The 56,906-nt window shown below is 59.0% G+C and carries 50 protein-coding genes and 4 tRNA genes (2 of these 54 only partly in view); 29 read left to right on the top strand and 25 right to left on the bottom strand.

All coding sequences use genetic code 11. The features are described from left to right. From ACOYXE_RS14095 to ACOYXE_RS14055, 9 genes are all read left to right on the top strand, one after another. On the top strand, positions 1–1,444 hold the 3' portion of the coding sequence (locus tag ACOYXE_RS14095) for a cobyric acid synthase (RefSeq protein ID WP_160056910.1). It extends 8 nt beyond the left edge of the window; the window shows 1,444 of its 1,452 coding nt (coding positions 9–1,452); the start codon falls outside the window, past its left edge; the stop codon is at positions 1,442–1,444. Positions 1,445–1,592: 148 nt separating this feature from the next. Continuing rightward, positions 1,593–2,114 carry a bifunctional adenosylcobinamide kinase/adenosylcobinamide-phosphate guanylyltransferase gene (gene cobU, locus ACOYXE_RS14090; protein WP_460929691.1) on the top strand — a complete coding sequence of 174 codons (522 nt, stop codon included), beginning with the start codon at positions 1,593–1,595 and terminating at the stop codon, positions 2,112–2,114. Further along, positions 2,111–3,166 (top strand): nicotinate-nucleotide--dimethylbenzimidazole phosphoribosyltransferase, encoded by a 1,056-nt coding sequence (gene cobT / locus ACOYXE_RS14085; RefSeq protein WP_460929689.1) that lies wholly within the window; start codon positions 2,111–2,113, stop codon positions 3,164–3,166. The genes cobU and cobT overlap by 4 nt, the downstream gene beginning before the upstream one ends. Then, positions 3,163–3,738: an alpha-ribazole phosphatase family protein gene (gene cobC, locus ACOYXE_RS14080; RefSeq protein WP_460929687.1), complete on the top strand. Its 576-nt coding sequence runs from the start codon at positions 3,163–3,165 to the stop codon at positions 3,736–3,738. Before cobT ends, cobC begins: the two co-directional genes overlap by 4 nt. A 1-nt stretch (position 3,739) precedes the next feature. Beyond that, a complete protein-coding gene (locus tag ACOYXE_RS14075; RefSeq protein ID WP_460929685.1) occupies positions 3,740–4,471 on the top strand; it encodes an adenosylcobinamide-GDP ribazoletransferase in 732 nt (243 codons plus the stop codon). Between the two features lie 174 nt (positions 4,472–4,645). Continuing rightward, positions 4,646–5,050 (top strand): MarR family winged helix-turn-helix transcriptional regulator, encoded by a 405-nt coding sequence (locus ACOYXE_RS14070; RefSeq protein ID WP_160056920.1) that lies wholly within the window; start codon positions 4,646–4,648, stop codon positions 5,048–5,050. Positions 5,051–5,103: 53 nt separating this feature from the next. Further along, the gene (locus tag ACOYXE_RS14065) at positions 5,104–6,312 is read left to right on the top strand and encodes an MFS transporter (RefSeq protein ID WP_460929683.1); all 1,209 of its coding nucleotides are present in this window, start codon (positions 5,104–5,106) and stop codon (positions 6,310–6,312) included. Beyond that, on the top strand, positions 6,309–6,431 hold the full coding sequence (locus tag ACOYXE_RS14060; RefSeq protein WP_460929681.1) for a hypothetical protein: 123 nt from the start codon (positions 6,309–6,311) through the stop codon (positions 6,429–6,431). The genes ACOYXE_RS14065 and ACOYXE_RS14060 overlap by 4 nt, the downstream gene beginning before the upstream one ends. Before the next feature lie 55 nt (positions 6,432–6,486). Then, complete coding sequence (locus ACOYXE_RS14055) at positions 6,487–7,047, top strand: glutathione peroxidase (protein WP_160056924.1); 561 nt, start codon at positions 6,487–6,489, stop codon at positions 7,045–7,047. A 199-nt stretch (positions 7,048–7,246) separates the two neighbouring features. On the opposite strand, the gene ACOYXE_RS14050 is transcribed toward ACOYXE_RS14055, so the two are convergent. From ACOYXE_RS14050 to ACOYXE_RS14040, 3 genes are all read right to left on the bottom strand, one after another. Further along, positions 7,247–8,518, bottom strand: coding sequence for an OmpP1/FadL family transporter (locus ACOYXE_RS14050; RefSeq protein WP_102900832.1), 1,272 nt, complete (start codon positions 8,516–8,518; stop codon positions 7,247–7,249). A gap of 146 nt (positions 8,519–8,664) precedes the next feature. Further along, positions 8,665–9,147 carry a hypothetical protein gene (locus ACOYXE_RS14045; protein ID WP_007919783.1) on the bottom strand — a complete coding sequence of 161 codons (483 nt, stop codon included), beginning with the start codon at positions 9,145–9,147 and terminating at the stop codon, positions 8,665–8,667. A 273-nt stretch (positions 9,148–9,420) separates the two neighbouring features. Then, a complete protein-coding gene (locus tag ACOYXE_RS14040) occupies positions 9,421–9,645 on the bottom strand; it encodes a hypothetical protein (RefSeq protein ID WP_034156218.1) in 225 nt (74 codons plus the stop codon). A gap of 962 nt (positions 9,646–10,607) precedes the next feature. On the opposite strand from ACOYXE_RS14040, the gene ACOYXE_RS14035 reads away from it, so the two are divergent. Next, on the top strand, positions 10,608–10,931 hold the full coding sequence (locus tag ACOYXE_RS14035) for an SEL1-like repeat protein (RefSeq protein WP_160056928.1): 324 nt from the start codon (positions 10,608–10,610) through the stop codon (positions 10,929–10,931). A 175-nt stretch (positions 10,932–11,106) separates the two neighbouring features. Next, on the top strand, positions 11,107–12,471 hold the full coding sequence (locus ACOYXE_RS14030) for a DNA recombination protein RmuC (protein ID WP_163013634.1): 1,365 nt from the start codon (positions 11,107–11,109) through the stop codon (positions 12,469–12,471). 87 nt (positions 12,472–12,558) lie between these two features. On the opposite strand, the gene ACOYXE_RS14025 is transcribed toward ACOYXE_RS14030, so the two are convergent. Further along, positions 12,559–16,029: a hybrid sensor histidine kinase/response regulator gene (locus tag ACOYXE_RS14025; RefSeq protein WP_160056930.1), complete on the bottom strand. Its 3,471-nt coding sequence runs from the start codon at positions 16,027–16,029 to the stop codon at positions 12,559–12,561. 259 nt (positions 16,030–16,288) lie between these two features. After that, entirely contained in the window at positions 16,289–16,831 is a 543-nt protein-coding gene (locus tag ACOYXE_RS14020) for a TetR/AcrR family transcriptional regulator (protein WP_460929678.1), read from the bottom strand. Between the two features lie 91 nt (positions 16,832–16,922). Here ACOYXE_RS14020 and ACOYXE_RS14015 point away from each other — a divergent pair, with 91 nt between their 5' ends. From ACOYXE_RS14015 to ACOYXE_RS14000, 4 genes are all read left to right on the top strand, one after another. Beyond that, the gene (locus ACOYXE_RS14015) at positions 16,923–18,110 is read left to right on the top strand and encodes an MFS transporter (RefSeq protein WP_160056934.1); all 1,188 of its coding nucleotides are present in this window, start codon (positions 16,923–16,925) and stop codon (positions 18,108–18,110) included. 51 nt (positions 18,111–18,161) lie between these two features. Further along, complete coding sequence (locus ACOYXE_RS14010; RefSeq protein ID WP_460929676.1) at positions 18,162–18,473, top strand: cupin domain-containing protein; 312 nt, start codon at positions 18,162–18,164, stop codon at positions 18,471–18,473. A gap of 105 nt (positions 18,474–18,578) precedes the next feature. Beyond that, the gene (locus tag ACOYXE_RS14005) at positions 18,579–19,730 is read left to right on the top strand and encodes a TDT family transporter (protein ID WP_460929833.1); all 1,152 of its coding nucleotides are present in this window, start codon (positions 18,579–18,581) and stop codon (positions 19,728–19,730) included. 99 nt (positions 19,731–19,829) lie between these two features. Then, positions 19,830–21,704, top strand: coding sequence for an MFS transporter (locus ACOYXE_RS14000; protein WP_460929674.1), 1,875 nt, complete (start codon positions 19,830–19,832; stop codon positions 21,702–21,704). 114 nt (positions 21,705–21,818) lie between these two features. On the opposite strand, the gene sugE is transcribed toward ACOYXE_RS14000, so the two are convergent. The 3 genes from sugE to rdgC form a co-directional block, all read right to left on the bottom strand. Beyond that, positions 21,819–22,133 (bottom strand): quaternary ammonium compound efflux SMR transporter SugE, encoded by a 315-nt coding sequence (sugE, locus tag ACOYXE_RS13995; RefSeq protein ID WP_460929672.1) that lies wholly within the window; start codon positions 22,131–22,133, stop codon positions 21,819–21,821. Positions 22,134–22,252: 119 nt separating this feature from the next. Continuing rightward, positions 22,253–23,218, bottom strand: a complete 966-nt coding sequence (locus ACOYXE_RS13990; RefSeq protein ID WP_160056940.1) for a bile acid:sodium symporter family protein — start codon at positions 23,216–23,218, stop codon at positions 22,253–22,255. 148 nt (positions 23,219–23,366) lie between these two features. After that, positions 23,367–24,287, bottom strand: coding sequence for a recombination-associated protein RdgC (rdgC, locus tag ACOYXE_RS13985; RefSeq protein ID WP_460929670.1), 921 nt, complete (start codon positions 24,285–24,287; stop codon positions 23,367–23,369). A 159-nt stretch (positions 24,288–24,446) separates the two neighbouring features. Between rdgC and ACOYXE_RS13980 the strand changes: the two genes are divergently transcribed. The 5 genes from ACOYXE_RS13980 to ACOYXE_RS13960 all read left to right on the top strand — a co-directional run bounded on the left by ACOYXE_RS13980 (position 24,447) and on the right by ACOYXE_RS13960 (position 26,564). Continuing rightward, positions 24,447–24,522: transfer RNA gene (locus ACOYXE_RS13980), tRNA-Val, on the top strand. A 19-nt stretch (positions 24,523–24,541) separates the two neighbouring features. Further along, positions 24,542–24,618, top strand: a tRNA-Asp gene (locus ACOYXE_RS13975). A 191-nt stretch (positions 24,619–24,809) separates the two neighbouring features. Further along, positions 24,810–24,885: transfer RNA gene (locus ACOYXE_RS13970), tRNA-Val, on the top strand. Positions 24,886–24,904: 19 nt separating this feature from the next. Continuing rightward, positions 24,905–24,981, top strand: a tRNA-Asp gene (locus tag ACOYXE_RS13965). A gap of 203 nt (positions 24,982–25,184) precedes the next feature. Continuing rightward, positions 25,185–26,564, top strand: coding sequence for a hypothetical protein (locus tag ACOYXE_RS13960; protein WP_460929668.1), 1,380 nt, complete (start codon positions 25,185–25,187; stop codon positions 26,562–26,564). Here the strand turns inward: ACOYXE_RS13960 and ACOYXE_RS13955 are convergent, their stop codons facing one another. Beyond that, on the bottom strand, positions 26,565–27,698 hold the full coding sequence (locus ACOYXE_RS13955; protein WP_460929831.1) for a catalase family protein: 1,134 nt from the start codon (positions 27,696–27,698) through the stop codon (positions 26,565–26,567). Positions 27,699–27,724: 26 nt separating this feature from the next. Continuing rightward, positions 27,725–29,533: a di-heme-cytochrome C peroxidase gene (locus ACOYXE_RS13950; protein ID WP_460929666.1), complete on the bottom strand. Its 1,809-nt coding sequence runs from the start codon at positions 29,531–29,533 to the stop codon at positions 27,725–27,727. A 269-nt stretch (positions 29,534–29,802) separates the two neighbouring features. Between ACOYXE_RS13950 and ACOYXE_RS13945 the strand changes: the two genes are divergently transcribed. From ACOYXE_RS13945 to ACOYXE_RS13915, 7 genes are all read left to right on the top strand, one after another. Then, a complete protein-coding gene (locus ACOYXE_RS13945) occupies positions 29,803–30,519 on the top strand; it encodes an FKBP-type peptidyl-prolyl cis-trans isomerase (RefSeq protein ID WP_034156206.1) in 717 nt (238 codons plus the stop codon). A 294-nt stretch (positions 30,520–30,813) separates the two neighbouring features. Next, entirely contained in the window at positions 30,814–31,269 is a 456-nt protein-coding gene (locus ACOYXE_RS13940; protein ID WP_160056950.1) for a YkvA family protein, read from the top strand. A gap of 112 nt (positions 31,270–31,381) precedes the next feature. Then, positions 31,382–31,723, top strand: coding sequence for a helix-turn-helix domain-containing protein (locus ACOYXE_RS13935; protein ID WP_134175112.1), 342 nt, complete (start codon positions 31,382–31,384; stop codon positions 31,721–31,723). Next, on the top strand, positions 31,720–32,091 hold the full coding sequence (locus tag ACOYXE_RS13930) for a hypothetical protein (protein WP_003223109.1): 372 nt from the start codon (positions 31,720–31,722) through the stop codon (positions 32,089–32,091). The genes ACOYXE_RS13935 and ACOYXE_RS13930 overlap by 4 nt, the downstream gene beginning before the upstream one ends. After that, positions 32,092–32,499 (top strand): tetratricopeptide repeat protein, encoded by a 408-nt coding sequence (locus tag ACOYXE_RS13925; protein ID WP_160056952.1) that lies wholly within the window; start codon positions 32,092–32,094, stop codon positions 32,497–32,499. 239 nt (positions 32,500–32,738) lie between these two features. Continuing rightward, complete coding sequence (locus ACOYXE_RS13920; RefSeq protein ID WP_460929662.1) at positions 32,739–37,508, top strand: RHS repeat-associated core domain-containing protein; 4,770 nt, start codon at positions 32,739–32,741, stop codon at positions 37,506–37,508. A 10-nt stretch (positions 37,509–37,518) separates the two neighbouring features. Next, positions 37,519–37,935, top strand: a complete 417-nt coding sequence (locus tag ACOYXE_RS13915) for a hypothetical protein (protein WP_160056956.1) — start codon at positions 37,519–37,521, stop codon at positions 37,933–37,935. 81 nt (positions 37,936–38,016) lie between these two features. On the opposite strand, the gene ACOYXE_RS13910 is transcribed toward ACOYXE_RS13915, so the two are convergent. Then, complete coding sequence (locus ACOYXE_RS13910; RefSeq protein WP_460929660.1) at positions 38,017–39,807, bottom strand: bifunctional diguanylate cyclase/phosphodiesterase; 1,791 nt, start codon at positions 39,805–39,807, stop codon at positions 38,017–38,019. A gap of 134 nt (positions 39,808–39,941) precedes the next feature. After that, the gene (locus ACOYXE_RS13905) at positions 39,942–42,026 is read right to left on the bottom strand and encodes a carboxy terminal-processing peptidase (RefSeq protein ID WP_174244439.1); all 2,085 of its coding nucleotides are present in this window, start codon (positions 42,024–42,026) and stop codon (positions 39,942–39,944) included. 138 nt (positions 42,027–42,164) lie between these two features. Here ACOYXE_RS13905 and ACOYXE_RS13900 point away from each other — a divergent pair, with 138 nt between their 5' ends. Further along, complete coding sequence (locus ACOYXE_RS13900) at positions 42,165–43,127, top strand: zinc-binding dehydrogenase (RefSeq protein ID WP_460929657.1); 963 nt, start codon at positions 42,165–42,167, stop codon at positions 43,125–43,127. Between the two features lie 135 nt (positions 43,128–43,262). Here ACOYXE_RS13900 and ACOYXE_RS13895 read toward each other — a convergent pair whose 3' ends face one another. The 6 genes from ACOYXE_RS13895 to ACOYXE_RS13870 form a co-directional block, all read right to left on the bottom strand. Beyond that, on the bottom strand, positions 43,263–43,916 hold the full coding sequence (locus ACOYXE_RS13895; RefSeq protein ID WP_460410306.1) for an HAD family hydrolase: 654 nt from the start codon (positions 43,914–43,916) through the stop codon (positions 43,263–43,265). 111 nt (positions 43,917–44,027) lie between these two features. Continuing rightward, positions 44,028–45,017, bottom strand: a complete 990-nt coding sequence (locus ACOYXE_RS13890) for an ABC transporter ATP-binding protein (RefSeq protein WP_160056962.1) — start codon at positions 45,015–45,017, stop codon at positions 44,028–44,030. After that, complete coding sequence (locus tag ACOYXE_RS13885) at positions 45,014–45,814, bottom strand: ABC transporter permease (protein ID WP_034156555.1); 801 nt, start codon at positions 45,812–45,814, stop codon at positions 45,014–45,016. The genes ACOYXE_RS13890 and ACOYXE_RS13885 overlap by 4 nt, the downstream gene beginning before the upstream one ends. Next, entirely contained in the window at positions 45,801–46,637 is an 837-nt protein-coding gene (locus ACOYXE_RS13880; RefSeq protein WP_460929829.1) for an ABC transporter permease, read from the bottom strand. The genes ACOYXE_RS13885 and ACOYXE_RS13880 overlap by 14 nt, the downstream gene beginning before the upstream one ends. Positions 46,638–46,642: 5 nt before the next feature. Then, entirely contained in the window at positions 46,643–47,449 is an 807-nt protein-coding gene (locus ACOYXE_RS13875) for an alkaline phosphatase family protein (RefSeq protein WP_460929654.1), read from the bottom strand. Positions 47,450–47,631: 182 nt separating this feature from the next. Then, positions 47,632–48,699: an ABC transporter substrate-binding protein gene (locus tag ACOYXE_RS13870; protein ID WP_077571761.1), complete on the bottom strand. Its 1,068-nt coding sequence runs from the start codon at positions 48,697–48,699 to the stop codon at positions 47,632–47,634. Positions 48,700–49,050: 351 nt separating this feature from the next. Here ACOYXE_RS13870 and ACOYXE_RS13865 point away from each other — a divergent pair, with 351 nt between their 5' ends. Continuing rightward, complete coding sequence (locus tag ACOYXE_RS13865; protein WP_405122050.1) at positions 49,051–49,764, top strand: UTRA domain-containing protein; 714 nt, start codon at positions 49,051–49,053, stop codon at positions 49,762–49,764. A 593-nt stretch (positions 49,765–50,357) separates the two neighbouring features. On the opposite strand, the gene ACOYXE_RS13860 is transcribed toward ACOYXE_RS13865, so the two are convergent. The 7 genes from ACOYXE_RS13860 to minD form a co-directional block, all read right to left on the bottom strand. Further along, a complete protein-coding gene (locus ACOYXE_RS13860) occupies positions 50,358–51,692 on the bottom strand; it encodes an amidohydrolase (protein WP_460929651.1) in 1,335 nt (444 codons plus the stop codon). 64 nt (positions 51,693–51,756) lie between these two features. Beyond that, positions 51,757–53,910, bottom strand: a complete 2,154-nt coding sequence (locus ACOYXE_RS13855) for a mechanosensitive ion channel family protein (protein WP_160056972.1) — start codon at positions 53,908–53,910, stop codon at positions 51,757–51,759. Positions 53,911–53,987: 77 nt separating this feature from the next. Next, complete coding sequence (locus tag ACOYXE_RS13850; RefSeq protein WP_162835980.1) at positions 53,988–54,164, bottom strand: hypothetical protein; 177 nt, start codon at positions 54,162–54,164, stop codon at positions 53,988–53,990. A gap of 166 nt (positions 54,165–54,330) precedes the next feature. Continuing rightward, positions 54,331–55,620, bottom strand: coding sequence for a M18 family aminopeptidase (locus ACOYXE_RS13845; protein ID WP_034151767.1), 1,290 nt, complete (start codon positions 55,618–55,620; stop codon positions 54,331–54,333). 177 nt (positions 55,621–55,797) lie between these two features. Continuing rightward, the gene (locus tag ACOYXE_RS13840) at positions 55,798–56,433 is read right to left on the bottom strand and encodes an RluA family pseudouridine synthase (RefSeq protein ID WP_016982865.1); all 636 of its coding nucleotides are present in this window, start codon (positions 56,431–56,433) and stop codon (positions 55,798–55,800) included. 90 nt (positions 56,434–56,523) lie between these two features. Further along, positions 56,524–56,778 carry a cell division topological specificity factor MinE gene (gene minE / locus ACOYXE_RS13835; protein WP_003223146.1) on the bottom strand — a complete coding sequence of 85 codons (255 nt, stop codon included), beginning with the start codon at positions 56,776–56,778 and terminating at the stop codon, positions 56,524–56,526. Further along, positions 56,778–56,906, bottom strand: the final stretch of a protein-coding gene (minD, locus tag ACOYXE_RS13830) for a septum site-determining protein MinD (protein ID WP_007913953.1). Its footprint extends 684 nt past the window's final position; the window shows 129 of its 813 coding nt (coding positions 685–813); the start codon falls outside the window, past its right edge; the stop codon is at positions 56,778–56,780. Before minD ends, minE begins: the two co-directional genes overlap by 1 nt.

Raw genomic sequence — 56,906 nt, 5'->3', positions numbered from 1 at the left:
CCTGATGGTGCAGGGCACCACCTCCGATGCCGGTAAAAGCACACTGGTGACGGCGCTGTGCCGCTGGGCGACGCGTCAAGGCGTGGCGGTCGTACCGTTCAAGCCACAGAACATGGCGCTCAACAGCGCCGTGACCGCCGATGGCGGTGAGATCGGCCGCGCGCAAGCGGTGCAGGCGCAAGCAGCGTTTCTTGAACCGCACACCGACATGAATCCGGTGCTGCTCAAGCCCAACAGCGATATCGGCGCGCAAGTGATCATTCATGGCCGCGCGGTAACGTCGATGAATGCCGTGGCGTATCACGACTACAAAGCCATCGCGATGAAAGCGGTGCTCGCGTCCCACGAACGGCTCAGCGCGGCGTATCCGTTGGTGATGGTCGAAGGCGCGGGTTCGCCGGCGGAGATCAATCTGCGCGCGGGCGACATCGCCAACATGGGGTTTGCCGAAGCGGTGGATTGCCCGGTTTTGCTGATTGCCGACATCAATCGTGGCGGGGTTTTCGCGCATCTGGTCGGCACCCTGGAGTTGCTCTCGCCGAGCGAACAGGCGCGGGTGAAGGGCTTCATCATCAACCGTTTTCGCGGTGACATCGCCTTGCTGCAACCGGGCCTCGACTGGCTGGAACAGCGCACCGGCAAACCGGTGGTGGGCGTGTTGCCATATGTGATGGATCTGCACCTTGAGGCCGAGGACGGCATCGATCAGCGCCAGACCGACAAGGCCGAACAAGTGCTGAAAGTGGTGGTGCCGGTGCTGCCACGCATCAGCAACCACACCGATTTCGATCCGCTGCGTTTGCATCCGCAGGTCGATCTGCAATTTGTCGGGCCGGGGCAGGCGATTCCTGCTGCTGACCTGATCATTCTGCCGGGCTCGAAAAGCGTGCGCAGCGATCTGGCTTATCTGCGTGCCAATGGCTGGGATGCGGCGATTTCTCGGCACTTGCGTTACGGCGGCAAAGTGCTGGGGATCTGCGGCGGTCTGCAGATGCTCGGTGAGCAGGTGCATGACCCGCTCGGTCTTGAAGGTGCGCCGGGCACGAGTGCCGGTTTGGGCTTGCTGGCGTTCGAAACCACACTTGAAGCCGAGAAGCAGTTGCGCAATGTGCGTGGACGGCTGGCGCTGGAAGATGCCGACGTCAGCGGCTATGAAATTCATGCCGGCGTGACCAGCGGACCGGCACTGGAAAACGCTGCGGTGTATCTGGATGACGGTCGTTGCGATGGTGCACAGAGTGTTGATGGGCAGGTATTTGGCACCTATCTGCATGGCCTGTTTGAATCGCCGGCGGCGAGTGCGGCGTTGTTGCGCTGGGCCGGGTTGAGCGATGTCCAGGAGGTGGATTACCACGGCTTGCGCGAGCGTGATATCGAGCGTTTGGCGGATCTGGTGGAGAAGCATCTGGATACTGATCTGTTGCGTCGGCTCTGTGGGATTTGAGTTGCCTGTGCTGGCCTCTTCGCGAGCAGGCTCGCTCCCACAGTGAATGCGGTTAGCCATACATTTTGAGTACAACTCATAACCCTGTGGGAGCGAGCCTGCTCGCGAAAGCGGCGGTTGTCTCACTTGAATTTTCCTGGATGAACCCATGCTCCAACTGATCCTCGGCGGCGCCCGCTCCGGCAAAAGTCGCCTGGCAGAAAAACTCGCCAGCGATAGCCATCTGGCGGTCACCTACATCGCCACCAGCCAACCCCTCGATGGTGAAATGAACGATCGCGTCGCCCATCACCGCGCCCGCCGTCCCGTCGAATGGGCACTCATTGAAGAACCCTTGGAACTGGCCCGCGTCCTGCGCGAAAGCGCCAGCGCCGAGCGTTGCCTGTTGGTCGATTGCCTGACCCTGTGGCTGACCAATCTGCTGATGCTCGATGACGCCGAACGCCTCGCTGCCGAGCGCGAAGCCCTGCTCGAATGCCTGGCCTCGCTGCCGGGAGAAATCATTTTTGTCAGCAACGAGACCGGAATGGGTGTCGTGCCGCTGGGCGAATTGACTCGCCGCTACGTCGATGAAGCCGGTTGGCTGCATCAAGCTCTGGCCGAGCGTTGTCAGCGTGTTGTCCTGACCGTCGCCGGCCTGCCCCTGACTCTGAAAGGACCTGCGTTATGACTCAAACCTGGTGGCTGAACCCGTGCAAACCGGTCGATCTCAACGTCGTTGCACAAGCGACGGCACGGCAGCAGCAATTGACCAAACCGGCCGGTTCGCTCGGTCGACTGGAATCGGTCGCGGTGCAACTGGCCGGTCTGCAAGGCCAGATCAAACCGACGCTGGCGCAAGTGTGGATCGCGATTTTTGCCGGTGATCACGGCGTGGTGGCTGAAGGGGTTTCGGCGTTCCCGCAGGAAGTCACCGGGCAGATGCTGCTCAACTTCGTCAGTGGCGGCGCGGCGATCAGTGTGCTGGCACGCCAGCTTGGTGCACAGCTGGAAGTGGTCGATCTGGGCACGGTGAATCCCGCGCTGAATCTGCCGGGTGTGCGCCACTTGAACATCGGCGCGGGCACGGCGAACTTCGTGCAGGGCGCGGCGATGACTCAGGCCCAGGGCGAACTGGCGTTGCAGGCCGGTCGCGACAGTCTGTTGCGGGCGAAAGCGGCGGGCGCGCAGTTGTTCATCGGTGGCGAAATGGGCATAGGCAACACCACGGCCGCGAGTGCCTTGGCCTGCGCCTTGCTCGATTGCCCGGTGGCGCATCTGACCGGTCCCGGCACCGGGCTGAATGCCGAAGGCGTCAGCCATAAAGCGCAAGTGATCGAGCGTGCATTGGCGTTGCATGCAGCGCAGCGTGGCGATGTGTTGCAGACGCTGTTCAACCTGGGTGGTTTTGAAATCGCCGCGCTGGTCGGTGCCTATCTGGCAGCGGCTCAAGAAGGCATTGCGGTGTTGGTCGACGGCTTTATCTGCACGGTCGCGGCGCTGGTTGCGGTGCGTTTGAATCCGGCCTGCCGCGAGTGGTTGCTGTTCGGCCATCGCGGTGCCGAGCCGGGCCATCGTCATGTGCTGGAAACCCTGCAGGCCGAGCCGTTGCTGGAGCTCGGTTTGCGTCTGGGCGAGGGCAGTGGCGCAGCGCTGGCGGTGCCATTGCTGCGTCTGGCCTGTGATCTGCACGGGCAGATGGCGACCTTCGCCGAAGCAGCGGTAGCGGATCGTCCGGCATGACCCTGCAACTGGATCTGCTGCGCCACGGTGAGACTGAACTCGGCGGTGGTTTGCGCGGCAGCCTCGACGATGCACTGACCGAAAAGGGCTGGACGCAAATGCGTGCGGCCGTGGTCGAGGGCGGGCCGTGGGATCGGATCGTCAGTTCGCCGTTGCAACGTTGCGCGCGGTTTGCCACAGAGCTGGGTGAGCAACTGAACCTGTCAGTGCATCTGGACAAGGATCTGCAAGAGCTGCATTTCGGTGCGTGGGAAGGGCAGAGCGCGGCGGCGTTGATGGAGACCGATGCGGAGGCGCTGGGGTTGTTCTGGGCCGATCCGTATTCGTTTACGCCGCCGCAGGGTGAACCGGTCAGCGAGTTTTCTACTCGAGTGCTGGAGGCCGTTGCGCGCCTGCACAGTGCATACGCTGGCGAGCGGGTTTTGCTGATCAGTCATGGCGGCGTGATGCGTTTGTTGCTGGCGCAAGCGCGAGGGTTGCCGCGCGAACAACTGCTCAATGTCGAGGTTGCTCATGGCGCGTTGTTTGCGCTGACGGTCGATGTTGACGGTTCACTCAAGGAAGGTTGCTGACATGTTGCCGCTGTGGATCGCCCTGCAATTTCTCAGCAGCCTGCCGATTCGTTTGTCGGGGATGCCTGAGCCGGAGCAACTTGGGCGGTCGCTGCTGTTTTATCCGTTGGTGGGGCTGCTGTTCGGCGTGATCCTGTGGGCGCTGAATCTCGCCTTGAGCGGCGCGCCGTTGTTGCTGCATGCGGCATTGCTGTTGACGGTTTGGGTGCTGCTCAGCGGCGCACTGCACCTTGATGGTCTGGCTGACAGCGCCGATGCCTGGCTCGGCGGTTTTGGTGATCGCGAGCGTACGCTGACCATCATGAAGGACCCGCGCAGCGGGCCGATTGCGGTGGTCACGCTGGTGTTGCTGTTGTTGCTGAAGTTTGCTGCGTTGTTGGCGTTGATCGAGCAACAGCAAGGCCTTGCGTTGATCATTCTGCCTCTGCTCGGGCGGGCTGCGTTGTTGGGGTTGTTTCTGACCACGCCCTATGTACGCGCGGGCGGGTTGGGGCAAGCGTTGGCGGATCATTTGCCGCGCAAGGCCGGATGGCGAGTGCTGGGCTTGAGTGCGCTGGCCTGCATGTTGATTGCCGGGTTTAGCGCTGTCGTTGCGCTGGTGATTTCGGTCGGTGTGTTTGTCTGGCTGCGGCAGGTGATGATGCGGCGGTTGGGCGGGACGACGGGCGATACGGCGGGGGCGTTGCTGGAATTGCTGGAGATGGTGGTGCTGGTTGGAGTGGTTTTGGCCTGATGGATTTCTACTGGTCATGCCGGCCTCATCGCGAGCAGGCTCACTCCTACAGTTGACCGCGTTCCCCTGTAGGAGTGAGCCTGCTCGCGATAGCGGTTTGCCAGGTAGTACAAATGTTACGGGTAACCTCATCCGTAACTTGATTTAACACAGTCGCGGGTATATACACGCATCATGCTTCCTTCTCAGTGTTTGTGCACCAACCTGCGTCGCGCCGCGCGTGGCGTCAGCAGGCATTACGACGGCGCTCTCGACGGCTTCGGGATCAACGTTGCCCAGTATTCTTTGCTGTGCAACCTGCAGCGTCTGGATCAACCGAGCATCTCCGAACTCGCCGAAGCCATGGGCCTGGATCGCAGCACCCTCGGGCGCAATTTGCGGGTGCTGGAAGGCGAGGGGCTGGTGGTATTGGCCGAGGGCGAGGACATGCGTAACCGCATCGTCAAGCTTACCGAGACCGGCGTGCAACGCTTGGCAGCAGCACTGCCAGCCTGGGAAGCGGCGCAGCAGCGGTTGATTGACCGACTGGGTGCCGAGAAGCGTGAAACCTTGCTCAGATTGCTGGATGAACTGGCCTGAGGCCGGTTTTTTCCAAACTCAAGCGGGTATATACCCGCAAGCGGAGAATAACAATGACATCGATGTGGCGTACGTGCGGGTGGGTGTTGGTCGGGAGTGCGCTGATTCTCGCGTTGTCATTGGGCGTGCGGCACGGTTTCGGTCTGTTCCTGTCGCCGATGAGCGCGCAGTTCGGCTGGGGGCGCGAGGTGTTTGCCTTCGCCATCGCGTTGCAGAATTTGATCTGGGGCCTGGCGCAACCTTTTACCGGCGCATTGGCTGACCGCTTCGGCGCGGCAAAAGTGGTGCTCGTCGGTGGGGTGCTCTACGCGGTGGGTCTGGTGTGCATGGGGCTGTCTGATTCGGCGGTAACGCTATCACTGAGCGCCGGCCTGCTGATCGGCATTGGTCTGTCCGGCACCTCGTTCTCGGTGATCCTCGGCGTCGTCGGCCGCGCGGTGCCGCCGGAAAAACGCAGCATGGGCATGGGCATTGCCAGCGCCGCCGGCTCTTTCGGCCAGTTCGCCATGTTGCCGGGTACCCTCGGCTTGATTGGCTGGCTCGGCTGGTCGGCGGCGTTGTTGGTATTGGGCTTGCTGGTGGCGCTGATCGTGCCGCTGGTGAGCATGCTCAAGGACAAGCCGCTGCCGGTGCTTGGCCATGAACAAACCCTGTCTGAAGCGTTGCGCGAAGCCTGCTCGCATTCGGGTTTCTGGTTGTTGGCATTCGGCTTTTTCGTCTGCGGTTTTCAGGTGGTGTTTATCGGCGTGCACTTGCCTGCGTATCTGGTCGATCAGCATCTGCCAGCCAGCGTTGGCACGACGGTGTTGGCGTTGATCGGATTGTTCAATATCTTCGGTACCTACACCGCCGGCTGGCTCGGCGGGCGTATGTCCAAACCGCGTCTGTTGACAGCGTTGTACTTGTTGCGTGCGGTGGTGATTGTGCTGTTTCTGTGGCTGCCGGTGACGACCACGTCGGCCTACCTGTTCGGTATGGCCATGGGGTTGCTGTGGCTATCGACGGTGCCGTTGACCAACGGTACGGTGGCGACCTTGTTTGGCGTGCGAAATCTGTCCATGCTCGGTGGCATCGTGTTTCTGTTCCATCAGCTGGGTTCGTTCCTCGGCGGCTGGCTGGGCGGGGTGGTGTATGACCGAACCGGGAGTTACGACTTGATCTGGCAAGTGGCGATTTTGCTGAGCCTGCTGGCGGCCGCGCTCAACTGGCCGGTGCGCGAGCGCCCGGTCGCACGTCTGCAGACCGCAGCGGGCGCCGCATGAACCGATTCTGGCCGCGAATCGCCATCAGCGCACTCGGCGGCGCCTTGCTGGCACTGGTGTGGTGGGGCTGGCAGCAGGGCGGCCTGGCCTTGATGCAGTTGGGCATGAGCATTTGCTAGAAACGGGGATGACGAGTAACGTCGAATTCTGAACGACTGCTCAAGGATGCTCGACATGCTGATGCGCTGGTGTGCTGTTCCCGCGATGCTGATGGCGTTGACTGGCCTGGCTCAGGCCGCTGACTGTCCTGAACTGCTGCAAGGCTCGCTGCCCAAATTGCGGGCGAAGGAATCCATCGATCTGTGTAAACAGTACGCCGACAAACCGTTGGTGGTGGTCAACACCGCCAGCTTTTGCGGTTTTGCCCCTCAGTTCGAAGGCCTTGAGGCGCTGCATAAGCGCTTTGAGTCGCAAGGACTGCAAATGCTCGGCGTCCCTTCCAATGACTTCAAGCAGGAGTCCAAGGACAGCGCCGAGACTGCCAAGGTCTGCTACGCCAACTACGGCGTGACGTTCGCCATGACTGAGCCGCAGAAAGTCCGTGGCGATGACGCGACGCATATGTTCCAGGTGCTGGCTGCGCAGAGCAGCGCGCCGAAGTGGAATTTCTACAAGTATGTGGTCGATCGCCAAGGCAAGGTGATCGCCAATTTCTCCAGCCTGACCAAGCCTGATGATCCGGAGTTTGTTGCCGCGATCGAAAAGGCTATCGCCTCGAAACCACTGAAGCCCTGAATCCGTAGGCCGGCGATGATTTTGTAGGAGCTGCGGCACGCTGCGATCTTTTGACTTTAAAAAACAGATCAAAAGATCGCAGTCTCGTTGCACTCGACAGCTCCTACACGTGTCGCAAACGTCAGGCATTAAAAAGCCCCGCCTCTGCAAAGAGAGCGGGGCTTTTTTGTGGGCGAGGGATCAGCCTCGCCACACAGCATCAGAAGCGATAAGTCGCGCCGACACCGAAACCGTTTGCCGAGTTTTCATACTTGGCGTCGTAGCTCTGGCCACGGTTGTTTTCGTTGCGGATCTTCACCGACTCTTCTTTCAGATACGAGTAGGCAACGTCGATGGTCAGGTCGTCGGTCGGACTCCAGCCGGCACCGATACTGAAGATGGTACGGTCGCCAGTCGGAATGCGTGGCGAACGGTCTTCATTATTGGTCGGCGACTGGTCGAAGGTCAGACCGGTACGCAGTACCCATTCCTTGTTCAACTGGTACGAAGTACCCACGGCGTAGGCCCAGGAGTCATGCCAGTTCTGGTCTTCGTTAATCGAACCGAACTGGCCGGCCAGCAGCGGCTGCACACCGGAGTTTTTCACGGTGATTTTTTCCAGCTGGCTCCAACGGGTCCAGGTGGTACCGGCATACACGTTCCAGCGATCGTTGATCGCCTGGGTAACCGAGAGGTCGACCGATTCGGGTGTGGTGATCTTCAGCGAAGCGTCGTACTTCTGGCTGGCGCCCAGACCGACTGCGGCCAGTGCGCCGTAGTTGACCTTGGTGTTGCCTTCGAGCTTGTAGTCGACTTTCGAGTGATAGGTCAGGCCCACGCGAGTGGTGTCGGTGGCTTGTACCAGCAGGCCGACGTTGTAGCCCAGTGCGGTGTCGTCACCCTTGATCTTCACCTTGCCGTCCGGCAGGGCTTGAGTGATCGACAGGTTGGATTCCAGCGCACCGTCAATGCGGTTGATGGTTGGGCCGAAACCGATCGACACCTTGTCGTTGAAGGCGTAGCTGATGGTCGGTTGGAAAGTGATGACTTGTACTTCGGACTTGCTGCCGAAGTAACGGCCGGCAAAGCCGTTTTCATAATCAGTGATCAGGCCGAACGGCACATAAACGCCGAGGCCGAATGCCCAATGCTCATCGATTGGTTTGACATAGAAGCCCATAGGTACCGCGGTGAAGGGCACCATGTCGCCTTTGTTGCTGCCGCCGTTGGGGCTGGAGCTGGCATTGCTGATATCGGTATGAGCATCGACGACGGCTACGCCACCGGTAACTTGTTCGCGCTTGATGCGCGACATGCCGGCAGGGTTGCCATACACAGTGCTTGCGTCGTCGGCAGAAGAAGATCGCCCGGCAAAACCAGTCCCCATCCCACTGATGCTTTGTTCGTTGAGGGCAAAGCCGGCCGCAAAAATTTGAGTGGAGGCAAGGGTAACGGCGAGGCTAAGGGTGGTTTTGAGCATGACTTTTTTCATTATTAGAACTCCTGGTGATCACCGGGGCGAAAATTACCAAGATTTTCGTCACAGCGCTATAGTCCGTATGCCTTGAGTTAGAGCGGTTTTGTAGGACAATCCGACCAGAATCGCGACCTGTTGGCAGATCTTCTGAAACCAGTGGGTCAGCACGCGACCTGATTCACCGTTGAAACACAGGTGTGCCAGGCATAAGTGAAGTCGCGCAGGCGACCTTGGGGTTGAAAGGTCTGGCGCCAGATACGCGCCATTCCCAGCAAATCGTTGGAGTCGGGTAGGGTGGGGTTTTGTTCTTCCACCAGCAACCAGGCGATGGCCGTGGCGTAACGCAGATTGACCGTCAGTTCCAGGTGTGGACCGCTCAGGAATGCATGTTGACTGGCGAGGCCGCGCACCAGGCTGGCGCGTTCCGGATCGAGCGCCAGATAATCATCCCAAAGGGCTTGATGGCGATGCTCGGCGATGCGGTAGAGGCCGTGGCCCCGGCGGTCATGCAGGGCTGAACCCAGGGCTGACTGGCTGGCGGCGATGCCCAGCAGCAGGGATTCGGCAGTCGCGCTGTGACGTCCCAGGTAGATCAGCGTAGGACGGATCACGTAGCGGCATAGTTCGCTGGCAGCGATACCCATAAAACCCTCGGTTCTTGTTATTAATGGCGAGTCCTGAAGGGGGCTTGGCAGCTGTGGATCGGTTCAGGCTCGCCGCAAGCGGATCACGCCGCTTGAGTTGAAGTGTAGTGTCATATTCGCGACGTAAAGGCCTGTTTTTAAAATATTTTCGGCTTCGAGTTATAACCGTTATATCGGTTGGTACTTAAGCGCCGTCGGCTAAAAGTGAAACATCGGGCAATAAAAAGCCCCGCATTTTTGTGCGGGGCTTTGCTTTTGCAGCCTTTTCGGCTCTCAGGCAATCAATGCCTGACGGGTACGATCGATCACGGCCTGCAGCGGTTCCGCGCTGGAGTACTGATCGGGGTACAGACGCTCGCTGTGGCGGGCGATACCGTGTTCGTTGACCAGTGTGAAACTGAAGCAGCCTTTGCGAGCGGCCATGATCAGGCAGTTCATTGGTGCAAAAGCGTTGGTTAGGGTGCGAATGGCATCCTGAGTATGGATTTGAGTAGACATAGTTATTAGGTGTTCCTACAAATGACACGGATAAGAACCGTGCAACGTTAAAACGTTCCAGTAACGTCGATCACCATTGATCGAACGAAGAACCCGACTGGAACAAAGCAGCCAGTTTGAAGCGCTGATAAGTTGGCGCGCTTGGGCTGGCAGGTAGGTACTTAGGAGGGCAGGCATCACAACAAGGGCAAAGGTTCTGGGCCCGGGGTGAAGATCCTGATCAATTTGCAGGTTGGTTCGGTCAGAGTAAGTGCTCTTCGCAACACCCTTCGCATCATTGGAAGGCAGTGTTGTCGCAAGATTTACCTGGAAACCATCGAGGGGTCGTTCCCGCTTTTTCGGTAGGGCTTCTTGGTAGAAGGCTGACCGTGGGGATGTGTTCGACCGGAATTGACTTTCAGCTTGGTACTAACGCCGCGGATACTAACGGATCGAAACGGGTAAAGCAAACTTGGCGTAGAAAAACATTGCAGCCACAGATCGAGTCTGCTTGGCCGGTTGACTGAATTGCCCGTAATTGGCGCATTTTTTGACCGCCGGTCGGTGAAGAGATTTTCATCAGGGCGCGTGCCAGACCGGTTTATCCCCAGCCCGACTGCCAAAGCGACCCGAAAAAGCGCAGCGATATAACCAGGTAACAGGTACTTGTGCACATTAGTTGCGCAGGCTGTAACGGCGCTGTCATACCAATCCTGACCCCGGTGGCTGCCTGTAACGAAAGTTTAAGTCAATGAAAAACATCGCTTTTTTTTGTTGGTGAAAAAATCGTCAGTTTGACTGCGAGCCCCATTCCATAAGGCTTTGCGAGAGTTGGAAGGCGGTTGTCCACTGAGTTATCCACAGCTTCTGTGGATTGTCCCGAGCGCTTGCTCTAGGACGGGCGTGCCGGGTTTTTTTTCGACTTTACCTGTAAGAAAAAGAGAGTAGAGTGGCGCGCCTTCCGATTCGTCCCACAGTGCTTTATGAAGTTTCGCTCAGTATCAGACTCTGTTACCTCACAGCCTTCTCCTGTTACCCCGCCCAAGCGATTTTCCGTTCGCGTTGCCGAATGGCTGCTCGACAGTCCGCGCCTGAGCGACAGTGACAATGCCAAACACCTCGCTGGCCGCCTGCTCAAGCAACCGGCGCGTGAAGGTGTGGTCGCCGCGCAAAGTCGCCTCGGTCAATTGATGTGCCGCGAGTGCGGCAACGCACGGGATCGTCGCATCGGTCAGGATCTGCTGCGTCAGGCCGCCCGCGCCGGCGACCGTCGCGCGCAACAGGAACTTGGTCTGCTCGAAGACTGAGCTGTCCAAGACCTGACACCTTGGTTAACCTTCAGGCTTTATAAGATCGGCGGGAGTGGCTATGGCTATGGACTTGACCAGCGTATTGCTGGGGCTTGCAGGGGCGGGATTGCCACTGCTGGCATTGGCCTGGCAGCTGCAACGCCGGGCGAGCAATGGGCAGGCCGAGGTCGCGTTGCTTGAAGAACGGTTGGCCATGGCACAACTGGCACAGGACGGACTCAACGCGCAGCTCGACGCCAGCCGCGATGAAGTCGCCGATCTCGGCCAGGCCAATGCCGCCAAGCAGGCTGATCTGGCGGCCCTGCGCCGGGAAGTCGAACTGCTGCAGATCGAGCGCGACGACGCCCGCGATGCCTCCCACGCCTGGAACCTCGAACGCGCCAACAAGGAAGCCGAGCTGCGCCGCCTCGACGCACAGGCCGCTTCATTGAACGCCGAACTGCGCGAGCAACAGGAAAGCCACCAGCAACGCCTCAACGATCTGCAAGGCTCGCGCGATGAACTGCGCGCGCAGTTTGCCGAGCTGGCCGGGAAGATCTTCGATGAGCGCGAGCAGCGTTTTGCCGAGACCAGTCAGCAACGGCTCGGTCAGTTGCTCGATCCGCTCAAGGAACGCATTCAGTCCTTCGAAAAACGTGTGGAAGAAAGTTATCAGGCCGAGGCCCGCGAGCGTTTCTCGCTAGCCAAGGAGCTGGAGCGCTTGCAGGCGCTCAATCTGCGTCTGAGCGACGAAGCCACCAACCTGACCCGTGCCCTCAAAGGCCAGAAAACCCAAGGCAACTGGGGCGAGCTGATTCTCGAGCGTGTGCTCGAACACGCCGGTCTGGAGAAGGGCCGCGAGTACCAGACCCAGGTCAACCTCAAAGGCCCGGATGGCGAGCGTTTTCAGCCTGACGTGATCATTTATCTGCCGGGCGACAAGCAAGTGGTGGTGGATTCCAAGGTCAGTCTCACCGCGTATCAGCAATACGTGGCTGCCGACGACGACAGCCTTGGGCAGATCGCGATCAAGCAGCACGTGCTGTCGTTGCGCAATCACGTCAAAGGCCTGGCCGGCAAGGACTACAAGCGCCTGGAAGGCCTGCACAGCCTTGATTTCGTTTTGCTCTTCGTGCCGATCGAAGCGGCGTTTTCGGCGGCGTTGCAGGCTGAGCCATCGCTGTTTCAGGAAGCCTTCGACCGCAACATCGTCATCGTCAGCCCGACCACCCTGCTGGCAACTTTGCGCGTGATCGACAGCCTCTGGAAGCAGGAGCGCCAGAGCCAGAACGCCCGTGAAATCGCCGAGCGCGCCGGCTGGCTGTACGACAAATTCGTGCTGTTCATTCAGGATCTGGACGAGGTTGGCAATCGTCTGCAACAGCTGGATAAAGCCTACAGTTCAGCGCGCAACAAGCTGACCGAGGGGCGCGGCAATCTGGTCAGTCGCAGTGAACAGCTCAAATTGCTCGGTGCGCGGGCGAGCAAGAGTTTGCCGGCGGACTTGCTGGAGCGGGCGATGACCGATGTCGATGGTCTCGTCGAACTCCCTGAATAAAGATCAAAAAATCACAGCCTCCGGCAGCTCCTACAGGATGTACGCCATACCAATGTAGGAGCTGCCGGAGGCTGCGATCTTTTGCTTCTATAGCGGCAAATACCGACTCAACAACGCCCGCAACGCCGCCGGTTTCACCGGTTTCGGCAGATAATCCAACCCCGCCGCATGCACCTGCGCAACCATCTCCGGTCGCCCGTCAGCACTGATCACCACGCCTGGCACCGGCTCGCCCAGGCGGGTGCGCAACCATGCCATCAACTCGGTGCCGGTATCGCCGTGGTCAAGGTGATAGTCGACCAACGCCAGTTGCGGTCGCACGCCGTCACTCAGCAGCGCCGCACATTCCTCACGGTTGCGCGCCGTCCACACCTGACAACCCCAGCGGCTCAACAGGCTGTTCATGCCGATCAGAATGCTGTCTTCATTGTCGACACACAGCACCTGCGCGCCGCTCAGCAATTTGCCATTCAATTCAACGGCGGCGCTCGCCGGCACCGCTTGTGAGCGAGCCAGCGGCACGCTGACGCTGAACACACTGCCGCGCCCCGGCCACGAACGCACACGCAAGGTATGCCCGAGTACACGGCACAAACCATCGGCAATCGCCAACCCCAGCCCGAGGCCTTTTTCGGCACGGGTCTGATGGCTGTCGAGGCGTTTGAATTCTTCGAAAATCACCTGTTGTTTATCTTCCGGAATTCCCGGCCCGCGATCCCACACTTCCAGGCACAGTTCGCCGCCACGCCGGCGCACACCCAGTAACACCGGGCCTTTGGCGTAGCGAAATGCGTTAGTGAGGAAGTTCTGCAGAATCCGTCGCAGTAATTTGATGTCGCTGTCGATGCGCAAATGACTGCCGCGCACACGGAAAATCAGTCCTTGTTCCTGGGCCAGGGCCTTGAACTCGGCACCGAGAATGTCGAACAGCTCATTGACGGCGAACGGCTTGCGATCCGGGTTGATCTTGCCGTTTTCCAGGCGGGAAATGTCCAGCAGATCGCTGATCAAGTCCTCGGCCGAGCGCAACGAACTGTCGAGGTGCTGCACCAGTTTCTGCGCCTCACTGCTCAAACCATCGTCTTGATGGGAGAGGGCGGCGGAGAACAGCCGCGCCGCGTTCAGCGGCTGCATCAAGTCATGGCTGACCGCCGCAAGGAAGCGGGTTTTCGACTGGTTGGCCGCCTCAGCAGTGCCCTTGGCGTCAGTCAGCGCGACGTTGAGTTGCGACAGTTCCTGGGTGCGTTCGCTGACGCGTTGCTCCAGCCCTTCGTTAGCTTCGGTCAGTGCCTGCTCGGCTTCGCGGAACGCGGTGATGTCGGTGAAACTCATGACGAAGCCGCCGCCCGGCATCGGATTGCCGATCAACTCGATCACTCGGCCGTTGGGGAATAGCCGCTCAGACGTATGCGCGCGGCCCTGACGCATCCAGTGCAAACGGCGGGCAACGTGGACTTCTGCTTCGCCGGGGCCGCACAAACCGCGCTCGGCGTTGTAGCGAATAATGTCGGCGATCGGTCGGCCGACACTGATCAAACCGTCGGGGTAGTTGAACAGTTCCAGATAACGCCGGTTCCAGGCCACCAGTTTCAGCGACTGGTCGACCACGCTGATGCCTTGGGTAATGTTCTCGATCGCCCCTTGCAGCAAGGCGCGGTTGAACTGCAGTACCTCGGAGGCTTCGTCGGCGATGCGGACTACATCCTCCAGTTGCATTTCCCGACCTTCGATGGCGGCTTTTACCACGGCGCGCGTCGAAGAAGCGCCAAGCACACCGGCCAGCAAGCGCTCGGTGTGGGCGATCCATTCGCCGTCGGCATTCTGGTTCGGATTGAAGCCCTTGCCTTGGCGATAGGCGAAGCGAATGAAGCTCTGACGCGCGCGTTCCTCACCGACAAAGCGCGCGGCCAATTGCAGTAAGTCGTCGATCTGCACCGCCAGCATCGAGCGTGCACTCGGCCGCGCGCTGATCTCTTGACCGATGAAGCGCCCGGCCTGCCAGTGCTCCGAGACGCGAGTACGCGACAGCACCGAGACCCAGGCAAACAAAGTGAAGTTGCCGGCCAGCGACAGCACCACACCTTGGGTCAGCGGGGTAATTGGCAGGTTCAGTGGATTGCTGTGCAGCCACGCCAGCCCCGGAAAACTGCTTAGCGACCAGCCCAGGCTGTGCGCGGCAATCGGCAGGATCAACGTGTAGAACCAGAGGAATGTACCGGCGGCCAAACCGGCGAAAACACCGCGGCGGTTTGCCTGTTTCCAGTACAGCGCGCCGAGCATCGCTGGTGCCAGTTGGGTCACCGCAGCGAAGGCGATCTGGCCGATGGTCGCCAGGCTCGCGGTCGAGCCGAGCAAGCGATAGCTGACGTACGCCAGCAACAGAATCACCACGATGCTCACGCGGCGCACCGAGAGCATCCACTGGCGGAATACCTCGAATGGGCGCTCGGCGTTATTTCTGCGCAGCAACCACGGCAACAGCATGTCGTTGGAGACCATGGTCGACAACGCCACGCTGGCGACAATCACCATGCCGGTTGCCGCTGATGCGCCACCGATAAACGCCAGCATCGCCAGCGCCGGATGCGCCTGCGCCAAGGGCAGGCTGATCACGAAGGAGTCGGGCAGTACGTCGCTGGGCAGCATCATCTGGCCGGCCAGCGCGATCGGTACGACAAACAGCGCGGCCAGTGCGAGATAGGCGGGAAACACCCATTTGGCCAGACGCAGATCCTGCGGGTCGATGTTCTCCACCACCGTGACGTGGAACTGCCGAGGCAGGCAGATAATCGCCATCATCGCCACGCCGGTCTGCACCACCATCGACGGCCAGTTAATGGTTTCCTTCCAGTATTCCTCAAGGCGCGGGGCGAGCATGGCCTGATTGAACAAGTCGTCAAAACCGTCGTACAAGCCGTAAGTGACGAAGGCGCCGACGGCGAGGAAGGCGAACAGCTTGACCAGCGATTCGAAGGCAATCGCCAACACCATGCCCCGGTGGTGTTCGGTGGCATCGAGGTTGCGCGTGCCGAAGACAATGGTGAACAGCGCCAGCACCAGCGACACGATCAGCGCGGTGTCCTGGGCGCGGGTGCCCATGGCGTCGGCACCGGCACCGATCAACAGATTCACGCCGAGAACGATGCCTTTGAGCTGCAGGGCAATATATGGCAGGACGCCGACCAGACAGATCAGCGCCACGACCACCGCCAGCGATTGCGATTTGCCGTAACGCGCGGCGATAAAGTCAGCGATGGAGGTGATGTTCTCCTGTTTGCTGATCATCACCATTTTCTGCAGGACCCACGGCGCGCCCACTAACAGCAGGATCGGCCCAAGGTAAATCGGCAGGAATGACCACAGTTGTTCGGCCGCCTGACCGACTGCGCCGAAGAACGTCCAGCTGGTGCAATAAACTGCCAATGACAGGCTGTACACCCAGGCACGCATGCGCGGCGGCAACGGCGCGCTGCGACGGTCGCCGTAGAAGGCGATGGCGAACATTATGGCCATATAGGCCAGGGCTACGGCGGCGATCAGCCCGGTGGACAGCGACATGCAACACTCCCGACAGAAGACTCCCCGGCACTCCTGCCCGGGCGGACAGTCTCGCATGAGCGGGGCGGTTAGTCAGTGTCGACCAAGGTCGTGGCGTGGCGGGGTGTCGCAGGTGGGGAATCGGGTGGTTTCCGCCGTTGCGCTGCCAAGCACAAAACCCTGTAGGAGCTGTCGAGTGAAACGAGGCTGCGATCTTTTGATCTTTGCAATCAAGATCAAAAGATCGCAGCGTGCCGCAGCTCCTACGTGGGGATCGGCGTCAGTGCTGGTTCAGCGCAATATCTATCAGCCGATGCAGTTCATCCACCTCCAGCGGCGCCGCCGAAAACAGAATCCGGAACACCACCGGCGCCACCACCAGATTGATCAATCGATCAACACTCGGCGCCGCTTCATCGGTATGACGCTCGATGATCGTCTGCAACTGCGCGCCAATGATCGTCACGCAGTACCCCGGCGTAGCGCTCGCCTGCACGTCGCGCATCATGTTGCGCCCAGGCTCCGAACTCATCTCATCGAGATACTGCTCAGCCCACGCACGAATATCACTGCGCAAACTGCCGGTTTGCGCCGGCTCGCTGTCGGGGCGCATGCGGGCGAGGGCGACGTCGGCCAACAATGCCGACAGATCACCCCAGCGCCGGTAAATCGTCGACGGTGTAACGCCTGCACGCGCGGCGATCTGCGGGACGGTCACGGTCGAGCGCTCCTGTTCTTGCAGGAGCGCACGGACTGCCGAATGAATTGCATCTTGCACCCGGGCACTGCGGCCGCCGGGGCGTAAACCTTCTTTAATAGCCATGCGGCAGACCTTAACACAAAGAATTTGCTTTAAGCGTTGAGCGGTAGCACACTCCGCAAAAGCAAAAAATTAGCTTTTGCGGAGTGTGCACATGAATAGCGCTGTTTCACATCGTTCGAATCTGTGGTTTCTGGCGATCACCTTACTCAGTTTTCTCGCCGCTTCCACCGCGCCGACGCCGTTGTATCACTTGTATCAGGACCAACTGCATTTCTCGGCAACGGTGCTGACCCTGATTTTCGGGGTCTACGCCCTGAGTCTGCTGGCGGCGCTACTGACTGTCGGTTCGCTCTCGGATCACCTCGGACGCAAACCGGTGATCTTCACTTCGGTGCTGCTCAACGCGTTGGCGATGTTGCTGTTCATTTATGCTGACAGCGTCAGTGGGTTGATCGCAGCACGCGTACTGCAAGGCTTCGCTACTGGCATGGCCACCGCCGTTTTAAGTGCCACGTTGCTGGACACCGATCGCCAGCAAGGACCGCTGATCAACAGTGTCGCGCCGTTGCTGGGCATGGCGCTGGGTGGCATGGGCTGCGGGTTGCTGGCCGAGTTTGCCCCCGCGCCGTTGCAACTGACTTACTGGCTGCTGCTGGCACTGTTTGTATTGCAGGCGTTATACGTTTGGCGTCTGCCGGAAAGCGTTACGCCGCAAGCCGGAGCGTGGGCATCGTTGCGGCCGACTTTGCATGTGCCGGTGCAGGCACGTTCAACGTTGTGGCGAGTGTTGCCGCTGAACACTGCAACCTGGGCGCTAGGCGGTTTCTATGCATCTCTGGCGCCATCGCTGGTGCGCACCGCCACCGGTTCGACCTCCAATCTGATCGGCGGCGCAACCGTGGCAGCCTTGACGGTGACCGGAGCATTGATGATTTTCACGCTGCGCAATCGTCCCGCGACAAGGGCCTTGCAGTTGGGCGCGAGCCTGTTGCCGATCGGCCTGGTGTTGATTCTGCTGGGTGTGCACAGCGCCAGCTTGGCGTTGTTTTTCCTCGGCACGCTGGTGGCCGGTTGCGGCTTTGGCTCGGGTTTTCTCGGTGCCGTTCGCAGCCTGGTGCCGCTGGCCTTGGCCCATGAGCGCGCGGGGTTGATGGCCGCGTATTACGTGCTCAGTTATCTGGCGTTCTGCCTGCCGGCGTTGCTCGCCGGGCACTTGTCGCGCAGTTACGGTCTGCTGGCGACCACCGATGGTTACGGTGCGGTGTTGATCGTGCTGGCCGTCGGCGCGTTGTTGCTCAGCCTGCGTTCCGCGCCAGCCAAAGTGTGCCGCGCTCCATAATCACTGCGGTTTCGGTTAGCCTTGGCCAGCCTTCTTCTCACGGATCGACTAATGAAGATTATCCGCAGCAAAACCTTCACCGCCGAGCGCGCCTGGGGCGCACTGGACATCGCCAACATGAACGGCATCACCACGTGCCTGCACTGGACGGATCAACCGTACAAATGGCACGTCAACGATGGCGAGGAAGTGTTTGTGGTGCTCGATGGCCAAGTGCTGATGCATTACCGCGAGCAGGGCCAAGAAAAACAGGTGCAGCTGGATGTCGGCGACATCTTCTATGCGAGCGTCGGCACCGAGCACGTCGCGCATCCGCAGGGCGCAGCGCGGATTCTGGTAATTGAGAGCGAAGGCAGCGTCTGACTTCTTATTGGTAAAACAGATAACAGTTAGAGATATTACCCGTTATATAGATATTCGATTCGGTTCTACCATGGACTCAACCTCACCAGAGGAGAGGAGTTCATGATGATTTGCCCCAACAGCGCCAAACCCGGCATCAAGCCGTTCAGCCAGCTTCAGCATCCGCGTGAAGTGATTCGCCAGTTCACTCCGAACTGGTTCGCCGCGACCATGGGCACGGGTGTGCTGGCGTTGGCGCTGGCGCAACTGCCGTTGGCCATTCCAGGTCTGCACGCTATCGCGGAAGGTTTGTGGTTGTTCAACATTCTGTTGTTCAGCCTGTTTACCGCTGCGTACGCTGTGCGCTGGATCTTGTTCTTTGATGAAGCGCGGCGGATTTTCGGCCACTCCACGGTATCGATGTTCTTCGGCACGATTCCGATGGGCCTGGCGACGATCATCAACGGTTTTCTGCTGTTCGGCCTGCCACGTTGGGGCGACGGTGTGATTCATCTCGCCGAAGTGCTGTGGTGGATGGATGTGACTATGTCGCTGGCTTGCGGCGTGTTGATTCCGTACATGATGTTTACCCGCCAGGAACACAGCATCGACCAGATGACCGCCGTTTGGCTGTTACCGGTAGTCGCCGCCGAAGTAGCGGCGGCCAGTGGTGCTTTGCTCGCACCGCATCTCAGCGATGCCCACTCGCAACTGGTTGTGCTGACGACGAGCTACGTGCTCTGGGCCTTTTCCCTGCCGGTAGCGTTCAGCATTCTGACGATCCTGCTGTTGCGCATGGCCCTGCATAAACTGCCCCACGAAAACATGGCCGCTTCGAGCTGGCTGGCCCTCGGCCCGATCGGCACCGGCGCGCTGGGCATGTTGCTGCTCGGTGGAGATGCGCCTGCGATCTTCGCGGCGAATGGTCTGCCAGGCATCGGTGAAATCGCCTCGGGTCTTGGGCTTATTGCAGGGATTACGCTGTGGGGCTTTGGTCTGTGGTGGATGCTGATGGCACTGCTGATCACCGTGCGTTACTTGCGTGATGGCATCCCGTTCAACCTCGGCTGGTGGGGATTCACCTTCCCATTGGGTGTGTATTCGCTGGCAACTCTGAAACTGGCGAGCACTCTGAGCCTGACGTTTTTCAGCGTTGTCGGCACGCTGTTGGTGATGTTGCTGGCGCTGATGTGGCTGATCGTCGGTAAACGCACGGTGCAAGGCGCTTGGCGTGGCGAGCTGTTTGTCTCGCCATGCATCGCAGGTTTGAAGAAATAACCTGAAAAGTTTAGGTAAGGTGTGGCCTGGATCGCGGTTCGAGAATCCAATAAGCAGTACCCAGGCCTCTCTACCTTAAACATCAGGGAAACACGGAAGATGAGTCACCCCTCACAGTTCAACCTGCTGCGCACCCGGCGCTTCTTGCCGTTCTTCATCACGCAGTCGCTCGGCGCGTTCAACGATAACGTGTTCAAGCAGTCACTGATCCTCGCCATTCTCTATCGGCTGACCATCGAGGGTGACCGTTCAATCTGGGTCAACCTGTGTGCGTTGCTGTTTATTCTGCCGTTCTTCCTGTTCTCGGCGCTGGCCGGGCAATTTGGAGAAAAGTTTGCCAAGGACGCGCTTATCCGTCTGATCAAACTCGCGGAAATCGCGATCATGGCCGTAGGATCGGTCGGTTTCCTCTTCGATCACCTGTCGCTGATGCTGGTGGCGCTGTTCGCCATGGGCACCCATTCGGCGCTGTTCGGGCCGGTGAAATACTCGATTCTGCCGCAGGCGCTGCGTGAGGATGAACTGGTTGGCGGCAACGGCCTGGTGGAGATGGGCACGTTTCTGGCGATTCTCGCCGGGACGATTGGCGCCGGGGTCATCATGTCTTCCTCGCACTACGCGCCGCTGGTGTCCTGCGCCATCGTCGGGATTGCCGTGCTGGGCTATCTGGCCAGTCGCAGCATTCCGCGCGCGGCGGCATCCTCCCCGGAAATGCGCCTGAACTGGAATATCTTCAGCCAGTCGTGGGCCACGTTGAAACTCGGTCTGGGCCAGACTCCGGCGGTATCGCGTTCGATAGTCGGCAACTCGTGGTTCTGGTTTGTCGGGGCGATTTACCTGACGCAGATTCCGGCCTATGCCAAGGAATGGATGCACGGCGATGAGACCGTAGTCACCCTGATTCTCACCGTGTTCTCGGTTGGTATCGCGCTGGGTTCGATGCTTTGCGAGAAGCTGTCCGGGCGCAAGGTCGAGATCGGTCTGGTGCCGTTCGGCTCATTCGGTCTGACCGTGTTCGGTCTGCTGCTGTGGTGGCACTCCGGTGGAATCCCCGACAGTGTCACCGGCCACAGCTGGATTGAAGTGCTGGGCTTTGTGCACACCTGGGCAGTGTTGATCGATATCCTTGGCCTCGGCATCTTTGGTGGTTTCTACATCGTGCCGCTGTATGCCTTGATCCAGTCACGTACCGCTGAAAACGAGCGGGCCCGGGTGATTGCCGCCAACAACATTCTCAACGCATTGTTTATGGTGGTCTCGGCCATCGTCTCGATCGTGCTGCTGAGCGTGGCCAAGCTGTCGATCCCGCAGTTGTTCCTCGTGGTGTCGCTGCTGAACATCGGCGTCAACGCTTACATCTTCAAAATCGTCCCCGAGTTCAGCATGCGTTTCATGATCTGGCTGCTCAGCCATTCCATGTACCGTGTCGAGCATCGCAACCTTGAGGCGATACCGGACGAGGGTGCGGCGCTGCTGGTGTGCAACCACGTGTCGTTTGTCGATGCCTTGCTGATTGGTGGTGCAGTGCGTCGGCCGATTCGCTTTGTCATGTACTACAAAATCTACAACTTGCCGGTGCTGAACTTTATCTTCCGCACGGCGGGGACAATTCCGATTGCCGGGCGTCAGGAAGATATCCAGATCTACGAAAAGGCCTTCACCCGGATTGCCCAGTATCTGAAGGACGGTGAGCTGGTGTGCATCTTCCCGGAAGGCAAGCTGACGGCGGATGGCGAGATGAACGAGTTCAGAGGCGGGCTGACGCGGATTCTCGAGGAGACGCCGGTACCGGTGATTCCGTTGGCATTGCAGGGGTTGTGGGGGAGTTTCTTCAGTCGCGATCCGAACAAGGGCTTGTTTCACCGGTTGTGGTCGCGGGTGACGTTGGTGGCGGGTTCGCCGGTGGACGTTGATGCGGCTGAGCCGGCGAAGTTGCAGGTGTTGGTGGGGGAACTGCGCGGGGCAGTCAGATAGTCGGCGATTTTAAAGGCCTCTTCGCGAGCAGGCTCGCTCCCACAGTTGATCGTATTCCTCTGACGGAACGCGATTGAATGTGGGAGCGAGCCTGCTCGCGAAAGCGGTAGTGGCTTAAGCGCTGACCTTAAGGCCAATCAATCCGGTAATGATCAACGCCACACTGGCCAGACGAATCAACGCCATCGACTCGCCGAACAGAATGATTCCGGCAATCACCGTGCCCACGGCACCGATACCGGTCCAGATCGCATAGGCCGTGCCCAGCGGCAATTCCTTCATCGCCAGGCCAAGCAGGCCAAGGCTGATGGCCATGGCCGCAACGGTCAGAACGGTGGGCAGCGGGCGGGTGAAACCGTCGGTGTATTTCAGGCCGACGGCCCAGCCGACTTCGAACAGGCCGGCGAAAAACAGAATGATCCAGGACATGCAAGACCCCCATCGATTGACGGGGTCGTCCCCAGATTAATGACTCGATCGAGCCGCAGGGTCGTCCCCGCGTTGCGCGCTAGTTTGACCAGCATTAACCCGGGGATCAAGTTTGCGCCTCAGTCGGCCGCTTGTTGCGCCAGTGTCTCGCGATCTTCCTTTTCACTCATGCGCCGGAAGTACGTCGACAGCAGTGCTCCGGAAATATTGTGCCAGACGCTGAACAGCGCGCTCGGCACCGCCGCCAACGGCGAGAAATGGGCGCTGGCCAATGCCGCGCCCAACCCCGAATTCTGCATGCCCACTTCCAGCGCCAGGGATTTGCGCTGAGCCAACGGCAGCTTGAACAGGCGCCCGGTGAAGTAGCCCAGCAGATAGCCGAAGCTATTGTGCAGCATCACTACAGCCATGATCAGCAGACCGGATTCGGCGATTTTCGCCTGACTGGCGGCGACTACGGCGGTGACGATAATCACGATGCTGACCACCGACACCAGCGGCAACACATCCACCGCGTGGCGCACTTTATCGCCGAGCAAGCGCTGGGCAACCACGCCGAGAATGATCGGCAGCAACACCACTTGCAGGATCGACCAGAACAGCTCCATGAACGATACCGGCAACCACGCCGAAGCCAGCAGCCAGATCAGCGCTGGGGTCAGCAGCGGGGCGAGGAGGGTGGTGACGGCGGCGATCGCCACCGACAACGCCAGATCACCACGGGCCAGCCAGGTCATCACGTTGGACGACGTACCGCTTGGGCAGCAGCCGACCAGAATCACCCCGACGGCGATTTCCGGTGGCAGGTGAAACACTTGGCAGAGCAACCACGCCACACCGGGCATGATCACGAAATGTGCGACGACGCCCAGCGCTACACGCCACGGATGGCGGGCAACAGCAGCGAAGTCGTCGAGTTTGAGGGTCAGGCCCATGCCGAACATCACCAACCCGAGCAGCGGTACGATCGCGCTTTTCAGGCCGAGGAACCACGCCGGTTGCAGGAACGCAATCACCGCGAAAATCAGAACCCAGTAAGCGAAGGTATTGCCGACAAAGCGGCTGAGTGCAGCCAGTGCGCGCATGGCCTGATCCTTATTATTAAATGAACACCACAAAACCAATGTAGGAGTGAGCCTGCTCGCGATAGCGGTCTTTCAATCAACACATTAGTTGAATGTCAGTCCCTCATCGCGAGCAGGCTCACTCCTACAGTTTGGACATCACAAGGCGTTAGATCCCCTGCGGAGTCTCTTCCCCACCCAACGCTTCCACCAACGCCGGCAGGAAGTCGCCAAACGTCAGCATCATCAGGGTGAAGCTGGCATCCAGTTGACCCAGCGCCTCGTCGCCACCGTCCTGCTCCGCCTGATCCTGCAACAGATCTTCGAACTTCAGACGTTTAACGGTCATCTTGTCATCGAGCAGGAACGACAGTTTGTCCTGCCAGGCCAGCGACAATTGAGTGACCACTTTGCCAGTGCTCAGGTGCAGCTGGATTTCTTCGCTGGTCAGATCCTGACGCTTGCAACGGACGATACCGCCGTCTTCGTGGGTGTCGCGCAGTTCGCACTCGTCCAGTACATAGAAGTCGTCGGCCGCTTTCTGCGTGGTGACCCAGTCGGTCATGACGGCCGTTGGAGCCATTTTTACCGTCAGCGGGCGGACGGGCAGGGTGCCGATCACTTCGCGCAGGGTCGACAGCAGGTCTTCGGCGCGTTTCGGGCTGGCCGAGTTGACCAGAATCAGACCCTGTTTCGGCGCGATGGCGGCGAAGGTCGACGAGCGACGGATAAACGCGCGCGGCAGGAAGGCCTGAATGATTTCATCCTTGATCTGGTCGCGCTCCTTCTTGTAGACCTTGCGCATCTGCTCGGCTTCGATCTCTTCGACCTTCTCCTTGACCGCGTCGCGCACGACGCTGCCCGGCAGGATGCGTTCTTCTTTACGCGCGGAAATCAGCAGGAAGTCACCGCTGACGTGCACCAATGGAGCATCTTCGCCTTTGCCGAACGGCGCGACGAAACCGTAGGTGGTCAACTCCTGGCTTGCACATGGACGCGCCAGTTTGGTGGCCAGTGCAGTTTCCAGCGCCTCGGCATCGACAGGCAGGTCTTGGGTCAGGCGATAGATAAGCAGGTTTTTGAACCACATGGGGTGAGTCTCTCCTTTATACAAAGGGGGGCATTATTGTCTTCGCCGTCTCATAGGCCAACCCTTCTCTAAGCCTTTGGAAGGCCTGAGAAAATTATTTAAAAAAGTGCTTGCCAGAGGTTGGGTCGCTCCGTAGAATGCGCGCCACACCGAAGCGAAGGGTGATTAGCTCAGCTGGGAGAGCGTCTGCCTTACAAGCAGAATGTCGGCGGTTCGATCCCGTCATCACCCACCATTCGTTTCAAGTGTTTAGCGCAGCGGTAGTTCAGTCGGTTAGAATACCGGCCTGTCACGCCGGGGGTCGCGGGTTCGAGTCCCGTCCGCTGCGCCATATTCGGTAACCTGGACCACTGAACGCCAGGTCACCACGGAAAAACCCGCCAAGGCGGGTTTTTTTCTGCTCCAAGGTTGTACCCGCGGGATGTGTCGCTTTACTGGTTTTCGGATTTATTTGAAAAAAACTTCAATTAAATCAACACATTACGAAAACTTGTGGCATAATGCGTCCCGTAACGAAGCGAAGGGTGATTAGCTCAGCTGGGAGAGCGTCTGCCTTACAAGCAGAATGTCGGCGGTTCGATCCCGTCATCACCCACCATTCGTTTCAAGCGTTTCGCGCAGCGGTAGTTCAGTCGGTTAGAATACCGGCCTGTCACGCCGGGGGTCGCGGGTTCGAGTCCCGTCCGCTGCGCCATATTCGGAATCTGCAACACTGAACGCCAGATTCCACAGAAAGCCCGCCAAGTGCGGGCTTTTTGCTGTCTGGCGTTTGAGTATTTTTCACTGCATATATCTATGTAGTGCCTGTGGAACACGTCGCTTTCGGACAATGGGCAATGTTCTTCATGATCATTTGGGTCATGGAGCAATTCCGTTGCCAGCCGAGAGACCGATCAGATGCCTTCGACTCCTGCCTTAACCGATATTCCTTCTTCCGCCGAAGACACGGATGCGCTGTCATTCATGGCAAGTAATCCGGCATTTTTATCCAGCGACGATGCAGCCACTGGCTTGCACAATCTGTTGAAAACGCCGCTCAGCGCAGAACTTCACGGGTTCATTCTGAAAAATACCGAGGGGCGCTTCTTTTGTGCTCAACGTGTTGACGCCAATCCTGTCAGTGGCGAACTTCGGAGCGAAGTAACGACGCTTCTGCGCACGACCCTTGTGGTAACTGTGGGTGGCTTGGGCGAGTTGATTGTCCCGAGCGGTTTTACTATCGAAGCGAGCTTTCACGCCCGCCCGGCCCAAGCCCGTGGTGTTGACGAATCCACCAGTGAATGGGCTCAGCGTAATCGGTTCTTCACGATTGCCGATTTGTCAGCTGTGATGAACAGTCATCGTAAATATTCGAAGTGTTATCTGTCCGCCTACAATGGCGGACTCCTGTGCTACGCCTCGACGAACCTGCCGTTTGAACAGGAATTGGCGCCCCGACTGTCGAGGCGGCCTCAAAGTGGCCCACAATTGTTCGAAAGCTTGCTTGCCAGAGGGGCAATCCCCAGCAGCCTGTGGATCTTGCTGGTCTTGGCGGCCGGGCAAGTGAACGTTGTGGTAACGGGCGATCTCTGGCGGCGCCGAGGCCCGCTCAAAGCCAGCTGGCGGTCGGATGTCCTTGAAGCCAAGCCGCCGATTACACAGATGCCAATCTTCGGGCCGATCTGCCGAAATGCGGGGGAGGTCGCACTTTACTTGCGCGAAAAGTTATCCGTCCCACCGCCAGCGAGTCCGCGTGTCGGCTTCATCCTTAAACATAACGCCAGCGATTTCCTGGTGGTCACTGACCCGGTCTCCATTCCCTACGCCAGTTTTGATCGGGCAGCTTTATTTCCCAAGGATCAGCACGGCAACCCACTGATCCCAAGAGGGTTTCGGGTGCACGGTATTTATCACTCCACGCCGCAATTGGCGGCCGAGCGACAGCCTCCGAGGGGAATGGATTTGTACCGGAATTTTTTCACGCCCGAGGATCTGAAAGTCGGCCTGGATCATATGATTGCGGCACCCAATCAGCGAATTTTTATGGTCACCCCCGATGGCGCCGTCTTGCGATTCGCCAAACCGATAATCCCCAAGGTTCGGGAGCTGAAAGCGAACCTTGAGCAAGGCCTCAAGCAAAAAATCATCGACGGCGACATGCCACCGCAGGGGGTTGTCGACAAGGTTGCCGACGCGGGCATCCTCAGCGTTTTATTGGCGAGTCAGACCTGGCCGGATCTCGGCAAGATCACGGCTGCCTCTACTGTCGATGTTACAGGCGTAGAGACTTCCCAATGATTACTCACTATTACGCTGGTGACGATAGTCGCTGACCGCTTCGTACACGGCCTTGCGCAACCGGTTGATCCCTCCGATCGGGCGATGCGCCTCAATGCCAAACCAAGGGTTGAACGACAGGTTATCGCATTGCAGATTCAACGCCGGGGTGTCGAAATCCTGCGGCGGCAGGGTGATCCGCGCGACGGTTTCGAAGGGCGAATCCTGCTCGCGCCATTCGATGCTGGTGTCCTCGATCGGCATGTATTGATGGGCATCCTGACGCTGAATCTGCAGCACGAAGCAGGCGGGTACACGATCCGTCGACAGTTGCTGATTCAACGCGCTGCGCAGAAAGTTCGGCAGGTCGTGATTTTGTTTGGGCAATGTATAGGCGGGGCAGTTATCCGGATCGGGTGCTACACGAAACTTTGCATTCGACTCACCGAATTTGTAAGGCGAAACCGAAAAGTAAGTCGTCGCCGTCGGGCTATCCGGCGGCGGCGCCAAGGTTGCCAGCGCGATAAACAAATGGCGGATCTGCCAGGTGCGCGGATCCCATCCGGGGAAAAACGCCATGACCTTCTTGCCGTCAGCCTGCGCCGCCACGTTCTGACGGTACTCGGCGACATCGCTGACGAAAAAGTTCGGGTGGCTGAACATCACGAAATCCTGCTCAGGCTGTGCCTGGCGGTTGCCGAGCAGCTGTTTTCCCGAAACATCCAGCAGTTTGATTGCCATGCCTCTGGCGTCGCGGATGCTGTCGAACTGTGGGTAGGCATTGCCGTTGGACAGACGAATCATTGCCTGCCAGGTTTTTCCGGGTTCACTGAACACGCCCTGTCGCAGCGACTGCGCCAGTTCCGGCAACACCTGCACCTGCGCCTTCACGCAACCATGAGCCTTGGCGTGTGCGTCGCGCAGATAACGTGTGCCTTCGCGGTACTGATCAACGATGCGCACGGCGGTCTGAATCACGTTTTGAGTCATCGCGGCTTCGCCGGGTGGAGTCTGTTCCAGCGCTGAAACCGGGCCACGGTGTTGCCAGGCAAACCACGCCGTGGCGATGGCCCAGCCGAGCAGGCCGATGGCGGCCAATATCAGCAGGGCTTTGCCAAGCAGACGTCCAAGCCACAACCAGATTCTGGCCAACAGCGGTAACTCTTTCTTGAAGGTCGAGATCATGGCAGTTGCGCCTCCAGTGGGCCGCCGAGGACTTTCAGGTACTCAAGAAGTGCCCAGCGTTCTTCGGGCTGCAATAGCCGACCAATCACGCCGTTACCACGTTCGCCGGCACGGAACTCATGGCCGCTGTTGTGGTTGCCTGTGATGCGCGTGTCGAACAGGAAGCCATTGGTAAACGCTTCGGTGCGATAACCCAGATGGCGCGGATCATATTCAAGGGTGCCTTTGAGGAAGGTTGTGGCGCGTTCATCCTGCGGCGACAGCAACTGATAAATGCTCGGCACCGAACCGTTGTGCAGAAACGGCGCCGTGGCCCAGATACCGGCCAGCGGACGGGCCTTGTAGGCGACTTTTTCGCGCACACCGATTGGCAGGCCGAAACCGTCCAGCTGTGGTTTCTCCTGCGGCGTGACGTTGGCCTCGCGGTAGGCGCGGTCTTCGACAAAAGCGGTGACGTAAGCCAGCCCCTTGGCCACTGACAACTGGCTCAGATCCAGAGGTTCCCTGGGCGTCGGATGCAGTTTGACGTCCATGGTTTCGAGTTCCTTCAGGTCCCATTGCAGGGCAGTCAGATCGAAACGGTGGCTGGCGATATTGTTGGCGGCGGTCGGGTCGGTGCCGATGACATCGACCGGCAGCATGTGCAAATGCTGCACCCAGCGTTCACCTTCCTGCGTCTGGCGCGGTACGTGACAACCGGCGCAATTCTCGGCAAACAGCGTGCGCCCCTTGGCTGCCAGTGATTTGTCGATGGCACCAAGCAGCTCCTCTGGCCAAACGGGCGGTTTGAGCTTTTGCAGGGTTTCTTCGATTTTGTGCAGATCACGCACGCGCACGCTGGAGGCATAGCGGGCTTCGCCTTGCAGTGGCTGGCCGTTGCCATCAAAAAAATTCAGGGTGGCGCCGACGCCCAACGCTTCGCCGATGTTGCGTGCCATCGGCTGCTGTGCGGAGCCGTTCCATTGCACCCAATCGAATGTCCACATGTCCCAGAGCTGCGGATAATCCACCGGGGCATTGGCCACGCGGTAGTTGGCGGGGGAAATCGCATCGCCAAACGTTGCATTGGCAATGCGTCCAAAGGCGTCGGCGCGGCCGGGACCTTCTTCGGTCGGATAGAGGCCGCGATGGGTATCGTTCCAGGCCACTTTAAGGAATGTGTTCAGTGAAGTTTTGAAGTCTTTGCGCAATTGCTCGTGGCGCGCGTTGTATTCGTCGCCCAGCACGGTTCTGGCAAAGCGTTCGAATTTCCATGGGTTGTAGTAAGTCGAGGTCAGACTTGCCACCAAAGCCTGTCCGAAACTTCCGCCCCGTAAAGTAGGAACACTGGAAGGCAACACATGTTGCGCGGTACCGCCGTCGATCCGTACGGCCTGGCCTTTGAAGCGCAATTCGCCGGTGTGGCAAGCGGCGCAAGTGATGTCCAGATATTGCTCGGAGCTGCCGGGATTCTGGTGCCGGGCAAAACCGACGGGGAGGTTACCCGGATTGTTCGCCGTGGCTTTCTGCTGCGGATCAATCAGAAAACCGAAACGCGCGAGGTAATCGGGTGAGGCGAAACGTCGCTCAGAGAAGGGCAGTTCCAACGCCTCGAACCACTCATAGCGCAGGCCTTTGACCTGCGTGCCCTGAGGCGTGAAATAGTAGGTTTGCCGCTCTTCGTCACTCCACTGATTGAGGTAATGCACCTGCTCGGCGGCGGTGTAGAAGGGCAATTTCGGGTTGGCAACGTAATACAGCACCACGGCGAGAACGAGTCCCAGCAGCACGACGATCAGGGTCAGCACACGGAATAGAAGGCGCAAGATAAACATCCTTGTCAAATTGTTCCGCTGTTATGCCTGAGCCTGCCAAATGCGGCAAGTGGCCATTACGCCAGATGATGCAAGGAGAAACGACGCTGATTGTCGGGACAAGATGACAGAAGCTTCATCGTCGCTTCGCCTCAATGCGTTTTAATCCCTGAACTTATCGGAAGTTTCCTGCTCTCATGCCGGTAGCCATTGGTCGTGGCGGCCTGATAAGCTCGCGGCTTTACTCGATTGCCCTTTCGGCGCATGAACAAGGAAATAGCATGAAACAGCATCGGTTGGCGGCGGCGGTTGCCCTGGTTGGCCTGGTCCTCGCGGGTTGTGATTCGCAGACCAGCGTAGAGCTGAAAACCCCGGCGCAAAAAGCTTCCTACGGTATCGGCCTGAACATGGGCAAGAGCCTGGCTCAGGAAGGCATGGATGATCTGGACTCCAAAGCGGTAGCCCAGGGCATCGAAGATGCCGTCGGCAAGAAAGAACAGAAGCTGAAAGACGAAGAACTGGTCGAAGCCTTCGCCGCGCTGCAAAAGCGTGCTGAAGAGCGTATGGCCAAGATGAGCGAAGAGTCGGCTGCGGCTGGCAAGAAGTTCCTCGAAGAAAACGGCAAGAAGGCGGGTGTAACCACCACCGCTTCCGGCCTGCAGTACGAAGTGGTCAAGAAAGCCGACGGTCCACAGCCTAAGCCGACTGACGTAGTGACTGTTCACTACACCGGTAAGCTGACCAACGGCACCGTATTCGACAGCTCCGTCGAGCGCGGCAGCCCGATTGATCTGCCGGTGAGCGGCGTGATTCCGGGTTGGGTTGAAGGTCTGCAACTGATGCACGTTGGCGAGAAGTACAAACTGTACATCCCTAGCGATCTGGCTTACGGCGCTCAGTCGCCAAGCCCGGCAATCCCGGCCAACTCGGTTCTGGTCTTCGACCTGGAACTGCTGGCCATCAAGGATCCAGCCAAAGAAGCTGCTGCTGCCAAGTAACTGGCAAAGGCTTCAACAACAACGCCTCGCTTATGCGGGGCGTTGTTGCATCTGGAGTCTGGCAAGGGTAAACAGAGCGAACCGATGGCGGTCGGGAGAGTCATAGCCAATGAGACTGTCATCGCTAGCCGCCCTGAGCAGCCAAGTCAATGAAATATTGGGGTTTTTTATGTGAGTAAAAAACGCCCGATCTGAGCGCAGCCCTTATGAAACGGGGCTTTCAGCGCTGAAATGCAGCTCTGTTCACAAGGTTATCCACAATTTGTGTGGATAACATTTCAACGGGAGGAATAGATGAAAGCTCCGTGGAATTTCGCTCGATTCCTGCCCTTGGCTGGCCGCCTGCTGGCACGCGGCCGCTTGCCGACCTTATTGTTTGCGGTCGCCAGCAAAGGCGCTGCACAGGGCAATCGCCTCGGTAAACTCAAGGACGATTTACGTTTACTCCAGGCTTTGTGCCTGGCCTATTGGCGCGGCGAGTATCGGGCCATCAGTGGCAAAGCGTTGATTTCGGTGGTTGCAGGGTTGATGTACTTCCTCAGCCCGGTGGATGCGATTCCGGATTTCATTCCCGTGTTCGGTATGCTCGACGACATCGCCGTCCTCGCCTGGCTGATGAAAACCCTCGACGATGAGCTCAATGCCTTCCGCCTCTGGCGCAACCGCCAGCAACCGGAAAAACTCGCGGTGGTCGAACGGTTGCCCGATACCCCTGAACAACTGCAACTTCAGGGGCCGAAAAAGCCCTGATTCATTAAGTCTTCCTGTAGATAGATACCCCCCGCGACCTTGGCCGCTGTTAGGATTACACTTCTAGGGAAAAGTGCCGACTCGCTAAGTGTTGTTGTCCTACGGGGTAGTCATGGATATTCAGATAATTGCACGCGATGGCGAACCCGAATACGCGGTTCTGCCGTGGGCTCAGTATCAGGCTCTACTAAAAGCAGCAGGCATCAATGAAACACCGTCGCGTCCGGCAGCCACGCCACTCGCGGCCTCACCAGACACGATTCTTCCAGGTCTGGATCAACTACGCAGTTTGCGCGAAGGGAAGGGCATCGCCATTGAGGCGCTGGCCCGCACGGTAGGCATCAGCCCGTCATATCTGGCCATGATCGAAAGTGGCGAGCGTCAGCCCGACGCCGCGATTCGCCGCAGCCTGGCCTGGGAATTGACGGTGCCAGGGTGGAGGGATGAATCGTGAGCGTACGCATCAGTCGTCAACATTGGGACGGATTGCTCGGGGAACTGGATCAGGCGCGCCGCCAGCGCCATCTGCTGACTTATCGGGCCTTGCTGGAGCGGTTGCAACTACCGACACCGGCGATGCAGACCCTGACCGCCGCACTCGAGCATCTGGCCGCGCTAGACGCGAAGGCCGAGCAACCCTTGCGCAGTTCGCTGGTGATCAGCCAGGGCGCGAGTCGCCTGCCACGCACCGGTTTCTTTGAATGTGTTGAACGTCTGGGGCGCTTTTCCGGGCCGTCCGATGGCGTTGCCGCCGCCTCTTGGCATGCTTCGGAAGTCGTCCGTGTTTTTGAGTACGAGTACCCGGAATCGGCGGAGGCCTGAGTGTTTTTACGACTCAAGGCGCGGGCCAGTTACTGGCTGGCTCGCAGGCTGTTTCACTGGTCATGGTTCGTTCGCCAGCCGCGTGGCTGGCGCTGGCTCGAAGGTCAGTTTGCGCGCATGGCCAACCTTGGCGATGTCGGTGCGCAGAGCTTCTATGGGCACATCCTGACCTTTCGCGGTGTCGGGCTGGGCGCGCGTGAAGAAGGTGTGCGCCTGTTGCGGTTGGCGGCACTTGCGGGTGATGGCAAAGCGGCTTATCAGGTCGGCGTGATCAGCCTGGCCGGGACTACGAGCAAACCGTCGGATCCGGTCGAAGCCGCACGCTGGTGGAACATAGCTGCCAAAGCCGGGCACCCATTGGCTGAACTCAAATTGAAAGAGCTGAGTACTCGCAACTCAACACTGTAAATCCAGTTATGTCTGCTCAAATAAACGCGGTGTGAGGCTTTCCTCACGCCGCGTTTGCTTTTTTGCGCGTTTGTTTATCCAGGAGCGATTTTTACAGACAAGTCCTACAGTCATCGCCTACTTGCCTGACTTCTTTCCTGATTGATCCCCCGCACAGTTCCCGCGCCTAATTTTTTGCGCGAGGGAACGCTCATGTTTGACCTGCTTATTCAGTCCACTTCGCCCACCCGCGTGCGCTGATGGAAGCCGTTACTCGCATCGAGCAAGCACTCGACAGCTTTCCCGCCTCCCTCAGCCTTTACCGCGAGCAGCTCAAGCATTGGGCCAGTCGAGGGGCGGACAAGGTTAGCCATGCTGCGGATTTGCCGTCGTTGATGGGTATGGAGCGGATCATTCGCTTCGGCTCCGATAGCACTGTCGTCAGCAGCGCCGACAACGCGTTTTTCTCCGGCGTCGTCCAGTGCCCGGAGAGCGGCCCGATGCTGATCGAAAGCAAATTCGAGTCGGTCTACGACATTCCCCTCGGCAACATCGCGGTCGATGTGATTGCCATGGACGGTGGCGAAACCACCCCCATCACTCTTGATGCGCAAGGCAAGGGCTCATTCAAAGGAATACCTGGCAAGTTCTACCGGGTGCAGGTGCACAGCGATGTCACTGAGAGTCAGGTCGAGGACCTGTTCAAAGCCTATGACGGCCTGACCGCTGAGCTGGATGGCTGGCTGCGCAGTGAATGGCAGGGTTTCAAGCCGCAGTGGTCGCAGTCGGTAGCGACGGCGGCGGGCAACGGCATGCTCGCCGGGAGCTGGGCGGCGATCGAGGGCGTGTGGGACAGCATTGGCCTGCTCTCGGACATTCTCAAGGATCCCGGGGCGTTCGCCGAGCGATTGGGTGAGGGCGCCACGCAGTTGATGGCGCTGGCAGCGAGCGCACCCGACGTCATGGAAAAGCTTCAATTGCTGGTCAGTGACGAAGCTGCACTGTGTTTATTGCTGCGCACTGCCAGCCTTTGGCTGGAGATGCTGCCGCCCAGTGAAATCGCCGGCAAAACCGCTGAAGCGGCATCAATGATGATGGTGCAGTTGCTCATCGATGTGCTGATCAGCGTCGTCTTGACGTTCGTCAGTGGTGGTGCAGGCATCGCATATCTGACGCTGCGTCTGGCGGATCGCGCCGTGCAATTGCTGTCGGCGGTGAAACGTTTGGTGAAGGCGATATTCGGCATCGTCGAGGGCTTCATCAAATACGTCGATCAATACAAAGCCGTTGCTGCCCGAGGCATCGCGGCGGGTGTGAAAAAGGGCCGAATGCAATTGCGCTGGGATGCGCAGCGCAACACCTTGCTGAAGAAAGACGAGCATCACGACGACTCGCCGGATCAGGCGAAAAACCCCAACGGTGACAGCGCCGATTGTGTGCCGCGTACCTGCACCAACGGTTGTCCCGTGTCGATGGTCACCGGCGAGGAACTGCTGACCCTGACCGATGCCATGCTCGATGGCGTGCTGCCGTTTGAGTTCACGCGGTTGTATCGCAGCAGTGCCGCCGAGATCGATGTCGGGCTGGGGTTTGGCTGGAGTCATTCGCTGGCGCATCGGCTGGAATTTTTCGCTGATGAGGTTGTTTGGGTCGATCACGAAAACCGGCGTACATGGTTTCCGTTGCCGAGCGTTGAACGACCGGCGATTCACAACAGCCTATCGCGGGCGGCGATTTTTCTGGGCGATGAGCCGGAAGAGCTGATCCTCGCACTGGCCGGGGAAACGGCGCGGTTTTATCACTTTCGCGCAGGACGGCTGACGGCGATCAGCGATGCCTATGGCAATCGTCTGACGGTGCAGCGCGATCGCTCTGACCGGGTGCAGCGCCTGGACAACGGCGCCGGGCGTTCGCTGCTGTTGCGCTATGACCGCGCGCAGTTGGTTGGTGTGGATTACCAGGTGTTTCGCGAAGGTGCCTGGAGCACCGAACAGGCGCTGGTCAGTTACCGCTACGACGCTTACCAGCATCTGATCGAAGCGACCAACGCCGTCGGTGACAGCGAGCGTTACGACTACGACGACGCCCACGTGATTCTGCAGCGGCAACTGGCTGGGGGCGCGAGTTTCTTCTGGGAGTGGGAACGTTCGGGCAAGGCTTCTCGCTGTGTCAGGCATTGGGCCTCGTTTTCGCAGATGGACACGCGCTACGTCTGGGACGACGACGGCAGTGTCGCGGTGCATTACGTCGATGGCACCGAAGAAACGTACGTCCACGACGAGCGTGCGCGGCTGGTGCGTAAAGTCTCGGCGGATGGTGGCGAGCAGCTCAAGGCCTATGACTCCTCGGGGCGCTTGATCGCCGAGCAGGATGCCTTAGGCGCCGTCACCGAATATCGCTACAACGAGGTCGGACGGCTGATTGCGCTGATTCCTCCGGATGACGCGCCCACGTCCTACGAGTATCGCAACGGTTTCTTGCATCGGCGTTCGCGCGGCGATGCGGTGTGGATCTATCGGCGCAATGCCGAAGGCGATGTCACCGAAGCGGTCGACCCCGATGGTCAGGTCACCCATTACTACTACGACACCCGGGGCCAGGTGCTGTCGATCCGCTACCCGGACAGCAGTCGCCATCGCTTGGTCTGGAACAACCTCGGCCAGTTGACCGAAGAGACCCTGCCCGACGGTGGCGTGCGGCGTTTTTCCTACGATGCACTGGGGCGGCGGACCACCACCGCCGACGAACACGGTGCGGTTACCCGTCAGCATTGGGACGCCGTTGGCCGACTGATTCAGACGACTTTTCCTACCGGTAGCACCCGCGCCTACAGCTACGGCGCCTACGGTCAGGTCACTGCCGAGCGCGATGAACTCGGGCGCATCACCCGTTATGAGTATGACGACGACCTGCACCTGGTCTCGCGCCGGATCAACCCCGACGGCACACGGGTGCAGTACCGCTACGACCATGCGCAACTGCTGCTCACCGAGATCGAAAACGAGTCCGGGGAAAAATACCGGCTCGATTACACGCCGACCGGGCTGATTCGCCAGGAAAGCGGTTTTGATGGCCGGCGCACGGCGTATGCCTATGACCTCAACGGCCATCTGCTGGAGAAAACCGAGTTCGGCGATGACGGCTCTTGTCTGCTCACCGCTTATGAGCGCGATGCCGCTGGCCGGCTGTTAGTCAAAACCCTGCCCGATGGGATCAAGGTCACCTACCAATACGACCGTCTCGGCCGTTTGATTGGGGTCGACGACGGCCAGCAACACCCGCTGGCCTTTGAATACGACCGCCAGGACCGCTTGATCACCGAGCATCAGGGCTGGGGCACTCTGCGTTACCGCTACGACGCCTGCGGTCAGCTCAAGCGCCTACGTCTACCGGACAACAGCGTGCTCGATTACCGCCACGCCAAGGGCGGCGCGCTGACCGACATCGACCTCAACGGCACGCCGTTGACCCGTCACGTCTATCAGTCCGGACGTGAACGGCAACGCCAGCAGGGCCTGCTGCTCAGCGAATATACCTACGACGATCAGGGACGATTACTCGCCCACGCCGTAGGTCATCAACGCGATGCGCTGTACCGCCGCGATTATGCCTACAACGCCAACGGCAATCTCGCGCACATTGCCGACAGCCGCCACGGCCAGCGCACCTACGGCTACGACGCCCTCGACCGCCTCATTCGCGTACGTCACTCACGCGACGAACTGCCGGAATCCTTCGCCCACGACCCGGCCGGCAACCTGCTGATGCAGGACCGCCCCGGCCCGAGTCAGATCAAAGGCAACCGCCTGCTGATGCAGGGCGACCGCCACTATGACTACGACGCCTTCGGCAACCTGATCCGCGAACGTCGCGGCCGCGCGCAAACTCTCGTCACTGCATACCGCTACGACAGCCAGCACCGCCTGATCGGCCTGACCCGCCCCGACGGCCAGACCGCCAGTTACCGCTACGACGCCTTCGGCCGACGCATCCGCAAAACCGTCGGCGACGCCACCACCGAATTCTTCTGGCAAGGCGACCACCTCGTCGCCGAAAGCAGCGAACACGAATACCGCAGCTACGTCTACGAACCCGGCACCTTCCGCCCGCTCGCGCTGCTCGACGGCAAAGGCCCGAAAAAGGCCTGCCCGTTCTACTACCAACTCGATCATCTCGGCACCCCGCAGGAACTCACCGACTACAGCGGCGACATCGTCTGGTCCGCGCAATACGACGCCTACGGCAAAGTCGCCACGCTGACCCTGGCCGGCGACGACTACCTGAATCAGCCGCTGCGCTTTCAGGGGCAGTATTTCGACGGGGAAAGCGGCCTGCATTACAACCGGCACCGGTATTACGACCCGCGGCTGGGACGGTATCTGACGCCGGATCCGATCAAGTTGGCGGGTGGGCTGAATCAGTACCAGTACGTGCCGAATCCGACGGGGTGGGTGGATCCGTTGGGGTTGAGCTCTAACTGCCCGCCGCCGAATAAGCCGGGGTGTGAGGTGCCGGGTGGGATTGGTGGGGCTAAGGTTGATGAAGGTGAGCCAGCGCTGCCGAAGATGACGGCGCAGGAGCGGAGGGCAAGGATTGATGAGTTGGCGGAGGAAAATGCGAAACGTGAAGTTTTGAAACTGGAGAAAAAGTACAAAATGCACACCGTCGCTAAACACAACCCGGAGATACCAGACAAGGCGTTAAAACAGAGATCTATCGACGGTAGTCATCCGACAAAAAAAGGGGTGAAAGAAGGTGTTAATTCTAGCTCGCAGTTTAAGAGTTGGTTGCTTCAGCTTCATGCGATAAATGATGCTATTTCTAGAATGAGTAGAACGCCTCCCGCGCCTACCGGATTTACCAAGAAAGGCGATCCGGTTGTAAGAAAGGAAATGCCAAATGGTGGTAGGGGGTATAAGCCGAACAAAAAAGATAAACAAAATCCAAAATATGTGGATGAGTTAAATGTTTCAGAGGTGCGGTTTTCTAGTCAAGATATTAAAAAACCATACACGGCATTCCCAGATTAGGATCGTTACTATGTTAAAGTGGCCGGAGTTTGATCTTCCATTTGTTCCTCAGCTCTCATATTGGTTAGGGGGGATAGAGGTCTATGATCGGGAAGAAACCTTAGGCGTTTTGCTATCAGCCTATGATCCAAATAATTTGTCTGATAGAGAGATTGTGATAAAGGAATTTATTCTTATTAATTTTCCTAGTTTTACATATAAGCATAAATTTTTGATGGTTAAGGTTCTCGAGGATGCCTTGAACTCACCCGAGCATGATTTTACTAGGCAGTTTGAGGACGACTATGAATCAAATACCTGCGTTGCATGGAATGAAACGATGGTGAATGATGCACGAGGATTTTTTGAAGATATATATAGATTAGCCAACGAGTGCTGGAGTGAAGACTTAGAAAAGGCAAGGGTGGAAGATCTGTCGACTTGGTAATTATTGACGAGTCCTAAATCTCCATGGTTGCCTCTTCGCGAGCAAATTTGCTTCCACAGGTATTTGTTTCGTCTGGGGAAATTAACGTTGGCCGATCAGCTGCGATTGATGGATGTCGGTAGCAGTGAGACTATCAATCACATGCACGCTATACCCCGGAACATTCTTCGCATGATGCTTCGCCTGGGAAGCCATTTCCGCGAGTTGACTGGCGTCGAGTTGTGCGCAGGCCTCGGGGTGTAGGTGCACCACTCCAATGGACAGCGACAACAGCGGAAACTCCTGCCGCACCCCTTGGCGATTCGGCGCAATAAAACATCCCGCCTCAAGGTGTTCGGGGCGATAGAAACGTCGGCATTGGCTCTGAAAGTCATCAAGCAGTTGATTGAGGCGTTTGCGCCAGTCTTCCGGGCCGAGAACGAGGAGGAAGTCATCGCCGCCGATATGGCCAACGAAGTCACGGGTCGGGTCCACCCGCTCGTTGAGGCATTGCGCCAGGCACAGAAGGACTTCGTCGCCGCGACCATAGCCGTAGATGTCATTGAAGGGTTTGAAACTGTCGATGTCGACGTAGCAGATGACGGATTCACGCCCCTGTTGCAGCAGGCGAGTCAGGCACTGCTGAATCGGCACATTACCCGGCAGCAAAGTCAGAGGGTTTGCATAACGAGCCTGCTGGATCTTCAGCTCGGTGATCAGCTTGAGCACATCGATCACCCGGCCGAGGCCCAAGTAGCTGCCGTTAAGAGTAATGATGAAGTCCTCTTCGATGCGCTGGCGGGCACGGCTGGTGATCAGGCGGCTGACCTGTTGCAGCGACTGACTCATTTCCACGGCGAGGAAATCGTCGTTCATCAGGCGGCTGATCGGTTTGCGTGCGAACAGGTCGGTGGCGAAGGGTTTGAGCAGGGCATCCGACAACGAGTGGCGGTGGACGATGCCGCAGGGTTGGCCTTGTTCGTCGAGTACTGCCAGTGAGTTGAGGTTGGCCTGGCGGCGAAAGGCTTCGAGCACGGTGGCGGTCGGTGTGTCGCGGGGTACGGCTGGCTGGTCGTTGAGCAGGGCACTTAGGTCGCTGCCTTCGTCGTTCAGCGCAACGCTGCTGCTGTCGTGTTTGGGCATCAAGGCGCGGGCATCGCGCGGAGGGTGTTCCTGAGGGCGGCCGAGCAAGTAACCCTGCACCAGATCGACGCCCATTTCAGTCAGCACCGCGAGTTCTTCTGGCAACTCGATGCCTTCGGCAATGACTTGTGCGCGTGAGGCTTTGGCGATTTGCAGGATCGAGCCGACAAACTCGCGCTTCAGCGCATCCTGATGAATGCCGTCGATGAAGTGTCGGTCGATCTTCACGTAGTCCGGGCGCAGTTCTGACCATAACCGCAGGCTCGAATAACCGGCCCCCAGATCATCCAGCGCAATGGAAAAACCCATCGCTCGATAGTGATGCAAGGCGGTTTGCAGCAACTGAAAATCGTCGATCGGTGTTTGTTCAGTCAGTTCGATGACCACCTGACTCGGCGGAATGCCGAAATCCTGCAGCAACTGCAACGTGCGCCCCGGTTGGTGCGCGGCTTCAAGCAGGGATTCCGGTGAGACGTTGAGAAACAGTTTGCCCGGCAGTTGCTGCTCGTTGAAGCGACGGCAGGCGCTTTGCCGACAGGCGATTTCCAGCTCGCTCAAACGCCCGGCCTGACGCGCCACGGCGAACAGCGCGATCGGCGAGTGAAGAGGACTGTTGGAAGGGCCGCGCGTAAGGGCTTCGTAGCCGAGAATGCGCCGTTCGGAGAGAGAGATGATTGGTTGGAACAGGCTGTGTAAACCGCTTTGAGTCAGGATCGAGCTCAAGGCACTCAGCTGTTCGGTCGTGGTCATGGCAATCTCTGGCGATAAAAAAAGGACTGGGAGCGTTCTCAATGAAGAGAGTGGCTCCCAGTCCTTTATTGCACGACAGAATGATGACTGTTTGATGACGATCCGGGGATCGTCAGCACTAAATTGCCATCATCTTACTTCTTGGCCACCTGATTACTCAGCTTCAGGTAATCCAGCAGCACGCGCCCGGTTTCGCTCAGGTAGGCATCGTCTTCTGGTTTGACCTTGTCCGGGTCGGCAGCCGCGAGGGCGTCTTCGTCTTCTTTCTTCAGCTCTTTAAGCGGCTCTTCGCCTTTGGCTTTGCGACGGATGTTTTCCATCGTCAGTTGCTTGGCGTCGATGTCGTTGTGCTGGGCACGGCGCTCGGCTTCGTTGAGGCTGACGGTTTTTTCTTCCATCAGTTTCTGCGCCAGAGCCAGCTTGTCACGGATGAACACGAACTCGGCATCCTTGGCGGTGCGCGTGTCATGCTCGGACTTGAGCTGAGCCAGGAACGGCTTGAACGGATCGGCTGCCGGTTTGATTGCCGCGCGGATGGTGTCCCATGGCATGGCTTCCGGCAGTGCGCTCTCGCCGATTTCCTTGGTGTCGATCAGCGACGGATAGTCGATGTCCGGCAGCACGCCCTGATGCTGGGTGCTCTGCCCGGAGACACGGTAGAACTTGGCCAGGGTCAGTTTCAGTTCGCCATGGTTGAGCGGCTGAATGGTCTGCACCGTGCCTTTACCGAAGGTCTGGCCACCGATGATCAACGCGCGGTGATAGTCCTGCATGGCGCCGGCGAAAATCTCCGAAGCCGAGGCGGACAAGCGGTTGACCAAGAGTGCCATCGGACCTTTGTAGAACGCGCCCGGGTTTTCGTCTTCGAGTACGTCGACACGGCCATCGGCATTACGCACGAGTACGGTCGGGCCTTTGTCGATGAACAGACTGGTCAGCTCGGTGGCTTCCTGCAGGGAACCGCCGCCATTGTTGCGCAGGTCGATGACCACGCCGTCGACTTTGTCTTTCTGCAACTCGGTGAGCAGTTTCTTGACGTCACGGGTGGTGCTCTTGTAGTCCGGATCACCGGCACGGAACGCCTTGAAGTCGAGGTAGAAGGCTGGAATCTCGATCACACCGAGTTTGTAGTCCTTGCCGTCCTGTTTCAGGTTGAGCACGGACTTCTTCACGGCCTGGTCTTCGAGCTTCACCGCTTCACGGGTGATCGGCACGATCTTGGTGGTCTGGTCATTCGGCGCATTGCTCGCCGGAATCACTTCCAGACGTACCACGGTGCCTTTCGGTCCACGGATCAGTTTGACCACTTCGTCGAGACGCCAGCCGACCACGTCGACCATTTCCTTGTTGCCTTGGGCAACGCCGATGATCTTGTCGGCCGGTGCGACCTGTTTGGTCTTGTCGGCCGGGCCTGCCGGCACCAGACGCACGACTTTCACCTGGTCGTTGTCGCTCTGCAACACGGCACCGATGCCCTCAAGGGACAGGCTCATGTTGATGTCGAAGTTTTCCGCGTTATCCGGCGACAGATAGTTGGTGTGCGGATCGTAAGACATGGCGAAGGTGTTGATGTACGCCTGGAAGATGTCTTCCGGACGGGTCTGGTCCAGGCGCGCCAACTGGTTCTTGTAGCGCTTGGTCAGGGTTTCCTGGATCTGCTTCGGCTCTTTGCCGGCGATCTTCATCCGCAGCACTTCGTCCTTGACGCGTTTGCGCCACAGGTCGTCGAGTTCAGCGGTGGATTTGAGCCAAGGAGCGTCCTTGCGATCGATCAGCAAGGTTTCCCTGGTGGTGAAGTCCATCTTGTCGACGCCTTTGTTCAGCTCGGCAAGGGCGAAGTCCAGACGCGACTTGACGCGGTCCAGATAGCGCTTGTAGATGGTGAACCCGGCGTTGAGGTCGCCGCTTTTGAGGAAGTCGTCGAACTGGGTCTTCCACTTGTCGAATTCGCTGATGTCGCTGGCCATGAAGTAGCTGCGCGACGGATCCAGCAGCTTGAGGTAGCTGTCGTAGATGATCACCGAGCGCGCATCGTCGAGCGGCGGCTTGCTGTAGTGGTGACGCTTGAGCAACTCGACGACGTTCAGGCTGGCGATGACTTCATCGCGATCAGGCTGCAATTTGTCCCAGCTGTTGGCTGCGAATGTATTGCCCGACACCGGCAACAAACCGATACCGATGAAAAGAGCGAGGGCGGTGCTGGGGAGCAAATGCTTCATGCTGATTCGACGCGGGGACAATTGATAACGCATATTAGGCCGTCTTTGAAGTCGCCGGTTCTACGAGAGCCGGTCGCATAATGCAAAAAGCCCGGCGCTACAGCTTCGGGCTCAGTCCAGACTCACTATGGAGGCACTGTGAAGGCATTGCAAGGCGTTGACGGTCAAGTGGCATGGGTTGAGGAGCCGAGTCCTACGTGCGATGTAGGACAAGTCCGCATTCGAGTGGCGGCAGCCGGCCTCAATCGCGCCGATTTATTACAGAAAGCAGGGCTCTATCCGCCACCACCAGGGGCCAGCCAGGTACTCGGTCTTGAGTGTTCCGGGGTGATCAGCGAGGTCGGCGCGGGCAGTGCCTGGCAAGTTGGCGATCGGGTTTGCGCCTTACTGGCCGGGGGGGGCATGGCCGAGGAGGTGGTCGTCGACGGGCGGCACGTGCTGCCGGTTCCCGAAGGCGTCTCGCTGATTGAGGCCGCGGCATTGCCCGAGGTTTATGCAACAGTCTGGCTGAATGTGTTTCAACTTGCGGCGCTCACACCGGGTGAGAAAATTCTCTTGCACGCCGGCGCAAGTGGAATCGGTTCAGCCGCCATTCAGTTGTGCAAGGCGTTTGGCAATCCCTGCTGGGTCAGCGTCGGTTCGGCCGAGCGTCTGGCTTATTGCGAGGCGCTGGGCGCGCAGGGCGGAGTGGTGCGCACCGATGATCTGGAGAGCCTGCGTGATTTCGGACCGTTCAATGTCATTCTCGACCCGGTCGGCGGTAGTTATTCGGCGTTGAACCTCAAGCTGATGGCGCTGGATGGGCGTTGGGTGTTGATCGGTTTGATGGGCGGCCGTGAGGCCAAACTGGATCTGGCGCAGGTGTTGGCCAAGCGTGTGCAACTGCTGGGCTCGACGTTGCGCAGTCGTGACGATCAGTTCAAGGCGGATCTGTTGAGTGATCTGGGTCAGCAGGTGTGGCCGCTGTTTGCTGAAGGGCGGTTGAGTCCGCAGTTGGCCAAGGCGTTTGCGGTGAAGGATGCCGAGGCGGCGTTTGCCGAGTTGGCGAGTAATACCGTTTCTGGAAAATTGGTATTGGTGATTGACGAAAGTCTGAGCTGATTTGCAGGAGAAGCCCCTCTCCCAAAGGGAGAGGGGACTGACCGGGTTGTTCTGCCGGGCTACATCGACCTGATGCATCGGGTCGAACTCAGGTTTGGGATGTCAGCCTGTCTGCAATTGCAGATTAAATCTTTGTCATTTCCAGAGGTGGATTGGCCAGTTGGCCTTTTCGGCGTGTTCCAGCAGCACTGGGTCCGGATTCACCACGTGTGGGAAATCCACCTTCAGTAACAGCGGCAAATCATTGCGCGAGTCGGAATAGAAGCTCGCACCCTCCAGGTTTTCCTCTTCAGCATCCAGCCATTCCAGCAAACGGGTGATCTTGCCTTCGCGGTAGGTCAGGGTGCCAACGGTGTGGCCGCTGTAAACACCATGCGCGACTTCCAGTTCGATGCCGAGAATTTCATCGATGCCCAGTCGATCGGCAATCGGTTTGACCAGGTGCGTGCCTGACGCCGAGATCACCAGAATGCGATCGCCGGCCTTGCGATGGGCGGCGATGGTCTTGGTGGCATCGCTGAAGATGATCGGTTCAATGAAGTCTTCCACCCACGGGCCTACCAGATGTTCGACTTCTTCCGGCGTGCGGCCGATCAGCGGTTCGAGGCTGAATTCCATGTAGTCTTCCATGCGCAATTTGCCATGGCTGTAGGCGTCCATCAGCTCGTTGTTCTTGCGCATGAACGACTCGGGATCGACCCAGCCCAAGCGCCCCATCTGTTCGCTCCAGAGGGTGGCGCAGTCGCCGTGGATCAACGTTTCGTCCAGATCAAAAATTGCCAAAGCCATCGGTTCTCTCCGAGAACAGCTGCGAGCTACAAGCGTCGAGCTGCAAGAATTGAAATCAGTTACGCCGCAGTCTACAACTTGAAGCTTGTAGCTCGAAGCTTGCAGCTGCTTTTAAGCTACTTCACACAGGGCCGTCGGATCGATGGAAAGCGCCAGACGCTGACCGTCGGGATGCAGATCGGCGGCCGAGCGGTTGAGCACATCCACCACCAGTTCCACGCCGCGGGCTTCGATGCGATAGCGGATCACGTTGCCAAGCAGGCTGTGGCTACGGATCTGCGCGTCGAGTTCGCCTTCGAGGCTCAGTTCGATGGCTTCCGGGCGAATGGCGATGCGGTGGTTGATCGGGCGCTGCAGCAGCTTCGAGGCGTCGTCGGCATCGAGCAGGTTGTAGTTGCCGATGAAGCCGGCGGCAAATACATCGACGGGGGCGGTGTAGAGGGTTTCGGCATCGCCGCTTTGTACGATTTTTCCCTGATTCATCAGGAAAATCCGATCAGACATGGTCAGCGCTTCCTCCTGATCGTGGGTGACGAAAATCGTCGTCAGGCCGAGTTCGCGCTGAATCTGACGGATCTGTTCACGCAAGTGTTTACGAATTCGTGCATCAAGAGCCGACAGCGGCTCATCCAGCAGCAGCAAACGCGGGCGCGTCACCAGCGAACGGGCGAGGGCCACGCGTTGGCATTGGCCTCCGGATAGCTGATGTGGGTAGCGGCCGGCGAAGTCGTTTAGTTCCACCAGCTTCAACACCTCGGAAACGCGTTTATGACTGTCATCGGCGTTGACCTTCTGCATGCGCAAACCGAAGGCAACGTTCTGCTCGACGGTCATGTTGGGGAACAGCGCGTAGCTCTGGAACACCATGCCGATCCCGCGTTTCTGCGGACTCAACGGCACGATATCGACGCCATCCAGCAGGATCTTGCCGCCATCCACCGGCGTCAGTCCGGCGATGCAACGCAGCAGGGTCGACTTGCCGCAGCCGGACGGGCCGAGCAGGGTGACGAACTCGCCTTTGTTGATCTCGCAGTTGATGTCGCTGAACACGGTCGTGCCCGCGTAATTTTTTTGCAGGTGTTGGACGCTGACATAGCTCATTCGCTTTTGTCCTTGTTCAAGATGTTGGCGATCCAGGTCAGGACCAGCACGAAAAAGAAATACGAAATGACCAGCGCGCTGGTGAAGTGGCCGCTGCTGTTGCGCATGTTGTTCAGGTACACCTGCAGGGTTTCGTAACGGGTGCCGACCAGAATATTGGCGAAGACGAACTCACCAAACAGGAACGAGAACGACAGCAGCAAGGCGACCATCAGGCCTTTGCGCAGGTTCGGCAGCACCACCAGAAACGCCGCCTGAAAGGTGCTGGCGCCGAGCAGTTGCGCGGCGTCCATCAGGTCGCGCAGGTTGATCGCCTGCAGGTTGTTGGTGATTGCCCGGTACATGAACGGCAACGCCACGGTGAAGTAGCAACCGATCAGGATCCACGGCGTGCCAACCATCGCCATCGGCCCGGAACCGTAAAGCTGCAACAGACCCACCGACGACACCACTGGCGGCACCGCGAAGGGCAGCAGGATGAGGATGTTCATCAGCGCATCGAGTTTCGGGAAGTGGTAATGCACGACGAACAGCAGCGGCAGGATCAGCACCACCGACAGTACCAGCGCACCGACGCACACCAGCAATGACTGACCGAAGGCGTGCAGGAAACGCGGATCGCTCCACAACTGGATGTACCACTTGAAGGTGAAACCGCTGGGCAGAATAGTCGCCGACCAACTGCTGGCGATCGAGTAGACCAGCGTGCCCGCCAGCGGCAGCAAGAGGATCGCGAACAACAGATAAACCACGACGCGGTGGTAGAGGCCGGCCGGGCCGGATTCAGCGCGAGACATGGTAGCTCCTCTTCAACAGCAGTTGATGCACGACGGTGACGATGGTCATCAGCGCCACCAGCACCACGGCCAGAGCACTGGCCAGATTCGGATCGAGGGAAATGTCGCCGGAGACCATCGCCGCGATACGGATCGGCAGGACGTTGAAGTTGCCCGTCGTCAATGCATACACCGTGGCGTACGCACCGAGGGCGTTGGCCAGCAGGATCACGAATGTACCGAGCAGCGCCGGGGTCAGCACCGGCAAACCGATATGTCGCCAGAATTGCCAGCCGTTGGCGCCAAGCAGTGCAGCAGACTCGCGCCAGTCTTCACGCAGCGCGTCGAAGGCTGGGTAAAGCAGCAACACGCCGAGAGGAATCTGGAAGTATGTGTAGAGGATGATCAACCCGGTTTTCGAGTACAGGTTGAAGTCCTGAATGATCCCCGACTGCTTGAGCATGATGGTGATGCTGCCGTTGAAACCGAGCAGGATGATGAACGCGAACGCCAGCGGTACACCGGCGAAGTTGCTGGTCATGTTGGCGAAAGCGTTCACGAAGTTGCGCAGTTTCGAGTCGACCCGACGTAGCGAATACGCGCCGAGTACGGCGATGATGATGCCGAACACGCTCGACCAGAAACTGATCTCCAGGCTGTACTGGATCGCCTGCAGGTAGAACTTCGAGCTGAAGATTTTCGTGAAGTTTTCGATGCCCCAACCGAACTCTTCCGATTGCAGGCTATTGATCATCACCCAGACCAGCGGGGCAATTTCGAAGACGATAAAGAACACTGCGAAGGGCACCAGGCACAACGCCGCCAGCCATTTGCCGCGAGTCATTGAGTTCACTTGAGCAGCTCCCGGCACACAGGTTTGTCGTGGGGTACGCCGAGCAGTTCGCAGACCGTGCCGCAGATTTCCGTCTGCTTCGGTGCAGCATCAGAGTTGAGGCTGAACGCGTCACCGAGGACGAACAGTGGCACCTGGCGTTCTTCCGGCAACAGGCCGTTGTGCGAGCGGTCGTTGTTCATGCCGTGGTCAGCGGTCACCAACACTTGATAGCCGGCGTCGAGCCAGCTCTGCAGATAGTCGGCGAGGATGATGTCGGCGAAGCGCGCGCTGTTGCGGTATTGCGAAGAGTCGAGGCCGTGCTTGTGTCCGGCGTCGTCGATGTTCATCGGGTGGATCAGCAGGAAGTTCGGATCGTGGCGCAGGCGCAGGTTTTCGGCGTCGGCGAACAGGTGCGAATCCGGGTAGTGATCGCTCCAGTAGAAATGCCCGTGCTGGATCGGCAGCGACAGATTGTCGGTGTGGCGGTCGCGGGCTGCCACGAACGGCGAACGGTTGTACAACTCGCTGACCCAGTGATAGGCCGCCGCAGCGGTTTTCAAACCGGCGTCGCGAGCGTAGTGATAAATGCTGCGCTGGTTGGACAAGCGCGAAACATTGTTGTGGACGATGCCGCTGTCGATCGGCGGTACGCCGGTGAGGATACATTCATAAAGCGGTCGGGACAGGGCCGGCAGTTCGCACTCCAATTGGTAGAGTGCGGCGCGTCCTGCGCCAACATACGCCTGCAGATGCCCCATGGCGTGACGCGCGACCTCGTAGTTGAGGCCGTCGAGCACGACAAGGATGACGTTGTGCTTCATAGGGGCAAAAACTCCGCGAAAACAGGAAATTTCAGATTCAGCCGAGATCCCCTGTAGGAGTGAGCCTGCTCGCGATAGCTGTTGAACATTCAACGACAATGTTGACTGAATTACCGCTATCGCGAGCAGGCTCACTCCTACATGGGGATTTGTTTCAGATCACACAGTAGTGATCAGCCGGTTTACTTCATCTCGACGATGACTTCTTCGTTCCACTGCTGTGGCAGGGCCTTGGAAGTCTTTTCCCACGCATCGGCGTCTTTGATCGGAGTGACCTTTTTGTACTGCTCGTTCGGCAGCAGCTTGGCCTTCACGTCTTCCGGCAGTTGCAGGTGTTCGGCGCGGATCGGGCGGGCGTTGCCGCGGGCGAGGTTGGTCTGGCCGGCATCGCTGAAGATGTATTCGCGGGTCAGCTTGGCGGCGTTCGGGTTTTTCGCGTATTTGTTGATGATCGTGGTGTAGCCGGAAATCACCGAACCGTCGGACGGGATCAGCACCACGTAATCATCCGGGTTGGCCATCTTGGCTTTGTAGCTGAGGCCGTTGAAGTCCCAGACCACGCCGACTTCGATCTCGCCTTTTTCCATGGTGGCGATGGTCGGGTTGGCCATCGACAGGCGACCTTGCTTGGCGATGTCGGCGAACAGCAGCAGGGCCGGCTTGATGTTTTTCTCGTCGCCACCGTTGGCCAGGGCTGCGGCCAGTACGCCGTTGGCGGCTTGGGCGGCGGTGCTCACGTCACCGATGGAAACCTTGTATTTGCCGCCCTTGAGGTCAGCCCATTTGGTCGGTACTTCGGAGCCGTGCAGGAGTTTTTTGTTGACGATGAAGGCGATGGTGCCGGTGTAGGCCAGTGCCCAGTTGCCGTCCTTGTCCTTGGCCCAGTCCGGGACTTGATCCCAGGTGCTTGGCTTGTACGGTTGCACCACGCCTTGCTTGACCGCGATCGGGCCGAACGCGGCACCGACGTCGCCGATGTCGGCGCTGGCATTGTCTTTCTCGGCGGCGAACTTGGCGATTTCCTGGGCGGAACTCATGTCGGTATCGATGTGTTTCAGGCCGTAGGTCTTGGCCAGGTCTTCCCAGGTGCCTTTCCAGTTGGCCCAGTCATCGGGCATGCCGACGCTGTTGACGGCGCCTTCCGCTTTCGCAGCGGCTTCGAGGGTTTTCAGATCGGTGCCGGCCGCCATGGCGGAGGTGCACATTGCAATGGTCGAGCCTAACAGTGTTGCCAGGAAAAGCTGTTTCATTCCGAAGCTCCTTGGTCGTGTTCAACGCTGCGTTTGCGGTGTGTGTTGGTCTAGGTCAGCAATACCTGAGCCAATCTAAGGGGGCTGGATGACACTTTGATGTCTGCTGGCCGTCGGCAGGCGTTTTTTCTGCCCGGTATCGGCGGGTCCCAGATAAGCGTAGACCATGCCCAAAGGCCCGAAGAGCAAGGGACTTGGCCGATGTATTGCAAGTCGTGAAGACGACCGTTCGGTAGTTTTGTCATCTCTCGGTCATCTGCACTGCCTAGGCTTGCATCATCAGGAAACGGCTCGATTGCCGTGCGGTTTTGCCCCGAAACAGTGCTGGTCTAGTCCAGATAGGTAACGTTGATGCGCGATGAGGCAACAAAAGCGGTGACAGCGATTGGCCAGGTGTTGCAAGAGCAACTCGACCACGGGTTGCTGGCGGCGGGCAGCAAGTTGCCGGCCGAGCGCAAGCTCAGTGAGTTGTTCGGTACGACGCGGATTACCGTGCGTGAGGCGTTGTTGCAATTGGAGGCGCAGGGGCAGATTTATCGCGAGGAGCGCCGTGGCTGGTTCGTTTCTCCGCCGCGTCTGGCCTATAACCTGATGCAGCGCAGTCACTTCCACGCGATGGTCTGTGCGCAGGGGCGGGTGCCGTCGACCGAGGTGATTTCGGCGCGGTTGCAGCCGGCGTCGGCGGCGGTTTGTGCCTGGTTGCAGTTGCCGGCGTTGTCGAGCGTGATTCAGATTTGCCGGTCACGGCGCATTGATGGGCGGTTGGTGTTGTATGTGGAGCACTATTTGAATCCGCAGTTTTTTCCGGGGATTCTTGAGTTTGATTTGAATCAGTCGATGACCGAGTTGTATGCGCGGCATTACGATTTGCACTATGGGCGGGTGCGGTTTGAGATCGTGCCTACGTCGTTGTCGGTGGATGCGGCGGCGGCTTTACGGGTGTCGGTGGGGAGTCCGGGGTTGCGGATTGCTCGGGTCAATTACGATCAGCATGAGCGGTTGATTGATTGTGATCTGGAGTTTTGGCGGCATGATGCGATTCACGTTGGGGTTGATGTTGTTTGAGCTTTGACCTTGACCTTGGCGGCCTGTGGGCCGGCCAGGTTCTTGGGGTTTTGAGTGTATATCCGTTGCTTCGGGTGCTGCCGCTGACGGTTTCGCTCTTACAGCGACTCACTTTTCCAGACGCCGAAAAGTAAGCAAAAGGCTGGGCCCCGGCGTTCGGCCCGCTCGCTGGAGCTCGGGGTTCCTTCGTTCCGGGATCGATCCGGGGGCATCGCTTCCGGTTTGCTTCGCTGCACCTACTTTCGATGTGTTCGACTTCGTCGAACGGCGCTGCGCGCCCACCCCCGGATAGACCCCTCCACTCAGCCTGCCGAAGGGGCCGGCACGACAAGATCAAGAGCGGTACTCGAGCTTGCGCTCATTGTGTTGAGTGGTGAGAAGCCGAAGCGATTTTACCGGTTGGACTCAATCCCTGACTTGCCAGCGATGGCGGCCTGACAGCCGACCTGTTCCTGCGGATGTACTCAATCCCTTGTAGGAGTGAGCCTGCTCGCGATGGCGGCCTGACAGCTGCCCCATTTCTGGCAGGCTGCACATGGTCCAAATGTGGGAGCGAGCCTGCTCGCGAAAGCGCTCCCACAGTCACCTCATTCCTACTTGCCCGCGCCCGCATTGGCATACAGATAATCCGTCGCCAACGAGGCCAATGTTCTCACGCCTACCACCAGCGCCGACTCATCGACAAAGAACCCCGGATTATGATTCGGCGCGGCCTTGCTCATGTCTTGATCACGCGGTGTCACGCCGAGAAACACAAACAGTCCCGGTACTTCCTTGGCATAGAACGAAAAGTCTTCCGCGCCACCCACCAGCGGTGCATTCACCACATCGTCCTTGGCCGCCCACTTCAGCGTCGGCAGCATTTTTTCTGTCAGCGCCGGGTTGTTGATGGTCGGATCGTATTTTTCGATGATGGTCACGTCTGCTTTTGCACCGCCGCTTTCGGCGATTTTTTCCACGGTCTGGCGTACGTCGGCGTGCAGTTTCTGGCGGATGCCGTAGTCGTAGGAGCGGATCGTGCCGGTCATGTCGACGGATTCGGGAATGATGTTGTAGCGCGTGCCGCCGTTGATGGTGCCGATGCTGACCACTGACGGATACGAGGAGATATCGGTGCGGCGGCTGACTACAGTTTGCAGGCCGACGATGGTTTGCGCGCCGACGGTGATCGGGTCTATGCCGTCCCATGGGCGGCCGGCGTGGGTCTGTTTGCCGAGGATTTTGATGCGCAGGTCGTCGGAGCTGGCGAGGGTGGCGCCTGGGCGGTAGGCGATCTGGCCGGCGGGGACGCCGGCCCAGACGTGCAGGCCGAAGACCGCGTCGGGCTTTGGCGATTTCATCACGCCTTCCTCGACCATCATTTTCGCGCCCCAGGTGTTTTTGCCGTCGGGGATGAAGTCGCTTGGGCCTTCTTCAGCGGGCTGGAAGTAGAACACCACGGTGCCGGGTAATGTGTCGCGCATGCCCGTGAGAATTTTCGCTGTGCTCAGCAGGATGGCGGTGTGCGCATCGTGGCCGCAGGCGTGCATGACGTCGACTTCTTTGTCGAGGTAGGTGCCTTTGGCTTTTGAGGCGAACGGCAGGTCGGCGACTTCCTTGACCGGCAGCGCGTCCATGTCGGCGCGCAGGGCCACGGTCGGGCCGGGCAGGGCGCCTTTGAGGACGGCGACCACGCCGGTGCGGGCGACGCCGGTTTTCACTTCGAGGCCCATGGCTTTGAGTTGTTTGGCGACCAACTCAGCGGTGCGTTTTTCCGTGTTACCGAGTTCCGGGTGAGCGTGGATGTCGCGGCGGGTTTCCAGCAATTCCGGTTCGAGTTTTTGCGCCTCTTCGGCGATCGTTGTGCGGGTGCTTTCCAACGTCGCGGCGCCAGCGTGGCTGGCGAACAGGCTGAGCAGACCGGCTTGGGCAATGCGCGTCAGTTGCATCGGTTACTCCTTGATTATTGTTGTCGGGCTTCCCTGCCTGTGACTGCAACCGCGCGCCTGAGTGCTATTCCTTCGGCTGACCGCCACCGGCAGTGATTACTTGCACGCTCATGCGCGGCGTCGCCAGATCGAGCCCGGCTTCGTCGAGGTGGCGTTTGAGCGACAGGTTGAAGGCTCGGGACACTTCCCATTGTTTGATCGGTGCGGTCTTGAATCGCGCGCGCAGAATCGCGCTGCCGGATTCGAAGCTCTCGACACCCTGAATCTCCAGCGGCGACCAGATGTTGCGCCGCTGCAATGGATCGGTGCGCATCTTCTGGCCGACTTCACGCATCAGTTTGATCGCGTCGTCGATTTCCATGTTGTACGGCACCGCCACGCGGAAGATCGCGTAGCCGAACTCCCGTGAGTAGTTCTTGATGCTTTTGATTTCGCTGAACGGGATGGTGTGGACGATGCCGTCGATGTCGCGCAGGCGCACGGTGCGGATGGTCAGGCCTTCGACGGTGCCGAGGTGGCCGCCGACGTCGACGTAGTCATCGATGGCCAGCGAGTCTTCGATGATGATGAACAGGCCGGTGATCAAGTCCGCGACCAGCGACTGCGCACCGAAACCGATGGCCAGACCGATCACACCGGCACCGGCCAGCAGTGGCGTGACGTTCATGCCCATGTTCGCCAGGGCGACGATCAGCGCGATGATGAAGATCGCTACGAACAGCACGTTACGGATCAGCGGCATCATCGTTTGCGCGCGGGCATTCGCCAGACCTTTGCGCGAGCGGGTGAGGGCGTGGTGCACGGCGGTGTCGGCGAGGATCCAGATCAGCCAGGAGAAAATCAGCGTGCCGATCAGGCTGAACAGTTTGACGCTGACGTCATGCCCTTCGCCCTCGGCGAAACCGATCAGCGACTGGCCCCAGACGCGCAGGCCGAGTTCGATGAAGACCAGCCAGACCACCAGGTGCGCGAGGGTGTAGAAGAAGTTTTTCAGGCGTTCGGAGTACAGCGCGTGGCGTTTCGGCCCGCGTTGCGGTTTCAGTGAGTGGCGGCGCACGAGGCCGTTGATCACCATGCACATCACCAGCAGCACGGTGCAGATCAGTGACTGGCGCAAGGCGGTGCTGGTGTCGCCGGCGGAAACGAACGTGGCGAACAGCGAGATGCCGACCAGCACCAGCGCCGGCACGTACCAGAAGGTGCCGAGGATTTCGATGGTGTCGCTGAGGGCACGGCGGGTCAGGCGTCGCGACAGTGGCTGGTTGCGGATCAGGTGCGCGATCGGTCGGCGGAAACGCAGGATGAACAGTCCGGTCGACAGCGCCGCGAGGACATTGGCGATAGTGGCGGCGGAGTGCGCCAGATGCACGCCCAGACTTTCGATCAGGCGTGGATCGTTCAACGCCTCGCCGAACGCGGCGAAGCTGCCGATCAGCCACAGCGGCCGGAACGCCTGATGACGCAGGATGTACAGCGCGCGATGACGGTGCGGGCCATCGAGCAGGGAAAACGCTATCACGCAGATTGCCGAGAAACAGGTACCGACCACCAGCGCATAGGCCAACACCATCGCCAGGCTTTTGCCCAGTGACGACGGCAGCGCGTAGCTCATGTAGACGGTCATCACCAACGCGATCAGCCACGGCCCGAGCTTGCGTAACGCAAAGCGCAACATGTCGAGGGCCTTGGGGTGTTGCGGCAATTCTTCGGTAAGGCCGAAGCGCATGCGCACCCGATGGCTGAGCCAGATCAGTGCGGCGGCGAGCAGGCTCCACACCGCGAGGATCATGGCGAAGCCGAAGATGATCGGCAGCCACTCGTTGGCCGGCAGCATCATCGCGCTCAGTTCGTCCTTGGCCAGGTCGAACTCGTTGCCCCAGCGGTTGAGCGGGCTGTCGGCGCCGGTAAATTGTTTTTCGAAGTTGGACAGGGTGCCGCCGATCAAGCCGAGCACGCCTTCTTCAGGGCTGGCCTGAGCCTTTTTGGTGGCGTCGCGCAGTTTCTTCAGATCGGTCAGCAACTGTGCGCGTTGCTTGTCGTTTTCCAGCGACTTGATGACTTCGTCGAGGGACTGGCCGAGCGGTTCCTGGGCTTCCGGTTGGGCTTTGTTGGTGTTGAGCAGACCGGGCAAACCGACCGCGTGGGCGGGCGCCAGCGGCAGCAGCGTCATCAGGCAGACGAAGAACAGGCTGGGCAAAGCAAAAAGACGAGCGAACACTAGGCGGTCAACCTCGCAAGGGGCGGATTCGCTGGAGTGTACGAGGCCCACTAAAGCAATGCGAGCCGGGCGCGGATTTATTCGTTGAGTTTGGCGAGGATCTTGTACACCACGGTGGCGAGGATCGTGAGCATGCCGATCCACATGGCAAACACCCCGGCGTTCTTGTCACGGAAGTTGAAACCGATCGCCAGCAGGATCATTCCGCACAGGATGGGAATGAGCATGGCGTGGAACGAAGACATCGAGATCATGGAGACTGCCTTGTCGAAATGAATGATGTAAGTCTAGGTCGGTTTCTGCCGACCGCTATTGATCTGAGTAGGAGCTGCCGAAGGCTGCGATCTTTTGATCTTAAAAACAGAATCAAAAGATCGCAGCCTTCGGCAGCTCCTACAGCGAACAAGTAGTCCCGAATGGTTACGGCAATTCGCGGCAGGCGTAAAACGCGCTCAGCACTTTGACCAGATGCGCCAGGTCGTGGCTGCCACACAGTTCGCGGATCGAGTGCATGGCGAAGGTCGGCAGGCCGATATCGACAGTACGCACACCGAGGTGGCTGGCGGTGATCGGGCCGATGGTCGAGCCGCAGCCCATGTCACTGCGCACCACGAAGCTTTGCACCGGTACTTCTTCGGCCATGCACAGATGGCGGAAGAAGCCGGCGGTTTCGCTGTTGGTGGCGTAGCGCTGGTTGCTGTTGACCTTGATCACCGGGCCGGCGTTGAGTTTCGGGCCGTGGTTGGCGTCGTGCTTTTCTGCGTAGTTGGGGTGTACACCATGGGCGTTGTCGGCCGAGACCAGCAGGGATTTCTGGATGGTGCGGACGAACTCGTCACCTTCCGGCAGCAGACGGCGCAAGGTCTGTTCGAGCATCGGGCCGTCGGCACCGCAGGCCGAGCAGGAACCGACTTCTTCGTGGTCGTTGCACACCAGCACGCAGGTTTCGTCGGTTTCGGCGGTGAGCAAGGCTTGCAGGCCGGCGTAGCACGACAACAGGTTATCGAGGCGCGCACCGGCAATGAAATCGCCGTTGAGGCCGATAACCGCAGCACTTTGCGTGTCGTAGAAACTCAGCTCGTAATCGAGCACGACGTCGGCGTTCAAGCCGTGTTCGCGGGCCAGTTGATCGGTGAGCACGGCGCGGAAATCGACGCGCTCGTCACCGGCAAATTGCGCGAGGATCGGCGGTAGCTCGGTCTGCGCGTTGATCGCCCAGCCCTGATTGGCTTCACGGTTGAGGTGAATGGCCAGGTTGGGAATGATCGCGATCGGTGCCTTGAAGTCGATCAATTGGCTTTCGACTTTGCCGTCGCGGCGGAAGGTGACGCGGCCGGCCAGCGACAGATCACGGTCGAACCACGGTGCGAGCAGGGCGCCGCCGTAGACTTCAACGCCGAGTTGCCAGAAGCCCTGACGCTGCAGTTCCGGTTGCGGCTTGACCCGCAGGCACGGGCTGTCGGTGTGCGCGCCGACCAGGCGGATGCCGCCGTGCAGTGGCGAAGTGCGGCCCATTTTGATCGCGACGATCGAAGAGTCGTTACGGGTGACGTAATAGCGGCCGTTCGGCTCGGTGGTCCATGGCTCCCGCTCGTCGAGGCGCACATAACCGGCAGCCTCCAGACGCTGCACCAGACTGGCGGTGGCGTGGAATGGGGTAGGGGAGGCCTTGAGAAAGTCGATCAGGCCTTGGTTCAACTCTTCGCGCATAAGAAACTCCAGACAGCAATGGGCGGGAGTTTAACGCATCGGCCGGGGAATTGAATCTGCACCGGATCCCTGTAGGAGTGAGCCTGCTCGCGAAAGCGATTGATCAGTCAACATCAATGCTGAATGTGAAACCGCTTTCGCGAGCAGGCTCGCTCCCACAGGGGGCAGTGTGGTCTGTCAGAACGGCGCGGGACACTCGAAGCGCAGGCGTTCGCCGGTTTGCGGATGGGTGAAGCTGAGCATGCTCGCGTGCAGGCACAAACGTGGCCATGCCGCCAGCGCCTGCTCATGGGCGTAGAGCCCGTCACCAAGCAGCGGATGCCCGATCGACAGCATGTGCACACGCAACTGATGCGAGCGGCCGGTGATCGGTGTCAGCTCAACGCGACACCAGTCGCCGCAGCGCTCCAGCACACGCCAGAAGGTCAGCGCATGCTTGCCGAATTCGTGATCAACCACGTGGCGTGGTTTGGTCGGCGGATCATACCGCAGGGGCAAATCGATACTGCCACTGTCGAGTTCCGGCTGACCCCAGGCCAGTGCGGTGTAGGCCTTTTCGGTTTCGCGATCGTGAAACTGGCGCGACAGTTCGCGATGAGTGTCGGCGTCACGCGCGAGCAAAATGATGCCGGAGGTTTCCCAGTCCAAGCGATGGACGATGCGCGCTTCCGGGTAGCCGTTTTCCTGCAAACGGGTAATCAGGCAATCCTTGTTGTCATCGGCGCGACCGGGCACCGAGAGCAGCAACGTCGGCTTGTTCACCACCAGTACGGCGGCGTCCTGATGGAGGATGTGGATGTTGGACAGCGGCATTAAAACAGCCTCGTAACAAATGCCAACGGCGGTTCAGGGCCATTCCCGCATGGGATGGCCCTGAACCGCCGTCGTTCCTGCCAAATCGACTCAGCGATCAGGCAGGGTGATGTTGAGTTCCAGAATCGAGCAACTGCCCTGGCTTTCCAGTGCAACATGTACGTCGTCGTTGCCGATGTTGACGTATTTGCGGATCACGTCGACCAGTTCCTTCTGCAAGGCTGGCAAGTAATCCGGCGTGCTGCGCTGGCCGCGCTCATGCGCCACGATGATCTGTAGACGCTCTTTCGCTACCGAGGCGGTACTTGGCTTTTTGTTGGCACGAAAGAAGTCAAAAAGGTTCATTACCTACCTCCAAACAGGCGCTCGAAGAATCCCTTCTTCTCGACATCGAGGAAACGGTGGGCTTTTTCTTTGCCCAACAGGCGGTCGACGGTATCGCTGTAAGCCTGACCGGCATCGCTCTGGTCGTC

This window comes from Pseudomonas sp. MC6 (assembly GCF_054790575.1).
Note: the sequence above shows the minus strand (reverse complement) of the source record. Positions and strands in the feature narration are given on the sequence as shown.

Excerpts from the sequence above, each read along its gene's own strand:
- cobU (WP_460929691.1), top strand. The coding sequence starts at position 1,593 with ATGCTCCAACTGATCCTCGGCGGCGCCCGCTCCGGCAAAAGTCGCCTG.
- cobT (WP_460929689.1), top strand. The coding sequence starts at position 2,111 with ATGACTCAAACCTGGTGGCTGAACCCGTGCAAACCGGTCGATCTCAAC.
- cobC (WP_460929687.1), top strand. The coding sequence starts at position 3,163 with ATGACCCTGCAACTGGATCTGCTGCGCCACGGTGAGACTGAACTCGGC.
- ACOYXE_RS14075 (WP_460929685.1), top strand. The coding sequence starts at position 3,740 with ATGTTGCCGCTGTGGATCGCCCTGCAATTTCTCAGCAGCCTGCCGATT.
- ACOYXE_RS14070 (WP_160056920.1), top strand. The coding sequence starts at position 4,646 with ATGCTTCCTTCTCAGTGTTTGTGCACCAACCTGCGTCGCGCCGCGCGT.
- ACOYXE_RS14065 (WP_460929683.1), top strand. The coding sequence starts at position 5,104 with ATGACATCGATGTGGCGTACGTGCGGGTGGGTGTTGGTCGGGAGTGCG.
- ACOYXE_RS14060 (WP_460929681.1), top strand. The coding sequence starts at position 6,309 with ATGAACCGATTCTGGCCGCGAATCGCCATCAGCGCACTCGGCGGCGCC.
- ACOYXE_RS14055 (WP_160056924.1), top strand. The coding sequence starts at position 6,487 with ATGCTGATGCGCTGGTGTGCTGTTCCCGCGATGCTGATGGCGTTGACT.
- ACOYXE_RS14050 (WP_102900832.1), bottom strand. The coding sequence starts at position 8,518 with ATGAAAAAAGTCATGCTCAAAACCACCCTTAGCCTCGCCGTTACCCTT.
- ACOYXE_RS14045 (WP_007919783.1), bottom strand. The coding sequence starts at position 9,147 with ATGGGTATCGCTGCCAGCGAACTATGCCGCTACGTGATCCGTCCTACG.
- ACOYXE_RS14040 (WP_034156218.1), bottom strand. The coding sequence starts at position 9,645 with ATGTCTACTCAAATCCATACTCAGGATGCCATTCGCACCCTAACCAAC.
- ACOYXE_RS14035 (WP_160056928.1), top strand. The coding sequence starts at position 10,608 with ATGAAGTTTCGCTCAGTATCAGACTCTGTTACCTCACAGCCTTCTCCT.
- ACOYXE_RS14025 (WP_160056930.1), bottom strand. The coding sequence starts at position 16,029 with ATGTCGCTGTCCACCGGGCTGATCGCCGCCGTAGCCCTGGCCTATATG.
- ACOYXE_RS14020 (WP_460929678.1), bottom strand. The coding sequence starts at position 16,831 with ATGGCTATTAAAGAAGGTTTACGCCCCGGCGGCCGCAGTGCCCGGGTG.
- ACOYXE_RS14015 (WP_160056934.1), top strand. The coding sequence starts at position 16,923 with ATGAATAGCGCTGTTTCACATCGTTCGAATCTGTGGTTTCTGGCGATC.
- ACOYXE_RS14010 (WP_460929676.1), top strand. The coding sequence starts at position 18,162 with ATGAAGATTATCCGCAGCAAAACCTTCACCGCCGAGCGCGCCTGGGGC.
- ACOYXE_RS14005 (WP_460929833.1), top strand. The coding sequence starts at position 18,579 with ATGATTTGCCCCAACAGCGCCAAACCCGGCATCAAGCCGTTCAGCCAG.
- ACOYXE_RS14000 (WP_460929674.1), top strand. The coding sequence starts at position 19,830 with ATGAGTCACCCCTCACAGTTCAACCTGCTGCGCACCCGGCGCTTCTTG.
- sugE (WP_460929672.1), bottom strand. The coding sequence starts at position 22,133 with ATGTCCTGGATCATTCTGTTTTTCGCCGGCCTGTTCGAAGTCGGCTGG.
- ACOYXE_RS13990 (WP_160056940.1), bottom strand. The coding sequence starts at position 23,218 with ATGCGCGCACTGGCTGCACTCAGCCGCTTTGTCGGCAATACCTTCGCT.
- rdgC (WP_460929670.1), bottom strand. The coding sequence starts at position 24,287 with ATGTGGTTCAAAAACCTGCTTATCTATCGCCTGACCCAAGACCTGCCT.
- ACOYXE_RS13960 (WP_460929668.1), top strand. The coding sequence starts at position 25,185 with ATGCCTTCGACTCCTGCCTTAACCGATATTCCTTCTTCCGCCGAAGAC.
- ACOYXE_RS13945 (WP_034156206.1), top strand. The coding sequence starts at position 29,803 with ATGAAACAGCATCGGTTGGCGGCGGCGGTTGCCCTGGTTGGCCTGGTC.
- ACOYXE_RS13940 (WP_160056950.1), top strand. The coding sequence starts at position 30,814 with ATGAAAGCTCCGTGGAATTTCGCTCGATTCCTGCCCTTGGCTGGCCGC.
- ACOYXE_RS13935 (WP_134175112.1), top strand. The coding sequence starts at position 31,382 with ATGGATATTCAGATAATTGCACGCGATGGCGAACCCGAATACGCGGTT.
- ACOYXE_RS13920 (WP_460929662.1), top strand. The coding sequence starts at position 32,739 with ATGGAAGCCGTTACTCGCATCGAGCAAGCACTCGACAGCTTTCCCGCC.
- ACOYXE_RS13915 (WP_160056956.1), top strand. The coding sequence starts at position 37,519 with ATGTTAAAGTGGCCGGAGTTTGATCTTCCATTTGTTCCTCAGCTCTCA.
- ACOYXE_RS13910 (WP_460929660.1), bottom strand. The coding sequence starts at position 39,807 with ATGACCACGACCGAACAGCTGAGTGCCTTGAGCTCGATCCTGACTCAA.
- ACOYXE_RS13905 (WP_174244439.1), bottom strand. The coding sequence starts at position 42,026 with ATGAAGCATTTGCTCCCCAGCACCGCCCTCGCTCTTTTCATCGGTATC.
- ACOYXE_RS13895 (WP_460410306.1), bottom strand. The coding sequence starts at position 43,916 with ATGGCTTTGGCAATTTTTGATCTGGACGAAACGTTGATCCACGGCGAC.
- ACOYXE_RS13890 (WP_160056962.1), bottom strand. The coding sequence starts at position 45,017 with ATGAGCTATGTCAGCGTCCAACACCTGCAAAAAAATTACGCGGGCACG.
- ACOYXE_RS13885 (WP_034156555.1), bottom strand. The coding sequence starts at position 45,814 with ATGTCTCGCGCTGAATCCGGCCCGGCCGGCCTCTACCACCGCGTCGTG.
- ACOYXE_RS13880 (WP_460929829.1), bottom strand. The coding sequence starts at position 46,637 with ATGACTCGCGGCAAATGGCTGGCGGCGTTGTGCCTGGTGCCCTTCGCA.
- ACOYXE_RS13875 (WP_460929654.1), bottom strand. The coding sequence starts at position 47,449 with ATGAAGCACAACGTCATCCTTGTCGTGCTCGACGGCCTCAACTACGAG.
- ACOYXE_RS13870 (WP_077571761.1), bottom strand. The coding sequence starts at position 48,699 with ATGAAACAGCTTTTCCTGGCAACACTGTTAGGCTCGACCATTGCAATG.
- ACOYXE_RS13865 (WP_405122050.1), top strand. The coding sequence starts at position 49,051 with ATGCGCGATGAGGCAACAAAAGCGGTGACAGCGATTGGCCAGGTGTTG.
- ACOYXE_RS13860 (WP_460929651.1), bottom strand. The coding sequence starts at position 51,692 with ATGCAACTGACGCGCATTGCCCAAGCCGGTCTGCTCAGCCTGTTCGCC.
- ACOYXE_RS13850 (WP_162835980.1), bottom strand. The coding sequence starts at position 54,164 with ATGATCTCGATGTCTTCGTTCCACGCCATGCTCATTCCCATCCTGTGC.
- ACOYXE_RS13845 (WP_034151767.1), bottom strand. The coding sequence starts at position 55,620 with ATGCGCGAAGAGTTGAACCAAGGCCTGATCGACTTTCTCAAGGCCTCC.
- ACOYXE_RS13840 (WP_016982865.1), bottom strand. The coding sequence starts at position 56,433 with ATGCCGCTGTCCAACATCCACATCCTCCATCAGGACGCCGCCGTACTG.
- minE (WP_003223146.1), bottom strand. The coding sequence starts at position 56,778 with ATGAACCTTTTTGACTTCTTTCGTGCCAACAAAAAGCCAAGTACCGCC.